The following is a 56,514-nucleotide window of genomic DNA, read 5'->3' as shown; positions in this document are numbered from 1 at the left end:
GAAAAATCGCAGCTGACGAAGATCCTTATTTCCTCCCTGCCAGCCACCAAAGAAACGATGGATTCCGCAACCTTTCTCGATCTGAGTTGCACCATCAAAGAAATTCAGTTCACCGGTGGTCAGAAGCAGGATATCGACGTAACAACGCTTTGTTCGACCGAGCAGGAGAACATTAACGGCCTGCCTTCTCCGTCAGAAATCTCTCTGTCCGGCAACTTCTACAAGAATCCGGCGCAGGACGCCTTGCGTGATGCGTATGACAACGATACGACCTACGCTTTCCAGGTCATTTTCCCGTCTGGCAAAGGCTTTAAGTTCCTGGCTGAAATCCGCCAGCACACCTGGTCTTCCGGTACCAACGGCGTAGTGGCGGCAACGTTCTCCCTGCGCCTGAAAGGTAAGCCTGAAAGCATCGAGTCTGGCTCCTGAGAGGTCGCATGAAGAATATTAAAAATCTCGCCCTGGCTAAGATGTCGGGTTTCCGTCATAAGACGGTCGCCGTTCCTGAGTGGGAAGGCGTCAAAGTGGTTCTGCGTGAGCCGTCTGGTGAAGCCTGGCTGCGCTGGCAGGAAGTGGTGAAAGCGGGTGATGATGACGAAAATGTGTCGGTATCGGAAAAGGCACACCGTAATCTTTGCGCTGATGTGGTTCTGTTCATTGATGTTCTGTGTGATACCGATAAGCAGCCGGTATTCAGTGCTGAAGAAGAAGAGCAGGTGCGTGAAATTTACGGACCCATCCATTCACGCCTGCTCAAACAGGCGCTTGACCTGATCAACAACGCGGACGAAGCGCGGGAAAAGTCTCAACCCCCGGCGTAAAGTTTCTGATGTCGCTTGCGCTCCGGATGGGGCGCACGCTCTCAGAGCTTCGGCAGAATATGACGGCAAGCGAGCTTCTGATGTGGATTGAGTTTGACAGGCAAAGTCCGGTTGGCGATATCCGTGGCGACATTCAGGCAGCCCAGCTCGTCTCTGCCATCTACGGTTCGCAGGGGGCAAAAGTACCGCTGGACGATGCGATCCTGCGATGGGGTGGTGATGAGCAATCAGAACCGAAGGACCCGTTTGCAGGGCTTGAAGCGGCGCTAACAGCTGCGACACAATAATTGCTTCACATGTCATCAATGTGGCGATACGCTCTTTCCTTAAGAAAAGGAGGCGTTATGGAACCACTAGTAGTAGTGTTTGGAATATTCGGCTGGTTGATAAATCTAATTGTGATTTTTTATTTAATACGGTTTAGCACAAGGGCAAATGAACAAGTTGAAGCCCTTAAAGAGATAAATAAAAAACAAGATGCGCAAATAGATTTATTAATACAAGTCGCTCACAAAAGAAAAGACAGTTTATAACTCACGACCCGCTATCAAGCGGGTTTTTTTTATGGGTGAAAATATGGCTACGTTGCGCGAACTGATCATCAAAATATCTGCAAACTCTCAGTCATTTCAGTCTGAAATTTCTCGTGCTTCAAGAATGGGGAATGACTATTACCGGGTAATGCAGACTGGAGGACGCCAAGCGGCCGCAGCTTCGCGTGAAACTCAGCGTGCCTTAGCTGAGGTAACTAGTCAAATAAACACCGCGAAGGCCTCAGCGCTGGGAATGGCAGGTGCATTTGCTGGAGCATTTGCGACTGGTCATCTTATATCGCTGGCCGATGAATGGAGCTCTGTTAATGCCAGGCTAAAGCAGGCTTCCCAATCGTCTGATGATTTCACGGAGTCTCAGCGGGCGCTGATGGATATTAGCCAACGAACCGGAACCGCCTTCTCTGATAATGCGAGTCTTTTTGCGCGTTCCGCCGCATCAATGCGTGAATACGGATACAGTTCGCAGCAAGTTCTGGATGTAACCGAGGCCATTTCTACTGGACTAAAGCTATCCGGCGCCAGCACGGCAGAGGCAAGTTCTGTTATCACCCAGTTTAGTCAGGCATTAGCTCAGGGCGTTCTGCGGGGCGAGGAATTCAACTCTGTTAACGAAAACGGTGATCGAGTTATCCGTGCGCTGGCCGCTGGGATGGGTGTAGCTCGTAAAGATCTGAAGGCAATGGCCGATCAGGGGATGCTAACCGCAGATAAAGTTGTCCCGGCCCTGATAAGTCAACTTGGCACTATGCGTGGTGAATTTGAGGCAATGCCGCAGACCGTTTCTGCTGCCACGACGAAAGTCGAAAATGCTTTCATGGCATGGGTAGGTGGAGCTAATGAAGCTACTGGTGCGACAAGTGCTCTTGTTGCTGTATTGAATACAGTTTCTGACAATATCGACACTGTGGCTACGGCTGCCGGAGCTTTGGCTGCAATAGGTGGAGCTCGCTATCTTGGAGGGATGTTTGGCGATCTTGGGAACCAAACGGCGCAATTAATAGATGCCAGAAAGAACGAAATTGCGCTCGCATCTGCAAGGGCTGAATCTGCTACCCAATCACAACGAAAGGCGGCAGCAGATGCGATTGCTGCCGAGCGTGCTTATCAGCTCTCGCTATCCGAGTTGGAACTTGCAAAAAACACAAATGCAGAAGCGACAGCTACACAAAATTCTATTGCCAAACGGCGCGAAATGATAGCCGCCAATGCCACTCTCGTTCAGTCAAATAAAGCAGTATCAGCGTCGCAAGAAGCACTCAACCGATCAACATCGGTAATGAATTTATTCAAGTCTGGCGCTACGGGGCTTTTGTCGTTAGTTGGTGGTTTGCCAGGAATTTTAATGTTGGGTGCTGGGGCGTGGTACACGATGTATCAACGCCAAGAACAAGCCAGGGAATCTGCAATCCAATATGCGGACACAATCGAGCAGGTACGAGATAATCTGAAATCAATGTCTCAGACGCAGATATCCGCCAACCTTGGACAGGCGAATATTTCACTGGATGCTCAAAATAGTGCGATTGAACAGCAGAAGCAGAAAGTTGCTGAATTATCCAATCAACTTTATAACGCAAAATTAGCAGCCAATTCTGCTTCAGAGGGAACATGGCTGTATAACGATGCGGTTGAGAAAGCAGCAGAGTTTGCTTCAGAACTTGCGGTTGAAGAAGGCCGACTTGAGCAAATGCTCAATAAAAGAAAGCAAACACAACAGTTAATAAACGACATAACTGATCAGGCTATAAATAAAACAGTAGAAATGGCTGGCGCCGTAAGTTCTCTTACAGAGATGTATGACCGTCTGAACAAGGTTTCCAGACAGTCTACAGCAGTATCCCCACCAAAATATGCAGGGCCTGTACTTCCTGCACTTGATAATAAGCAGCAGCAAGCTATAGACAAGGCGCAGCGACAGCTTGAGTTGTCCGGTCTTAAGGGATTGGACAAAACCCGCAAGCAGGCGGAATTCGATGCATCTGACCTTAATCTCCCTGCTGGTTGGCGTGAGAAGTATGTCAGCATGGAAGTTGAGTCAGCCAGGCAGTTGCAAGCTATTCGTGACTCAAGCCGCCATAAGGGCGGGAAATCCGAGGCGGAAAAAACAGCTGATGCCTATGACAAGCTGATCAAACAGCAAAAAGAGCAGATTGCCCTGCAAGGCCAGAATACTGAACTGGCGAAGGTTAAATACCAGGTCAGCCAGGGCGAACTTGCTTCTCTGACAGAAGCCCAGAAAAAGACGGTATTGCAGAATGCTGCACTGATTGACCAGGTTAAATTACGTGAGCAACTGCGAAATTACGAAGCCAATCTTGCCGATAGTAACGCCAGCGCCCGAGCAGCCAATGAAGCGCAACTGCTGGGATACGGGCAGGGAACCAGGTTCCGTGAAAGACTTCAGGAGCAGTTCAATCTGCGTAAGGAGTTTGAGCAGAAGAATACCGATCTTCTCCGCCAGCGTCAGGCTGGTGAAATCGACGAGACGTTCTATCAGCAGGGGCTGGCACTTAATAAGCGCTACCTCGAAGAGCGCCTGCGCGACCAGGAGGGATATTACGCAGCTTCTGATGCGCAGCGTGACGACTGGATGACGGGACTGTCTGAGGGTTATGCGAACTGGGTGGACGAAGCTACTGATTATTCTTCCATGGCCGCTGACGGCATGAAGCAGGCCATGGGTGGCGCGGTCACCACGATCACCGACATGCTCAATGGAAACGTTGACAGCTGGAAGGACTGGGGCGTGAGCGTACTGAAGATCATCCAGAACGTTCTGGTGAACATGGCTGTTGCTAATGGCGTCAGCTCAATTGGATCACTGTTCAGTTTTGGCGCCTCGTCAGCCGCAACCGCCAGCAGCGGTACCGCTATTCAGAATGCCGGCGCGAACTTTACCTTTAATGCGAAGGGTAATGTTTACGACTCTCCGTCCCTGAGCGCTTACAGCAATGGCGTTTTTCAGACGCCTCAGCTGTTTGCTTTTGCCAAAGGTGCGGGGATTTTCGGCGAGGCAGGTCCTGAAGCCATTATGCCACTCACGCGGGCACCTAATGGTGATCTTGCTGTTCGCGCAGTAGGGATGCCGCAGGTCTCTGGTGGCGTGCCTTCAGTTAACTTCGGCGATATCAATATTCAGGGCGGTTCTCCACAGGCGTCCAGTCAGGGTACTGCCGGAGCAGCAGGCAGGCAGCTTAAGGATGCCATCACTGGTGTCATTAACGAACAGGCCAGCATGCCGGGCTCGCCTCTGTGGCGATTAATCAAGGGAGTTTAACCATGGCAGTCGAAACCTTCAGCTGGTGCCCAAAGGTTGCCTCTCAGGTTGATACAAATTTTCGTACCCGAAAGGCACAGTTTGGCGATGGCTATGCGCAGGTTGCCGGGGACGGTATCAACCCGGTAACACCTCAGTGGAGCGTGAGCTTTACCGGTGACGAGGCTTACATTCAGACCATTAAAAACTTTCTGAACAGACATGCCGGGTGGAAGTCATTTATCTGGAAGCCGCCGCTTGAGCCTTCAGGTTTATGGCGCGCGGAATCCTTCCAGATATCTACCCACGGCAACAAAAAATACACCCTCAGCAGTACATTCATACAGGCATACCATCCATGAGTATTTCATCTGATGTCCAGAAACTGGAACCGGGTAAGCGCGTCCGCCTGATCGAGGTGGACGGCTCAGCGTTCGGTGCGGGTATCCTTCGCTTTCACAACGAGACAATCCCGCATACCGAGGCGGAAATCATCGCCGCAGGCGGCGACGAGTCAAAACTTGAGCCGAAGTCGGTGTGGTGGCAGGGGCAGGAGTATGGCGCGTGGCCGTATGAACTGACCGGCATATCTGTAAGCAGTGACGGCCAGAGTTCACGGCCGTCACTCACTGTTGCAAACATCAGCGGTACGATTGGCGCGCTGTGCCGCAGGTTTCAGGGGATGGCTAAAGCAAAGGTGATCATCCATGACACCTTCGCTCACTACTTGGACGCAAGAAATTTTCCTGGCGGGAACCCGACTGCGAATCCCAACGAGGAGCGCAAACAGGTTTATTACATCGACCGTAAATCAGGGTCAGACGATGAAACCGTAGAGTTTGAGCTTTCCAGTCCAGCCGATTTGCGAGGGCAACTCATTCCGACCCGGCAAATTCAGCCAATGTGCACGTGGTGCATGCGGGGCTGGTACAAAACCGGGAACGGCTGCACCTACGCCGGGCAAAACGGCTGGTTCGATAAAGACGGCAATCGGGTGGACGATCCTTCACAGGATGTTTGCTCCGGATTGCTGTCAACGGGCTGTAAACCTCGCTTCGGAGAGAATGAACAGCTGGATTATGGCGGGTTCCCCGGCGCTTCACTTCTGAGAGGATAATCATGCGCGACAAAACAGTTAGCGCCATTCTGGCGCATGCCGCCACATCCTTCCCCGAGGAGTGCTGTGGCGTGGTTATTCAGAAGGGGCGGGTGGAGAAATACATCCCCTGCAAAAATAATGCTGAGTCGCCGACTGAGCAATTTGAACTCAATCCTGAGGATTATGCGGCCGCCGAAGAGCAGGGCACTGTGGTGGCGATCGTCCACAGTCACCCCGGCGACGGGGCAACAACCCAGCCGAGCGAGCTCGACATGCTGATGTGTGATGCCACGGAACTGCCGTGGATTATTGCATCGTGGCCGGAGGGCGACATTCGCACCGTCATGCCTCGCGGAGACCGACCCCTCACAGGGCGCCAGTTTGTTCTCGGATATGCAGACTGCTGGTCTCTCATCATGGACTATTTCCGCATCGAACACGGCATTGAACTGCCCAACTACAGCGTAGATCGCCACTGGTGGGAGCAGGGTGAAAACCTCTATATGGACAACTGGCAGGAATGCGGTTTTCGTGAGTACGACGGTCCCGCTCAGCCAGGTGACATGGTTATCATGCAGGTTCAGTCCACCGTCCCGAACCATGCCGGGATTTTGCTTGATGGCAACATGCTACTGCATCACATGTATGGCCAGCTAAGCCAGCGTATTCCCTACGGTGGCTATTACCGTGACCGTACCATCAAAATTCTGCGTTATAAGGATTTGATGTAATGGAAAGAAAAACCGTTATCAAACTCAGCGGCTCAATGGCTCAGCGATTTGGCAGGACACATCGCCGCGCACTAACGTCGGCCAGCGAAGTGTTCGGGGCACTTTCTAACACCATTGACGGCTTTGATGCTTATCTGCGTGAAGCTCGGGCAAAGGGACTGGATTTTGTTATTTTCCGGGATCGTCGCAATATCGGGCATGAAGAGTTTGAGATCCTGGGGCCGGGTGATGAGCTAAGAATAATCCCTGTGATAAGGGGCAGTAAAAGAGCTGGAGTTTTCCAGGCGTTGCTCGGAACGGCTCTGGTCGCTGCTGCAATATGGATGCCGGGAGTTAGTATCGCAGCAAGTAACCTCATGTTTTCCGTTGGTGCCGCAATGGCCGTTGGCGGTGTAGTGCAGATGCTCTCTCCTCAGGTTTCAGGTCTGCGAATGCGTCAGGAACCTGATAACAAACCCTCCTATGCGTTTGGTGGTCCCGTTAACACGACAGCATCTGGCAATCCCGTTCCCCTGCTTTATGGGCAACGGGAAATTGGCGGCGCAATTATATCCGCCGGGGTTTATGCAGAAGATCAGCAATAAACCAAACCACGTACTGCATGCCACCTGACGGTGGCTTTTTTTATGGACGCGATATGACGACGACAATCATCAAAGGCCGCGGCAAAGGTGGCAGCAATCAGACCCGTACGCCTGTTGAGGCACCAGACAGCATTCAGTCCATTGCAAGGGCAAAGGTGCTGATTGCTCTTGGGGAGGGGGAGTTCGCCGGCGGGCTTGATGGTAAAAATATTTTCCTTGGCGACTCATCTTCATACACCCCTCTCCAGAACGCCGACGGAAGTTACAATTTCAATAATGTAAAATACGAGTTCCGTTCCGGTACTCAGGACCAGGACTACATTAAGGGCTTCCCCGGCATTGAAAACGAACTTCAGGTTTCATACGAGCTGAAACAGGCTGTGCCGTACGTGCGCGCGGTATCCAACACGCAGCTCTCTGCGCTGCGAATTCGTCTGGGATGGCCAACTCTTTTACTCCAGAAAAACAACGGTGATAAAGTCGGCACCCGCGTCGAGTATGCTATCGATCTGTCGGTCGATGGCGGGCCGTATGAAACGGTGGTTAACGGTGCTGTTGATGACAAAACCACGTCGCTTTATGAGCGCAGTCACCGCGTCAATCTTCCGAAAGCCTCGACTGGATGGCAGTTGCGGGTTCGCAGAATCACGCCGGATTCCACGAGCGAGAATATCGTCGACACCATGCGCGTTGTGGCCGTTACTGAAATTATTGACGCCAAACTTCGCTACGTTAACACAGCGCTGCTGTATGTAGAGTTTGACGCAAAGCAGTTCCCTAATGGCATTCCTCAGGTTGTGTGCAATCCGAAAGGGCGAATCATCCGTGTACCTGATACTTATGATCCCGAAACCCGCACTTATTCTGGTACATGGGAGGGCGTATTTAAATGGGCGTGGACGGATAACCCTGCCTGGATTTATTACGACATCATTCTGAACGAGCGCTTCGGGCTGGGTCAAAGAATCGATGCGACTCAGATAGACAAATGGGAACTTTATCGCATCGCCCAGTATTGCGATCAACTGGTACCAGACGGCAAGGGCGGCAGCGGTACGGAGCCTCGTTTTCGTTGCAACGTTTATATCCAGGACCGTAATGACGCCTGGACCGTACTTCGTGATCTGGCGGGTATATTTCGCGGCATGACGTACTGGGGCGACAATAAGATGTATGTCCTGGCTGATATGCCACGGGATGTGTGGCACATCTATAACCACGCCAGCGTTGTTGAGGGTAAATTTACCTTTGCGGACCCGAGTGAAACCACACGAAACACTGCCGCGCTGGTGAACTGGTCAGACCCAGCCAACCACTATAAAGACACGCCTGAGCCTGTTTACGATAACGATCTGGCCATGCGCTTCGATTATCGTCAGCTCGAAATGACTGCGATCGGCTGCACCAGGCAGTCAGAGGCAAACCGGCGGGGGCGCTGGGCGCTGCTCACTAACGGTATCGGCGAGGTGGTGACCTTCAGCACGGGCATGGACGTTCCACCTGTCGGGGAGGTGATCGGCGTGGCTGCTAACGAGCTGGCCGGAAGAACTATCGGCGGCAGGGTGAGTGGGGTTAACGGCCGCAACATAACCCTCGATCGCGCCGCTGATGTGAAGGCCGGGAACCGGCTGTTTTTGAATCTTCCATCAGGCACAGCTCAGGCCAGAACCGTCCAGGCCGTTAACGGAAACACAGTCACTGTCACCACACCATACAGCGAAACGCCGGAGGCTGAATGTAACTGGGGTGTGGACTCTGACGATCTGTTTATAGCGCTTTTCCGTGTTACGGGAACGCGGGACAACAACGACGGCACTTTCGAGGTCACCGGGACGACTTACAACCCTGATATCTATTCCGCTGTTGATACCGGCGCAAGACTGGACGAGCGGCCAGTCAGTGTCATTCCACCGGGGGTTCAGGCTCCCCCAGGAAATATTGTCGTAGACAGTTACTCTACGGTTAACCAGAACATTGCGATTACCACTATGCGCGTTGCCTGGGATTCTGTTCAGGGTGCAGTTGCGTACGAGGCGGAATGGCGGCGTGACAGCGGCAACTGGGTAAGCGTGCCCCGAACGTCTTCTCTCGGTTTTGAAGTGCAGGGTATCTACTCGGGTCGCTATCTGGTCCGCGTCAGGGCGGTGAACGCCAGCGACGTTTCATCGGTGTGGGCGACATCATCAGAAGTGAATCTTACGGGTAAAGTGGGTAATCCGCCGAAACCTGTCGGCTTCATCGCTTCTGATAATGTGGTTTTCGGTATCGAGCTGAGCTGGGGATTCCCGGCGAACACCGACGACACGCTGAAGACGGAAATTCAGTACAGCCTGACCGGGACGGAAGACGATGCGATGCTGCTGGCAGACGTACCCTATCCGCAGCGCAAGTATCAGCAGATGGGCCTTAAGGCAGGGCAAATTTTCTGGTACCGGGCGCAGCTGGTAGATCGAAGCGGAAACGAATCAGGGTATACAGACTTTGTGCGCGGGCAGGCCAGCATTGATGTATCCGATATCACCGATGCCATTCTTGAGGACATGAAAGGTTCCGATACGTTCAAAGACCTGATCGAGAACGCGGTGGACAGCAGTGGAAAACTGGCAGAACTGGCTGATGCAATAAAAGAGAACGCAGACGGCCTTGCTGCTGCGGTTGGCTCGAACAAGCAGACCGCTGAAGCAATCATCGGGAACGCGCTGGCTATTGCCGATGTTGTCGTGCGCCAGACAGCCCAGCAGGGCGCTAACTCTGCGACTTTCGAACAGCTCCGGGAGGTGATCGCTACTGAGACGGAGGCACGCGTAACGGATGTTACCCGTCTTGAGGCAAAAGCTGAGCAGAACGAGGCGGGAATTACCGAGGTAAGGCAGGCTCTGTCAGATGAAACGCAGGCGAGGGCGACAGCTGTCGACCAGCTCACTGCGAGTACTCAGGTCATTTCTGATAAAGCAGAGTCGGCTTCGAGTAAAGCTGACGCTGCATCAGGTAAGGCAGATGCGGCCGAACAAGCCAGCTCGCAAAATACTGCTGATATCACCACGTTGCGACAGGTTGTCACCGACACGACTTCATCAATGGCATCCCGTCTGGAGGAGCTGGGAGCAAGAACCGATACTGCCAGCGGCGGCATCCAGAATAACGCTATCGCGCTAATAACGAGTACGCTGGCGCAGGTTGATCAGCGGGTGAGACTCAGCGCGCAGTACGGTGACAGCAAGGCCGGCATCGATCGTATTGATAACGTCATGGCAAGCGACAGGGAGGCAACGGCGCGTTCGCTGCTGAGTTTGCAGGCTGACGTGAACGGCAACAAGGCATCCATCAACAGCCTGAATCAGACGTTCTCCGATTACCAGCAGGCCACGGCCACGCAGATAAACGGCATCACGGCGACCATCAACGGACATACCTCAGCCATTACCACTAACGCTCAGGCCATCGCGAACGTTAACGGGGACCTGAAGGCGATGTACAGCATCAAGGTCGGGTTATCCAGCAATGGTCAGTATTATGCGGCAGGGATGGGGATCGGTGTAGAGAATACGCCGTCCGGCATGCAGTCGCAGGTCATCTTCCTGGCTGACCGCTTCGCCGTCACTCACCAGGCCGGAGCCACGGTGACCTTACCGTTCGTTATCCAGAACGGGCAGGTGTTCATCAGAGACGCGCTGATAGGTGATGGCACCATCAGTAACGCCAAGATCGGCAACTACATCCAGTCCAATAACTATGTCGCTGGCTCAGTCGGGTGGAGGCTGGATAAGGGCGGTACGTTTGAGAACTACGGTTCAACACCTGGTGAGGGGGCAATGAAACAGACAAACCAGACAATCAGCGTGCGGGACTCCAGGAATGTTTTGAGGGTGCAGATCGGAAGAATCACGGGAACATGGTAACGGGAGGCCTCTTACGGGGCCTCTTTTTTTCAGGAGGACTGGATGGCGGAATATGGTGTTCAGACATGGGACGCCTCAGGCAAGGTAAACAACTATGGCGTTAAGCCTGTCAGCGTTTGTGGCTATCTCCAGTTGGCACAGAACCAGAAAACAGGCTCTTACACCGTAGCGCTTCCACCGGGTTGCAGGCTGACCTATTTTCAGAGCATGAACGGCGATCAGTTTGGTACAAGTCGGAGGAAGATCACCATTTCGGGGGGAACAGCAACAGTGTCAGCAGTAGGCGATACCGACTACTCAGCAGGGACTGAGCCTGCGGCAGCGGCTTATCTCATTTTCCAGATCGAGAGGGCATAAATGGCGGAGTATGGCGTTTTACTGACGACCACGAGCGGGGAAGTATGGGTGACCGCGAACAGCTCGCCAATCGCTCTTCAGGCGCGAAAGACAGCGGCACTTCAGGGAACATCGGGGTTCAATACCAAAGTGACGCACACATTCCCCGCAGGTCAGCCTGTTGTCGCCTTCGTTCATTGCACGGTTGAGGTCGAAATCACTCAGACGATAAGCGGGAACACCATCACGATTGATTTTCTCAGACCGAATGCAACCGGCACAGCGTACGTTTATTTTTTCTCTATTTTCCCGCAGACAAAGCCAGACTACGGGCTGGCTGTGTGGGATGCATCAGGGACGCTGATTTTAACAAACGAAACGCGCACGCTGAGCGATGTTGTCACCCTCGGTACCGCCGGGGTGGATGCCAGCTCAGGATACAACATCAATACAACTCTGGCGGGGAAGTGGGCCTGCATGCCTGCCATGCTGGGACTAATTACCGGGGTTGTATCGGCTGGCGGTCAGCCGCAGCCCTACTCGGCCATATACAAGAGCATGGCAAAACTTGAGGGAAGCAATACGCGGATATTCGCCAGGCCGCAGACAACCCCCGGCGGCAACCTTCAGAACGTTACGTATTCGAATCTGAGGAACGTGATTATGGCCATTAACTGCGCCAATTATGATTGATCGTTTTGAACGATCAATTTCGAATAATTGATCTACCAAATCAATTATATCCCTTTGATTCATATTGTTATTGTGTAGCTTCATGAATGCCCTGGGATATAACCACTATGAAAAATATGATTCTTTGCCTGGCGGTAGCGGTATTGCTCTCGGGTTGCGCTGGCGTTATTGAGAAGCAGCAACCCGTATGCACCGGAACAGCCCTGGTCGGCGGACAGGAAAGCAGCGTCCAGATCTACGGAGTCCGTAAACAAAACAATCAGACGCAGTACCGTGCCGGTTATCCCTTTAACTGGTCATGGGTGAGCGCCAACACATTCACCAGCACCACCTGCCACTAACCCATTCAGTTTTGAACAAACCCCGCTCCGGCGGGGTTTTTTATTTCCTGGAGAAAACATGATTTATACTACTGGCACTATCGCCATCAGTGGAAACACCCTTACAGGTACCGGCACAAACTTCACTGCTGCTGGTTCTCTTATTCGTAACGGCTGTACCGTTATTGCAATGACCAGCCCTGTGCAGGTATTTCAGATTACCACCATCGGCAGCGCAACAAGTCTCACCGTAACGCCAGCAGCTAACCCAACTGTTCCCGCTGGAACCCGGTTTGCCATTCTTCTGAGTGACAGTCTGAGCGTGGATGGGCTGGCGCAGGATATCGCTGAAACCTTCACGATGTACCAGCGCTACATGAGCGGGTTCGCTGATGTAATGAACGGGGCATCTGATGTCACCATTACTATCAACGGCACTGCCGTTACCGTGCCGGGGCAAAAATCTCTGGCGAAGAAAGGGGCTAACAGCGACATTACCAGCCTTTCCGGTCTGACCACAGCACTAAGCGTGGCTCAGGGGGGAACTGGTGCGAAAAATGCGGCAGACGCCCGCACAAACTTCGGGCTCGGAACCGCAGCACTCAAGAATTATGTAAGCGGCACGAAAGATGATGTGATGCTTCAGGGTTACGGCAATTTAGTAGTTTTATCGCAGTACAACCCGGGCCTACCGCTCTTTCAAACGGGAGTGTATGGAGAATCGTCGCCCGCCGGATGGAAACCAACTACTGCGGGCAGTGGATTCGTTTCGGGTTATGATAGCGTTCGCCGCCAGCAATATTGGATAAGCACTCAGGGAGGTTTCTACGTACGGCACATTGAGGACGCTGCCTATAATATTGGTGCGACCACTTACCCCTGGACGCAGATGCAAGCCGTCGGCACATCAGACATCAACTTTAAAAAAGATATCACTGAACTTGATACGGAAATCGCGCTGGCAAACATCGACGCTATGGAATTCGTATCGTTCAGATATAAGAATGATGACAGTGGGGCGGTACGCCGTGGTGTAATCGCGCAGCAGGTTGAGAAGATTGACCCGCAGTACGTTCACAGCGCCGAGGGAGTGGGCAAAATGACCCTTGACCTTAACCCATTGCTTATGGATGCCCTAGCCGCCATCAAGGCACTTAACGCAAAGGTGGCAGAACTTAGTAAACAGGTTGATGAGCTAAAACAGGGTGGAGCTTGATATACCTGAAGACAGCATATTGAAACGCTTCGCTAAGAAAACCGCCGCCCGTCTTAAGAAAGAACGGGCGGCGGCTGGTTGCTCAGTGTTCATGCCCGAGCAAACGTGGGGAATATTACACGATAGATAGTTAAAGCCCAACCTGGCGAACAGTAGGAGACTCAGAGGTCAGCCACATGTCAGAATCTTCAAACATCTCCTCCAGCATGCGGTTCAGTTTTTCCCGATCGCTTTTGCTGGCGTCGCTATTCAGGCCGTTCGCCTGCATCGGCTTCACCTTCACTTCGGCATCAGGGAAAATCTGATGCACCCGCTTCGTCAGCTCGGCCAGAATTATCTCTCTGGCGCCCGCCAAACCATCAACATTACGCTTGTCATAAACCAGTTCTACGAACATACGTTCTCCGTCAATCACTGTTTAAATATACAGTATTTTTGCTTTGGCGGTTTTGTCTGTCAAGGCATGAACCACTTGTTTTTAAATTTTGGGGAACATACTGCTGGCGTGTTTGTTATCGATTTGCCCTACAGTGCTTATGTGCTCTGGCGCTGACTAGAATTATGCGTGGGGCATGGATGGGGCAAAAGTGGTCTGTGAAGTTCGTTAAAGTTCGCAAATCTCGCTTTTCATCGATCTCTCTCATCCCTTGTTTAATGCGCTCCTGGACGATCTTTATCGATTTTAAAAATTATGAGTTCATATTATAAAAATGTAGCAAAAACGGCGTTGTGCCTGAAAAGATGAACATTCTGCATAGCGCGTTTTACACAACCGGAATATATTGAATCGTTACTCGACAAACGATGCATAAGGTTTTCTATGACACAACAGCCACAAGCTAAATACCGCCACGACTACCGTGCGCCGGATTACCTGATAAGCGATATCGATCTGACCTTCGACCTGGATGCCACAAAAACCGTCGTGACGGCGGTAAGCCAGGTGACGCGCCAGAGCGCGACAGCCGTGCCGCTGCGTCTGGATGGTGAAGACCTGACGCTGGTTTCCCTGCATATTAATGATGAAGCCTGGTCAGACTATAAAGAAGAAGGCAACCAGCTGGTCATCGACAACCTGCCGGAACGCTTTACCCTGCGCATCGTGAATGAAATCAGCCCTGCCGCCAATACCGCGCTGGAAGGGCTTTACCAGTCAGGCGTAGCCCTGTGCACCCAATGTGAAGCCGAAGGGTTCCGCCACATTACCTGGTATCTGGATCGCCCGGACGTCCTGGCGCGCTTTACCACCAAAATTATTGCCGACAAAACGCTGTACCCGTACCTGCTTTCCAACGGCAACCGGATTGGTGAAGGGGAACTGGAGAATGGCCGTCACTGGGTACAGTGGCAGGATCCGTTCCCTAAACCATGCTATTTGTTTGCGCTGGTGGCGGGCGATTTCGATGGTCTGCGCGACACCTTTAAAACGCGCTCTGGCCGTGAAGTCGCGCTGGAGCTGTTCGTGGACCGTGGCAACCTTGACCGCGCCCCGTGGGCCATGACTTCCCTCATCAACTCCATGAAGTGGGATGAAACGCGCTTTGGCCTCGAATATGACCTCGACATCTATATGATCGTTGCGGTCGATTTCTTCAACATGGGCGCGATGGAGAATAAAGGTCTTAACATCTTTAACTCTAAATACGTGCTGGCGCGTACCGATACCGCCACGGATAAAGATTACCTCGATATCGAACGCGTTATCGGCCACGAATATTTCCATAACTGGACCGGGAACCGCGTCACCTGCCGCGACTGGTTCCAGCTGAGCCTGAAAGAGGGCTTAACCGTCTTCCGCGATCAGGAGTTCAGCTCCGATCTGGGATCGCGGGCGGTGAACCGCATCAACAACGTGCGCACCATGCGTGGTCTGCAATTTGCAGAAGATGCCAGCCCAATGGCGCACCCGATCCGCCCGGATAAAGTCATTGAGATGAATAACTTCTACACCCTGACGGTGTATGAAAAAGGCGCTGAAATTATCCGTATGATCCACACCCTGCTGGGCGAAGAGAATTTCCAGAAAGGGATGCAGCTTTACTTTGAGCGTCACGACGGCAGTGCGGCCACCTGCGACGATTTTGTTCAGGCGATGGAAGACGCCTCTAACGTCGATCTGTCTCATTTCCGCCGCTGGTACAGCCAGGCCGGTACGCCGATTGTGACGGTCAAAGACGACTACAACCCGGAAACCGAGCAGTACACGCTGACCATCAGCCAGCGCACGCCGCCAACGGCGGAGCAGGAAGAGAAACATCCGCTGCACATTCCGTTCAGCGTTGAGCTGTACGACAACGAAGGCAACGTGATCCCGTTACAGAAGGGCGGCCACCCGGTGCATAACGTGCTGAACGTGACCCAGGCAGAGCAGACCTTTATCTTCGATAACGTCTATTTCCAGCCCGTTCCTGCCCTGCTGTGCGAATTCTCCGCGCCGGTGAAACTCGAATATAAGTGGAGCGATCAGCAGCTGACGTTCCTGATGCGTCACGCGCGCAACGATTTCTCGCGCTGGGATGCGGCACAAAGCCTGCTGGCGACCTACATCAAGCTGAACGTCAACCGTTACCAGCAGGGCCAGCCGCTGACGCTGCCGGTTCATGTGGCAGACGCCTTCCGTGCCATCCTGCTGGATGAGAACATTGACCCGGCGCTGGCGGCTGAAATTTTGACGCTGCCGTCTGCGACTGAAATCGCCGAGCTGTTTGACATCATCGACCCGATTGCCATCGTCGCCGTGCGTGAAGCGCTGACCCGCACGCTGGCGACCGAACTGGCAGATGAGTTCCTCGCCATTTACAACGCCAACAAGCTGGACGCGTATCGGGTGGAACATGGGGATATCGGTAAACGTTCCCTGCGCAATACCTGCCTGCGCTATCTGGCGTTTGGTGAGGCAGAACTGGCGAACACGCTGGTCAGCAAGCAGTACCACGAAGCCGATAACATGACGGATGCCCTGGCCGCGCTGGCCGCAAGCGTTGCCGCCGAGCTGCCGTGCCGCGATGCGCTTATGCAGGAGTACGACGACAGGTGGCATCAGGATGGTCTGGTGATGGACAAGTGGTTCATCCTTCAGGCCACCAGCCCGGCAGCCGATGCGCTCAGCAACGTACGCAGCCTGCTGAAGCACCGTTCGTTCACCATGAGCAACCCGAACCGCGTCCGCTCGCTGATTGGCGCGTTTGCCAGCAGCAACCCGGCCGCGTTCCACGCCGAAGACGGCAGCGGATATCAGTTCATGGTTGAAATGCTGACCGAGCTGAACAGCCGTAACCCGCAGGTGGCGTCTCGTTTGATTGAGCCGCTGATCCGCCTGAAACGCTACGATGCACAGCGTCAGGCGAAAATGCGTGCCGCACTTGAGCAGCTGAAAGGGCTGGAAAATTTGTCTGGCGATCTGTACGAGAAGATTACAAAGGCGCTGGCCTGATGTAAAAAAGCCCGGTGGCGCTTCGCTTACCGGGCCTACGATTTGCCCTTGCGCCGTGCTCCCTGTTGAAGAGGGCCGGGGTGAGGGCATCAGGCATTAGCCTTTATCCGCTGAATCTCCGCTTCTCCACGTTTCATCACTCTATCCAGCACTTCCGCCTCCAGCTCCGCCAGTCTGGCCGATCCCACCCGGCGAGGACGTGGAATATCCACCGTCAGATCCAGACCAATTTTACCCTCTTCTATTAACAGCACCCTGTCTGCCATTGCCACAGCTTCGCTTACGTCATGCGTCACCAGCAGAACCGTAAAGCCGTGCGTCTGCCAGAGGGTTTCAATCAGGTCCTGCATCTCGATCCGCGTCAGGGCATCAAGCGCGCCGAGCGGTTCATCAAGCAGCAGCAGGCCGGGACGATGAATCAGCGCGCGTGCCAGGGCCACGCGCTGCTTTTGTCCACCCGACAGGGCCGCAGGCCACTCTCCCGCGCGATTCTCCAGCCCGACGGCGGCGAGTGCCTGCCGGGCATCCTCCCGCCAGCTACCCTTCAGGCCCAGCCCGACGTTATCCATCACCGTTTTCCACGGCAGCAGACGCGCGTCCTGAAACATCATGCGCGTATCATCCTGAATCGTGGACAGCGGCGTGGTGCCTGCCAGAATGTCACCGCTGTTTGGCGCCTCCAGCCCGGCTAAAAGACGCAGCAGGGTACTCTTGCCGCCACCGCTGCGGCCAACAACGGCCACAAACTGTCCGGCAGGAATATGCAGATCCAGTGCATTCAGAATGGTGTTATCACCGTAGCGTTTGGTCACGCCGTTCAGCAGTAACGGTGTTCCCTGGTTCAGTCGTGCAGTATTCATGCTTTCGCCTCCTGAGCGGTGTAGGCCGGGTTCCAGCGCAGCCAGCTACGTTCCAGCCACTGGGCGCTGACGTCCGCAAGTTTGCCAAGCAGGGCATAAAGGATAATGGCAACCACCACCACGTCCGTTTGCAGGAACTCGCGGGCGTTCATCGCCAGATAACCAATGCCGGAGTTAGCCGAAATGGTTTCCGCCACGATCAGGGTTAGCCACATCAGGCCGAGCGCAAAACGCACCCCAACCATAATGGAGGGCAGGGCGCCCGGCAGGATCACATGGGTAAACAGGGCAAAACCTGACAGGCCATAGCTGCGGGCCATCTCAACCAGACCGCGATCGATATTGCGGATCCCATGCCAGGTATTGATATAAATCGGGAATAATGTTCCCAGCGCCACGAGGAAAATTTTGGCGCTCTCATCAATGCCGAACCACAGGATAACCAGCGGAATAAGCGCCAGATGCGGCACGTTACGCAGCATTTGAACGGAGGTATCCAGCAGCCGCTCACCCCAGCGGGACAGGCCGCTGATCAGCCCCAGCGTCAGGCCGATGCTCCCGCCAATCGAAAAGCCGATTACCGCGCGCCAGGAGCTGATGGCAAGATGTTGCCACAGCTCACCGCTGGCGCTTAGCGACCAGAACGCTTCCACAACGCCCTCCGGAGAGGGCAAAATACGGCTCGACAGCCAGCCAGTTGAAGACGCCAGTTGCCAGACGAGGACAATGCCGACGGGCAGAAACCACGGTGCGGCGCGCAGCAGCCATTTTTGTGCGGTTGAAGACATGGTGGCTCCTTAACTTTGCGCGACTTTTCTCGGGATAAACGCATTCGCCACGGCTTCGCCCTGCAACTGAAGCTGACGTGGCTGCGGAATTTCCGGGATAGCGACATCCAGGTGCGGGAAGAGCAGTTCACCCACCTTGTAGGCCTCCTCCAGATGCGGGTAGCCAGACAGGATAAAGCTGTCGATCCCCAGCGCCGCGTATTCATTAATGCGTGCCGCTACGGTTGGACCGTCGCCGACCAGCGCCGTACCGGCGCCGCCGCGCACCAGACCCACCCCGGCCCACAGGTTCGGGCTGATCTCAAGATTTTCACGCTTGCCGTTGTGCAGGGAGGCCATTCGGTGTTGGCCCACTGAGTCGGTTTTGGCAAACGCCGCCTGTGCTTTGGCGATAGTGTCGTCGTCCAGATGAGCGATCAGACGGTCGGCGGCTTGCCAGGCCTCGTCGTTGGTTTCGCGTACGATCACGTGCAGGCGAATGCCGAAGCGCACCGTACGGCCATGTTCTGCGGCTTTGGCGCGTACCTGAGCAACTTTCTCTTTAACCAGCTCCGGTGGCTCGCCCCAGGTCAGATAGAGATCGACCTGCTCAGCCGCCAGCTCCTGCGCCACGTCCGACGATCCGCCGAAATAAAGGGGAGGGCGCGGCTGTTGTACCGGCGGGAAGTAGAGTTGCGCATCGCGAACGTGAATATGTTTTCCTTCGAAGGTGACGGTTTCCCCTTCCAGCAGACGTCGCCAGACGCGGGTGAACTCTGCGGAGGCTTCATAGCGCTCGGTATGATCGAGAAAAACGCCATCGCCCGCCAGCTCCTGCGGATCGCTGCCCGTCACCAGGTTGAACAGCGCGCGGCCGTTGGAGAGCCTGTCCAGCGTTGCCGCCTGGCGTGCCGCGACGGTGGGCGACACCACGCTTGGGCGCAAGGCTACCAGGAATTTCAGGCGCTGGGTGACGGGGATCATCGACGCGGCAACCAGCCACGCGTCCTCACATGAACGGCCCGTCGGGATCAGCACCCCGGTAAAACCGATGCGGTCTGCCGCCTGGGCGATCTGCTGTAGATAGCCGTGATCGACCGGGCGGGCGCCTTCTTCTGTGCCAAGATAGTGTCCATCACCGTGGGTGGGTAAAAACCAGAAAAGATTCAGACTCATGATTTTTTTCCTTCAATGCCAGCGGGTTGCCAGATGCGTTCGCGAATATTCACCTGCTTTGGAACCAGGCGGTTTTGATAAAAGAGGTCTGCCGTTTGCTGCTGGAGGGCGGCAACGTGGGCGTCAACCGGCGCTATGGTGGTGGGAGGACGGTGGTCAAGATAGGTGGCGATCACCGGTTCAGGCAGGCCCATGGTTTTTGCCAGTAGCGTGATGCTCTGCTGACGCTGGCTTTGGGTCAGCGCATCGGCCTGAGAGAAGGTATCCAGCACCTGCTGAATAAATGCGCCATTTTTTTCAGCGTAAGGACGTGCCGCCAGGTAGAACGAACCGGTTTGTTTCAGGGTGGTGCCGTCTTTCAGCACCCGCACACCGCCCTGCAACAGTGCGGCGGAGTAGTACGGATCCCAGATAGCCCAGGCATCAACATTTTTTTGCTGAAACGCCGCGCGCGCATCGGCAGGCGTCAGGTAAACGGGCTGGATATCGGTGAATTTAAGGCCGGCCTCCTGCAACGCGCGCAGCAGCAGGTTGTGCGAGCTGGAACCTTTCTGGAAAGCAACCTTATGGCCTTTGAGATCGGCGACGCTTTTGATCTCGCTGTTTTCCGGCACCAAAATAACCTCTGCCTTCGGCTTGGCGGGTTCAACGCCAACGTAAACCAGATCCGCCCCGGCCGCCTGGGCAAAGATCGGCGGGATATCGCCGGTGCTGCCTAAATCAATACTCCCGACGTTCAGCGCCTCCAGCATCTGCGGTCCGGCAGGGAACTCGACCCATGAGAATTTGGTCTGCGGGAAACGTTTCTCCAGCAACGCATGGCTTTTCGCCAGCACCATGCTGACGCTGCCTTTCTGATAACCGATACGCAGGCTCTCCGGCGTTTTCTCCGCCGCCTGAGCCAGCGATGCCACTGCCAGCAGACCTGCCAGCCCGATACGGGTAACTGTTTTAAACATGCGCCACTCCTTGTGATTGATGAAATGCCGCCGCGTGGCGATCCCGACGATTAAGGGCGTGCCAGAAGGTTTCAAGCGCGCTGTCGAGGCGGGTTTGCAGATTCGGCGTGAAATGCGGTTTATGCTGGTAGTCGATTACCTGTGAGTCGTCAGCGAAGACGCCATGCAGGATCTCCTGCGCTTTCAGCGCGTTCAGAACCGGCTTGAGGGCATAATCCACCGCCAGTAAATGGGCTACCGTACCGCCTGTGGCCAGCGGCCGGACGACCTTACCGTCCAGCGCGCGTTCGGGCAGCAGATCGAGCAGCGTTTTCAGTGCACCGGAAAAAGAGGCTTTATAAATTGGTGTCGCGACGACCAACCCGTCAGCACGCTTAAGTTGTTCGATCAGGGTTTTCAGCGCCGGGCTGTCGAAACGGGCGTAGAGCAGATCTTCAGGCGCGAAATTGTGCAAATTCCAGTGACACACTTCGACATCCAGAGCATTAAGCTTTTCGCGAGCGTATTCCAGCAGTGCGCTGGATCGAGAGGGGAAGCGGGGGCTTCCGGCCAGGGTAATGACGCGCATGGTTGCTCCTTATAACTAATTGTTTGCTTTTATCTAACATTCATAACAATTTTCAGGAGTGTGACATTGCGTGGTTATTCCACTAAATGATTTATCCTCAGGATGAATGCAGAAAAACACATAAGAAGCGAACCGATTAGTAAACGATTGCGTTTTACATGGCTTTTTTTGCCACAGGTCAATTCCCTTTCCGGGCGGGATCGCACATAATCCCCTCCCGGTTTGCACACCGGGAATCCAGGAGAGTTCATGTACTACCCCTTCGTTCGTAAAGCCCTTTTCCAGCTCGATCCTGAGCGCGCTCATGAATTTACATTTCAGCAGTTACGTCGTATTACAGGAACGCCTCTGGCCGCGCTGGTGCGTCAAAACGTGCCGGAAAAACCTGTCCAATGCATGGGCCTGACGTTCAAAAATCCACTGGGCCTTGCGGCCGGTCTGGACAAAAATGGCGAATGCATTGATGCACTCGGCGCGATGGGCTTTGGCTCGATCGAAATCGGGACAGTGACGCCGCGTCCGCAGCCGGGAAATGACAAGCCACGTCTGTTCCGCCTGGTTGAAGCCGAGGGGCTGATCAACCGCATGGGCTTTAATAACCTTGGCGTCGATCATCTGGTTGAGAACGTTAAGAAAGCCCATTTTGATGGTGTGCTGGGTATTAATATTGGCAAAAATAAAGACACGCCCGTCGAGCAGGGTAAAGATGACTATCTGATTTGTATGGAAAAAGTCTATGCCTATGCCGGTTATATCGCGGTGAATATATCCTCGCCTAACACCCCAGGGCTGCGTTCATTACAATATGGCGAAGCGCTCGACGATCTTCTTGGCGCCATTAAAAATAAACAAACGGCACTACAGGCGATCCACCATAAATATGTTCCGGTCGCGGTTAAGATCGCCCCGGATCTTTCGGCAGAAGAATTGATCCAGGTTGCCGACAGTTTAGTTCGCCATAATATTGATGGTGTGATTGCGACCAATACAACGCTCGATCGCTCCCTCGTCCAGGGAATGAAAAACTGTGACGAAGCGGGTGGATTAAGTGGCCGTCCGGTACAATTAAAAAGCACCGAAATTATTCGCGCACTCTCCGCGGAATTAAAAGGCCAGCTGCCGATTATTGGCGTGGGTGGCATTGACTCCGTCATCGCTGCACGTGAGAAGATGGCGGCAGGGGCTTCATTGGTGCAAATTTATTCCGGCTTTATTTTTAAAGGGCCGCCATTGATTAAAGAAATTGTCACGCATATCTAATCTTTTCTCTTAATCAGACAACCAGGGCTTTATTTCCAGCCCTGGTTGTTTTATATTCCGTCATTGTTGCTTATTTAGACATTATAGTCTTTTATTACTAGTGTTATAAGCGAAGCGGCAAACAGGACATTTTTAGTACAGGACGTTTTGGGGACGGGAGAGAAACATGCGAATTAAACCTGACGATAACTGGCGCTGGTATTTTTGTGACGAGCATGACCGTATGATGCTCGACTTAGCCAATGGCATGTTGTTTCGCTCTCGTTTTGCGCGCCGAATGTTAACGCCAGACGCGTTTGCTCCCTCAGGCTTTTGCGTTGACGACGCTGCACTCTATTTCTCTTTTGAAGAAAAATGCCGCGACTTCAATCTCTCCAAAGAACAGCGCGCTGAACTGGTACTAAATGCGCTGGTGGCGATCCGTTTCCTGAAACCACAAATGCCGAAAAGCTGGCATTTCCTCGCGCACGGTATGAGCTGGACCCCGGCTATCGGCGATGCGGCCAGCGTCAATCTGAGCGATACCGAAGAAGAGGTGAATCTGCTGGTGGTTGAACCCGGTGAAAACGCTGCGCTCTGTTTGCTGGCCCAACCCGGCGTGACCATTGCCGGGCGAGTCATGCAGTTAGGTGATGCCATCAAAGTGATGAATGACAGGCTGAAGCCTCAGCTGCGCGTCGATTCCTTCAGCCTCGAACAGGCGGTTTAAGCTTCCAGCTGTACGGATGTTTTCGGTACACAGCTACAGCACAGGATCGTGCCGTCACTGCCAATCGCAGATTTCTTCAGGGCACTCACTTCACCATCGACCAGTTTAATGCGACAGCATCCGCAAATCCCCGCGCGACAGGAATAAGGTACGCGGATACCCGCCTGCTCCAGCTGTTCCAGTAGCACCTGCTGATTGTTACCACGAATAACTTTGCCTTCCCAGTGAATATCCACCGCGGAAGCGACGTTGGTGACAACGTCAACCATTTCTTCTTCCTGGCCTGCGCCGTACACTCTTGCAGGGCCGCGGGTAAGAATTTCGACCTCGTCGCCCACGCGGATTACGCCGCTGGAGCGGGGGATCAGGTTCTGGCCGAAGTCGACATCACCGTTATCCTGCGCGGTACGAAATGATTGCAAGGTTTTCAGAGGTTCGCCGGAAGGGTGTTTCTGGCCTTTCTCCGGGCTGACGGTGGTAAAAATACAGCGGCTGCACGGCTTCACGACATCAAAGATAACGCTGCCGATGCGGATCACTTTCCAGGTATCTTCATCCCAGGCATCCGCTCCGGTCACCACCAGATTCGGGCGAAACTGCTCCATCTGCACGCTGGCTTTGCAACGGGTTTGTAAATCACGCAGCGAGGCCTCGCTGGTCAGCAGGAAGGGAAAACCATCCGCAAAGGAGAGGGGAACCGCGTCGTGGCGTTTCACGCGACGAGTCAGCGCAGGCCCAACCCAGCGCAGCTGAACGTCACGTGAGAAAAAGCCGCTCAGCCACTGGTTAATGTTATCCGGCGCGATACGCGCGGTAAAATGATTGCCCCACACTTCCGTTGGCGCTTCAACCGGCGCAAAATCAGCAAAGCGGATCACGACGCTTGAACCGTCTGGCGCGGTCAAATGCAATCCGTCATGAAGCGGGGAAGGCGTAAAGCGAACCATCTGCGGGAACTGACGTGCGGTGATGAACGTACCGTCAGGCTCGGTGATCATAAAAATACGATCGAAGGCGAATCCGCTCATATCGGCCAGCGCGTGCGTCACGCCGATACCACGCATGGATTTCACCGGATGAATAAAAAGCCTGGATAACGTCGCCACTGCACACTCCCGCTAAATAAAATAAGCCTTCAACTTTATGACATACACGCCATATTAGCTATAATGCGCGACAATTTTCTATGAGTAAAAGTGACGATATGAATTCTCTGTTTGCCAGTACGGCCCGTGGGCTGGAAGAGCTGTTAAAAACTGAACTGGAAACCCTGGGCGCGAAAGAGTGCCAGGTGGTTCAGGGTGGTGTCCATTTTGAGGGCGACACGCGGCTTATTTACCAGAGCCTGATGTGGAGCCGTCTGGCGTCGCGCATCATGCTGCCGATGAAAGAGTGCAAGGTCTACAGCGATCTTGATCTCTACACCGGTGTACAGATGATCGACTGGACAGAGATCTTCACCCCGGACGCTACCTTTGCGGTGCATTTCAACGGCGTCAACGATGAGATCCGCAACAGCCAGTACGGTGCCCTGCGCGTCAAAGACGCCATTGTGGACTGCTTCACGCGTCGTAATAGAGAACGTCCGAACGTTGATCGTGAAAACCCGGATCTGCGTATCAACGTCTGGCTGAACGGCGACACTGCCAGTATTTCCCTGGATCTGAGCGGCGCAGGCCTGCATCTGCGCGGCTATCGCGATCGCACTGGCATGGCCCCAATCAAAGAGACACTGGCCGCCGCTATCGTGATGCGCTCCGGCTGGCAGCCGGGTACGCCGCTGCTCGATCCAATGTGCGGTTCCGGTACGCTGCTGATCGAAGCCGCGATGCTGGCCACCGACCGCGCGCCAGGGCTGCATCGTGGACAGTGGGGCTTCAAAGGCTGGGCGCAGCACGATGAAGCCCTCTGGAAAGAGGTCAAAGACGACGCGCAGACCCGTGCCCGTAAAGGGCTGGCGGAGTACACCTCTCACTTTTACGGTTCGGACAACGACCCACGGGTGATTGAACGCGCGCGCAGCAACGCCCGTCGAGCCGGTATCGGTGAGCTGGTGACCTTCGACGTCAAAGATGTGGCGAACCTGACCAATCCGCTGCCAAAAGGCCCGTACGGTACGGTGATCAGCAACCCGCCGTATGGTGAGCGTCTTGGCAGCGAGCCAGCGCTGATTGCGCTACACAGCCTGCTGGGCCGCAACATGAAAGCGCATTTCGGCGGCTGGAACCTCTCCCTGTTTAGCGCCTCGCCGGAGCTGCTGAGCTGCCTGCAATTACGTGCCGATCGCCAGTTCAAGGCGAAAAACGGCCCGCTGGACTGCGTGCAGAAAAACTACCATCTGGCAGAGATAGCAGCGGACAGCAAACCGTCTGGCGTGGCGGAAGATTATGCCAACCGTCTGCGCAAAAACCTGAAGAAATTTGAGAAGTGGGCGAAGCAGGAAGGCATCGAATGTTATCGCCTTTACGACGCTGACCTGCCGGAATACAACGTGGCGGTTGACCGCTATGCAGACTGGGTGGTGGTTCAGGAATACGCCCCGCCGAAAACCATTGATGCGCAAAAAGCGCGTCAGCGTATGCTGGATGTGATTGCGGCCACCATCGCCGTACTCGGCATTTCGCCAAACAAGCTGGTGCTGAAAACCCGTGAGCGTCAGAAAGGCAAAAACCAGTATCAGAAGATGGGCGAGAAGGGCGACTTCATCGAAGTGGGCGAATATAATGCGCGCCTGTGGGTTAACCTGACCGATTACCTTGATACCGGTCTGTTCCTCGATCACCGCATCGCCCGCCGCATGCTGGGACAGATGAGCAAGGGCAAAGACTTCCTGAACCTGTTCTCCTATACCGGCAGCGCCAGCGTTCATGCAGGGCTTGGTGGGGCGCGTAGTACCACCACGGTCGATATGTCCCGTACTTATCTGGAGTGGGCAGAGCGCAACCTGCGTCTTAACGGCTTAACCGGTCGTCAGCATCGCCTGTTACAGGCCGACGTGCTGGGCTGGCTGCGCGATACCGACGAGCAGTTTGATCTGATCTTTATCGATCCGCCGACCTTCTCTAACTCCAAGCGTATGGAGGATAGCTTTGACGTTCAACGCGATCACCTGCGCCTGATGACCGACCTGAAGCGTCTGCTGCGTAAAGGCGGCACCATTATGTTCTCGAATAACAAGCGCGGATTCCGCATGGATCACGACGGCCTGGCCGAACTGGGACTTAAAGCACAAGAAATCAGCCAAAAAACGCTGTCTCAGGACTTTGCCCGTAACCGTCAAATCCACAACTGCTGGCTGATCTCCGCGGTCTGAAAGGAAAAATAAATGTCTTTAATTAGTATGCACGGCGCGTGGCTCTCTTTCAGCGACTCACCGCTTCTCGATAATGCAGAGCTGCATATCGAAGATAACGAGCGCGTCTGTCTGGTCGGCCGTAACGGCGCAGGTAAATCGACGCTGATGAAAATCCTCAACCGTGAGCAGGGGCTGGACGACGGCCGTATTGTTTACGAGCAGGATCTGGTCGTCTCTCGTCTGCAACAGGATCCGCCGCGTAACGTTACCGGCAGCGTGTACGATTTTGTGGCTGAAGGAATTTCAGAGCAGGCGGAATACCTCAAGCGCTACCACGAGATTTCGCATCTGGTCATGACCGACCCGAGCGACAAAAATCTCAACGAGCTGGCAAAAGTGCAGGAGATGCTCGATCACCACGGCCTGTGGCAGCTGGAAAACCGCATTAACGAAGTGCTGGCTCAGCTTGGCCTGGAAGCGGATATGGAGCTGTCGGCGCTCTCCGGCGGCTGGCTGCGTAAAGCCGCGCTGGGCCGTGCCCTGGTGAGCGGGCCCAGGGTACTGCTGCTGGACGAACCAACGAACCACCTGGATATCGAAGCGATTGACTGGCTGGAAGGGTTCCTGAAAACTTTCAATGGCACCATTATCTTCATCTCCCACGACCGTTCGTTCATCCGCAACATGGCCACGCGCATTGTCGACCTCGACCGCGGCAAGCTGGTGACCTATCCGGGCGATTACGATACCTATCTGCTGGAGAAAGAAGAGAACCTGCGCGTGGAAGAGCTGCAAAACGCCGAGTTCGACCGCAAGCTGGCGCAGGAAGAGGTATGGATCCGTCAGGGCATCAAGGCGCGTCGTACCCGTAATGAAGGCCGCGTTCGCGCCCTGAAGGCGATGCGCCGCGAACGTAGCGAACGCCGTGAAGTCATGGGTAGCGCCAAAATGCAGGTGGAAGAGGCGTCCCGCTCGGGCAAGATTGTCTTCGAAATGGAGAACGTGAATTATTCGGTTGACGGCAAAGTGCTGGTGAACGATTTCTCCGCACAGGTTCAGCGTGGCGACAAAATTGCGCTTATTGGTCCAAACGGCTGCGGCAAAACCACGCTGTTGAAACTGATGCTGGGCCAGTTGCAGGCAGACAGCGGTCGTATTCACTGTGGTACCAAGCTGGAAGTAGCGTACTTTGACCAGCATCGCGCAGAGCTGGATCCGGACCGTACGGTGATGGACAACCTCGCAGAGGGTAAACAGGAGGTGATGGTTAACGGCAAGCCGCGTCACGTGCTGGGCTACCTTCAGGACTTCCTGTTCCACCCAAAACGCGCCCTGACGCCTGTGCGCGCGCTGTCCGGCGGTGAGCGTAACCGTCTTTTACTGGCGCGCCTGTTCCTGAAACCCAGTAACTTACTGATTCTCGATGAACCGACGAACGATCTGGATGTCGAAACGCTGGAACTGCTGGAAGAGTTGATTGATGGCTATCAGGGAACCGTGATGCTGGTCAGCCACGATCGTCAATTTGTCGATAACACCGTGACCGAGTGCTGGATCTTCGAAGGCGAAGGACGCATCGGTCAATATGTGGGCGGCTATCATGACGCGCGTGGACAGCAATCGCAGTCGCTGGCGCAAAAACAGGCGAAGACCAAAAATGTCGCTGAACCTGTTGTTGTGAAAGCAGAAACTGTCAAAAAGTCTCCTGCTAAAATGAGCTATAACTTGCAGCGCGAGCTGGAAGGGCTGCCGCAGCGTCTGGAAGAGCTGGAAGCGGCACTGGAAGCACTGCAAATTCAGGTCGCTGATGCGTCATTCTTTACGCAGCCTCACGACTATACTCAGAAAGTATTGGCTGAACTCTCCCAGGCCGAGCAGGCGCTGGAAGAGGCATTTGAGCGCTGGGAGTACCTTGAGTCTCTGAAAAACGGCGCATAAACAGGGATAATCTATGTGTGACCAGCACCATGCCGATCGGCATATTTTATGCTCGCAATGCGATATGCTCGTGGCGTTGCCAGAGCTTGGTCACGGACATAAGGCTGCCTGCCCGCGCTGCGGAGCTACGCTGACGACCGAGTGGGACGCGCCAAGGCAGCGTCCTACGGCTTACGCGCTGGCAGCCCTGTTCATGTTACTGCTCTCCAATCTCTTCCCTTTCATCTCTATGAAAGTGGGTGGGATGGTAAGCCAGGTGGAGTTACTGGAAATTCCAGGCGTGATGTTCTCGGAAGATTACGCCAGCCTTGGCACCTTCTTTCTTCTGTTCGTGCAGATAGTCCCGGCTTTTTGCCTGGTCGTCATTCTGCTACTGGTCAATCGCGTCAGGATGCCCACCGCCCTTAAAATCAAACTCGCGCGGATCCTGTTCCAGCTGAAAAGCTGGGGGATGGCGGAAATTTTTCTGGCGGGTATCCTGGTCAGCTTCGTGAAGCTGATGGCCTACGGCGATGTGGGGATTGGCAGTAGCTTTATTCCGTGGTGTCTGTATTGCGTGCTGCAACTGCGCGCTTTCCAGTGCGTGGACCGACGCTGGACCTGGGACGATATTGCCCCGGCACCGACGCTCTCGCAGACGGTAAAGGTGGGCGTACCGGGTATCCGTCAGGGGCTGCGCTCCTGCTCCTGCTGCACCGCCGTGCTGCCCGCGGATGTCGAGGTGTGTCCCCGCTGTGAAACAAAAGGTCACGTCCGACGCAAAAATAGCCTGCAATGGACCATGGCGCTGCTGGTGACCTCTGTCATGCTTTATCTGCCCGCCAATATTTTGCCGATCATGATCACTGATCTGCTCGGCGACAGAATGCCCTCGACCATCCTTGCCGGGGTGATTTTGCTGTGGAGCGAAGGGTCATACCCTGTTGCAGGCGTCATATTTCTCGCCAGCATTATGGTTCCGACCTTAAAGATGATTGCCATTGCCTGGCTTTGCTGGGATGCAAAAGGGCACGGTAAGCGTGACAGTGAGCGCATGCATCTGATTTATGAGGTCGTGGAATTTGTTGGCCGCTGGTCGATGATTGACGTGTTCGTGATTGCGGTTCTCTCAGCGCTGGTGCGTATGGGTGGGCTGATGAGTATTTATCCCGCTATGGGAGCGCTGATGTTTGCTTTGGTCGTCATTATGACCATGTTTGCGGCCATGACCTTCGACCCTCGTTTATCGTGGGATCGTGAGCCCGATTCAAGCCATGAGGAAGAGTAAGAGCATGGAAAATAAGAGTGGAGAGGCTAAAGTGCAGAAGGTCAGAAACTGGTCGCCGGTGTGGATTTTCCCCATCGTGACCGCGCTGATCGGTGCATGGATCCTGTTTTATCATTACAGCCATCAGGGACCGGAAGTCACGCTAATTACCACCAATGCAGAGGGAATTGAGGGCGGAAAAACCACCATCAAGAGCCGCAGCGTGGATGTGGGTGTCGTGGAAAGCGCGACCCTGACGGATGATTTAACCCATGTTGAAATTAAGGCCCGCCTGAATGCTGGCATGGAAAAACTGCTCCATGAAGATTCCGTTTTTTGGGTGGTGAAACCGCAGGTCGGAAGAGAAGGGATCAGCGGCTTAGGGACGCTATTGTCAGGGGCTTACATTGAACTCCAGCCCGGCAATAAAGGCGCCCAGCCAGCAAACTATCAGTTGCTGGATTCACCGCCGCTTGCGCCACCGGATGCAAAAGGGATCCGCGTCATTCTGGACAGCAAAAAAGCGGGCCAGCTCTCGCCGGGCGATCCGGTGCTGTTCCGTGGGTATCGTGTCGGTTCGGTTGAAACGAGCACCTTCGATCCGCAAAAACGGACCATCAGCTATCAGCTATTTATCAATGCGCCTAATGACCGACTGGTGACCAGTAACGTTCGTTTCTGGAAAGACAGTGGGATCGCTGTGGATCTCACCTCTGCGGGGATGCGCGTTGAGATGGGTTCACTCACCACGCTGTTTGGTGGGGGCGTCAGTTTTGACGTGCCGGAAGGTATAGATCTGGGACAACCGGTGGCGGAAAAAACCGCCTTCAGATTGTTTGACGATCAAAAAAGCATTCAGGATGCGCTCTATACCGATCACATCGATTATCTGATGTTCTTTAAGGACTCTGTACGCGGCTTGCAGCCAGGAGCGCCAGTTGAGTTCCGCGGTATTCGTCTGGGTACAGTGGGGCAAGTGCCTTACTTTGTTCCGGGACTCAAGCAAATGCTTGATGATGATTATCGTATTCCGGTGCTGATACGCATTGAGCCTGAGCGTTTAATTAACCAGATTGGTGAGGATCAGGATATTGGGGAGCATATCAGCGACCTGATGAATCGCGGTCTGCGTGGCTCGCTGAAAACCGGCAATCTGGTGACAGGGGCGTTGTATGTCGATATGGACTTCTATCCAAAAGCGCCACCTATGACGGGAGTCCGTGAATTTGGCGGCTACAAAATCATTCCTACGGTCAGCAGTGGCCTGGCGCAGATCCAACAGCGTCTGATGGAAACGCTGGATAAGATCAACAATCTGCCGCTGAATCCAATGCTTGAGGCTGCGACGGGATCACTGCATCAGAGCCAGGCGACGATGCAACGTCTGCAAACCACCCTGGATAATATCAACAAGATCACGGCCAACCAGTCCATGCAGCAGCTGCCGCAGGATATGCAGAAAACGTTGCGTGAACTGAATCGCAGTATGCAGGGCTTCCAGCCGGGCTCAGCGGCCTACAACAAGATGGTGGCGGATATGCAACGTCTTGATCAGGTTTTACGCGAGCTACAGCCCGTTCTGAAAACGCTCAATGAAAAGAGCAACGCGCTGGTGTTTGAAGCGAAAGATAAAAAGGATCCTGAGCCTAAGAGGGCGAAACAATGAAAAAATGGCTAATCATCGCAGGCGCACTGGTATTAACGGCCTGTAGCTCTGGAAACGATAACAAAAGCTACTACCAGCTGCCGTTAAGCGCGCAGTCGGGGGCGCAGAGCAGCGCCTCGCAGGGCAGCCGTCTGCTGTGGGTTGAGCAGGTTGCCGTGCCAGATTACCTGGCGGGCAACGGGGTGGTCTACCAGACCAGCGATGTGCAGTATGTAATCGCCAACAATAACCTGTGGGCCAGCCCGCTGGATCAGCAGCTACGCAATACGCTGGTGGCGAATCTGAGCAGCCAGCTCCCCGGTTGGGTCGTTGCCTCGCAGCCTCTGGGAAGCGATCAGGACACTCTGAATGTTAACGTGACGGGATTCCATGGCCGCTATGATGGTGCCGTTGTTATCAGCGGGGAGTGGCTGCTGAATCACCAGGGTCAGCTGATTAAGCGTCCTTTCCATCTTGAACTCAAGCAGCAGAAAGATGGCTATGACGAAATGGTGAAAGTACTTGCGCAGGGATGGGCACAGGAGTCGGCTACTATAGCAAGAGAGATTTCCCGCCTGCCATAAGTAAAATTCATCGACGAAAGCCGCACTCAGCTTCTTGCTGATTGCGGCTTTTTTTTCGTTTTACGTTCAGGTTGTTACTTGTCCCGCATCACACTTTTTGTACAAACGATCTTCCATGTAGCTCACAAATATGACACCCGTATGAATTTTGAACGTTGACGCTGACGCAGATTCGGGGTATTCGTTAACTGTGCTTGCACATATTGCAACCACTGTTTTCTTTCCACCAGACAAAAGAATGAGGGAAACGAGGCATGAAGAGACAGAAACGAGATCGCCTGGAAAGGGCTCATCAACGTGGTTATCAGGCTGGCATCGCCGGACGTTCTAAAGAAATGTGTCCCTATCAGGCCCTGAATCAAAGGTCCCAATGGCTAGGGGGCTGGCGAGAAGCCATCGGAGACAGGGCAGTACTTGCTTGATACCGTCTCTTTAAAAAGAAACCTCCGCAATGCGGAGGTTTCGCCTTTCTGGAAGGGGCTAAAAGCTGTTATCAGAAAGCGGAGGTATCCTGGAACAGACCCACTTTCAGGTCGTTCGCGGTATAGATCAGACGACCATCAACCAGCACTTCACCGTCCGCCAGGCCCATAATCAGACGGCGGTTAACGATGCGTTTGAAATGGATACGGTAGGTGACTTTCTTCGCGGTAGGCAGAACCTGACCGGTGAATTTCACTTCGCCTACGCCCAGCGCACGGCCTTTGCCTTCACCGCCAAGCCAGCCCAGATAGAAGCCAACCAACTGCCACATGGCATCGAGGCCCAGGCAGCCAGGCATTACCGGATCGCCAATAAAGTGGCAACCGAAGAACCACAGGTCCGGGTTGATATCGAGTTCTGCTTCTACGTAACCCTTATCAAAGTTGCCGCCGGTTTCGGTCATTTTCACGACACGGTCCATCATCAGCATATTTGGGGCTGGTAACTGCGGGCCTTTCGCGCCAAACAGTTCACCGCGACCAGAGGCAAGAAGGTCTTCTTTAGTATAGGATTCGCGTTTATCTACCATGTTCTCAGTAAGCCTTATTTTAGTGAAGGACGCAGGATAGCTAACACGTGTACGCTGAACAAGTCCGATCAGTTCGCACTAAACCAACTTAACCAGCGTAACGGCCACGGATAACGATGACGAGCATCCTGCTGTGTCGCCTGAGCTATACGTTCCTGAATGGTCTGCATCAGGGTTGTCTGGCCTTCGCCGTCCCAGACCAGGTTTGTCAGTAAGGGTAGTGCATCCTCAACCCCTTCGATGGCCCAGACGGTGAATTGTTCCTGCTCTACCGCATCCAGAATCGCCTGGCTCAGGCTCAAATGGCGAGCGTTAGGTGCCGGAATTATCACGCCCTGTTTGCCGTTTAAACCGCGCTGCTGGCAGATTGCGAAGAAGCCTTCGATTTTCTCATTCAGTCCGCCCACCGGTTGGGCACGGCCAAACTGATCCACGGACCCGGTAATCGCAATATTCTGGTTAATCGGCACGTCTGCAAGCGCGCTGATCACGGCGCACAGCTCCGCCATTGAGGCGCTGTCGCCGTCGACTTCACTGTAGGACTGCTCAAAGGTCAACGAGGCAGAGAAGGGGAGCTGCTGCTCGAGCTGAAGTTCAGACATCAGGAATGCCTGCATGATCATCATGCCTTTGGCATGAATGTTTCCGCCCAGTTCGGCCTTGCGTTCGATATCGGTAAATTCGCCGTCACCAATGTGTACGACACAGCTGATACGGGAAGGCTCACCAAAGGCGCGTGGGTGCCCGGGGAACTCGATGACGGACAAGGCATTGATTTGCCCGATACGTTCGCCTTCGGTCTCCACCAGAATCTGTTCAAGCAGAATTTCATCCTGCATACGGTCAGCAAGATAGCCTTCGCGCCATTCACGCTGGGCCAGCATCTGGCTCAGTTGCTCACCGTTGAACGTACCGTTGCCGCTGATAACGCCCACTTCACGCAGCTGTTTGCCGATCCAGAGCGGACAGAGCGGCAGGGTTTCCTGATCGCCGGTGTAGCGTACGGCCTCTCGGATTAAGCCCGGCCACGCATCCTCGGCAGGTGAGGGCAGCGCGAAACGTTCCGCCACGGCCATAACCCACTGACACCACTGCGCCATGTCATCGGCATCTGCAATCTGAATATTGTCTTCAAATTCGCTGTAAACCGCCTGCTCCGCGAGTTCTGGCTCCATTTCCTGGAAGTCAGCCAGGGATTCACGGTCACCCGTCAGCACGACGGTCAGCGACAGCGGCATAGACGGAATGGAAACAGGCAGAGGACGTGACTCGTCGAAGCCTACCCAGTCAAAACGTTGCTGCGTCACCACCGTTTTCAGGCGCATCCACAGCAGCGGCTGCGCAAGCAGTGTGCGAAGGGAGATGAGCAATACGCCGCCATTTGCGCGGTGTACCAGCCCGGGTTGCAGTGAAACATCGCCATTGAACTGACGAAGGCAGCCGAACAACTGTTCTGCTTCCACCCAGTTGGCGGTGATCACCTCGCCTTTTGCAGCGAACAATCCATCTGCCTGCGTGGCAGGTTCGAATGTCACGTCGCGACCGGCAATATGATACTGACCACCAAAAACGGCATTCGTTTTTGGCTGCAACTGGCGCATGGCATCACCGAGAAGCGTCAGATACTCGGCTTCTTCCGGGGCTTTGAGCAGCATGAAAGGAGATGTAGCCCATGGGGATGACATCTGCTCCAGCGCGTAATGCAAACGCGGTTGTGTCTCGCTAAGTATGAATTTGTGTTCTTTTGTGAGGTCTGGCTGTGCAAACAGCTCCTGATAGCTCTCGGTATCCGGAACCAGGTCACGCCATGCAAGTTTCGTAATGGTCAAAGTTGATGTTTTTTAGTCAGAAGTAAAACCGTGGAGTATACCGTAAGCGGCGCACTCTGCCCAATCAGGATTAGGGTTTTCGTCATGCGGATCGCCTGCGACGTTTCACAGGATATGATTTCTTTTCAGCAGATTGCCAAAAAACTGATATTCTGAACAGAGTTACACGGTAACACTGAGATCGCAATGAAATATCAACAACTGGAAAACCTCGAAAGCGGCTGGAAATGGAAGTACCTGGTCAAAAAGCACCGTGAAGGGGAGCTGATCACCTGCTACATCGAAGCCAGCGCGGCACAAGAAGCTGTGGATATGTTGCTGACCCTCGAAAACGAACCGGTACAGGTCAACGGCTGGATCGAGAAACACATTAATCCGGCCTTGTTAAACCGGATGAAGCAAACTATCCGAGCTCGTCGTAAACGGCATTTCAATGCCGAGCATCAGCACACCCGTAAGAAATCCATCGACCTGGAATTCATGGTCTGGCAGCGTCTGGCCGGGCTTGCGCAACGGCGCGGGAAAACCCTGTCGGAAACGGTGGTGCAGCTGATTGAAGATGCCGAGCACAAAGAGAAGTATGCCAGCCAGATGTCGACGTTGAAAAACGATCTACAGGCACTGTTAGGTAAAAAATAAGCTTTTTAATTTTCTTCAGATAATAAAAAACCCCGCATGGCGGGGTTTTTTTATAAGACGATAACTTATGCCGCAGGCTGAGTTACAACGTCTTTGATACCTTTAACTTCGATCTCTACGCGACGATCTGGTGCCAGGCAGTCGATCAGTGCAGCGCGTGGTTTCACGTTGTCACAGGTAGAACCGGTAACTGGGTTAGATTCGCCCATACCACGTGGGGAGATCTTGTTAGCTGGGATACCTTTAGATACCAGGTAATCAACTACAGACTGAGCACGTTTCTCAGACAGACCCTGGTTGTAAGCGTCAGAACCGATACGGTCGGTGAAGCCCAGAACCACTACAGAACCGTCTTTAGGATCCAGGTTGCTCAGCTGGGTGTACAGCTGATCCAGTGCCTGCTGACCTTCTGGTTTCAGGGTAGCTTTGTTGAAGTTGAACAGAACGTCAGACTTCAGAGTGAAGTGCTTGGTCTGTACTTCTGGCGCTGGAGCCGGAGCTGGAGCTACGACTGGCGCATCTTCCTGCTGACCGAAACGGTAAGAAACACCAACGCTCAGCATGCCGTTGTCTGGACGAACACCAACGGTAGCACCGTCACCGATGTTGTTAACCCACTGGTATTCCAGACGGGTAGCGATGTCACGGGTCATTGCCCACTCAACGCCACCAGCGAATACTGGGGAAACACCAGTGTCGTGGTCGTCACCAGCGATGCTGTTGCTGGAGTCTGCACGCCATACCATGCCGCCCAGACGGGTGTACACGTCCAGATCGTCAGTTACTGGGTAACCCAGTTTAGCGGTCAGCTGTACGCCTTGAGCTTTGAAAGCGCCATTTACTTTGTCGCCTTTGTAAGGCATACGACCTAACCAGTCGTAACCCATTTCAAAGCCAACATACGGGTTAACCTGATAGCCACCGAACGCACCTGCACCCAGCTGGCTCTCGTGAGTAGGGCCATCGTTGTTCAGGCTGCTGTTGTACCAACCGGTGTCATGGAACTGAGACCAGCCCAGTTTACCACCTGCATACCAGGTATTATCTTTCGGAGCGGCCTGCGCTACGGTAGCGAAGCCAGCCAGTGCCACTGCAATCGCGATAGCTGTCTTTTTCATTTTTTGCGCCTCGTTATCATCCAAAATTTGCCATGAATATCTCCATCGGAGGAATCACGGTTAAATCCTTCACCGGGGGGCGTGGTCAAATATAAACCTACCGATATCTTCGGCTTAGGCCGAGCACCCCTGGCGATGTAAAGTCTACAACGTAGCTGAAAACTTACAAGTGTGAAGTCCGTCAGGCATATGAAAAAAAAAGTTCCGTATACCTAATATTTAACAATTTTTGAACGAATTTTGTGCAGTAAAATTAACGAGAACCGCGTCAGACAAGCCTTGCCGCAGTTTTGGCGCGTTGAACTTTTTTTGCATACTGCGGTCGAAAAAAATTCCAGGAAAACTCTTAAAATGACTCAATGGTACACATTTGAGTGAATTTTTAGCCCGGGATGTTGTCCTCTGCGATAGGAATCTCCACGAACTGGCCGCATGATGAAACCCATCGCGTTACCTTCTTCAGCCGCTTCAGTCAGACGCAAATGTTCCTCTTGCGACAGATCCTCAGGCAACCACCCAATCACGACGCTATAGTTCCCGGTACGTAATGCCCGGACCATCGACTCGACCGTATCGCAAGGGGAGAGTTGATTAATCTGCATCACCTTCGCTAACGGCAGCCCAGCCGACTGAACCCATTCGCGACTTAATTTTTGCTGTGGCGTCAGCCAGAGCTGCCAGCGAGACTGTTGCCCGAGCTGCTGCAAAAGCGGCAGGAGTAAGAGTTGTGTCAACAGCGGCTGGTCTTCACGGTAAACCACTTCACTGATAAGCCCTGTCGATTCACGCCCGATAGAATTCTGCGCAGCATTGCCTGCGGCAGAAGTAGAAGGTGTTAAGTGATTTGCATAGCCTGAAGTGTACATATTCATTCCAGCCCTGTAGTTACTGTATGGATATACAGTAACCCCTGTATGCATAAAGATCAACCTCATTTTCGGAAAGCGACTCGCAAATTTCATCGATTCCTGGTGAACCTGAAAAAATCATCTTGCCCAACGGCAATAAGTTGCCTATTTTCCTGCTAACGGATCCGTTAGTAAGAAATATCGTGGTTACTGTATGATTTTTAATGGAATTATCATGAAAAAGATATCTTATGAACGGATTTATCAATCTCAAGAATACCTCTCTCCGCTGGGTGAAATTCATCATCGCGCCCTGTTTGGCGGTTATACCCTGGCCGTGGATGAAGCGGTATTCGCGATGGTGTCTGACGGTGAGCTTTACCTTCGCGCCTGTGAGCAAAGTGCAAAATACTGTGTAAAAAACGCCTCTTCTTTTCTGACCCTGATGAAACGAGGACGTCCTGTGCTGCTTAATTACTACCGTGTGGATGAAGGTCTGTGGCAAAACAGGGAAAAACTGCTTCAGCTCTCCTCGTTTGCGCTCGATGCCGCCAGGAAAGAGCGCTACCAGCGCCATCAGCGTAACCGGCTTAAAGATCTGCCGAACCTGACCTTTCAGATTGAGGTCCTGCTTCTGGAGGCGGGCATTACTAATGAAGAGACGCTACGACAGTTGGGGGCGAAGACGAGCTGGCTGAAAATGCGCTCTAAGAATAAAGCGCTGAGTATCCGGGTATTGTTCGCGCTTGAAGGCGCGATTGAAGGATTACATGAAGCGGCACTCCCGGCGGATATTCGCCGGGAGCTTACGGAGTGGTTTAATGCGCTGCCTGAGTCGCAGGGCCATCATTCCGCCAGGTAGCGATCTGCTGTCGCAGCCGACAAATTTCCGGCAGCAAAGCGATAAGCAGGCCAATTTGCTGAAGGACCAGTGGAGCTTTGTTGTCGGTGCCTGGATCAAGGTGTGCGATACGTTGCACCAGTTCATCCAGTGCCTGGTGAACCCGTGGCTCATCCGCAGGTTGATGATGAAGCGCATCATCAACGTAGCAAACGGCATCGTCCAGCAGTGCCAGGATGCCCGGATTCGTCAGTTTCTCTCGGTGGGCGCCAAGGGTAGAGATATAGCTGGTGAACGTGTGGTTCAGACACAGCAGGCGGAAGGCTGTCTCCCGGATTTCTGCCGTGGCGCGCGGCTCAGTTGACATATTCGAGACAACGGAAGCCAGCTCTGCATCAGTGTTATGCGCATCGCGACGGGCAATCCGATAGGCCAGACGGTTATCGCGACCCTGATGGTATTGCTCAAGTATGGCGTCCAGATAGCGGCAGTTGGCGTTCATTGCTCTGTCGGACACGCGCGGTAAATTTCGGAAACGCCAGTCCGGCCAGATAAAGCTCACCGCCGCCCAGGCGATGGCGCAGCCGATAAGCGTGTCGATCACACGGGGGAGGGCCACTTCAAAGCCTTCACCCAGCAGATTGAAGCAGAGCAGAACCAGCAGCGTGATGAACATCGTGGCGTGGGCATACTGCACATTGCGGAAGGCGAAGAACAGTACCCCGGTAATCACAATCAGGATCAGTTGCCCTTCTACTGAGGGTACAAAATAGAGCACCGGCAGCCCGATGGCGACCCCGACTAACGTCCCGACAATACGCAGCGCGAGTCGATGGCGGGTAGCGTTATAGTTCGGCTGGCAGACGAACAGGCTGGTCAGCAGGATCCAGTAGCCGTGGTGCAATCCTGTTATCTGGATAAACGCGTAGCCAACGCACAGTACCAACGACATCCTTACCGCATGGCGAAAGAGGGCGGATTCCGGCGTAAAATGACGGCTCAGGCGCAGCCATATATCGCTGAAACCGTTGAGACTGTCGTCGGCAAGCTGGTTGTCAGCGTCATTGCCCGGCATCGCCATCGCCTGTTCAGACTCAATGGTGGCGAGCTGAGCATCGATGGCTCTCAGGTTGTTGAGCAGGAATCCCAGGGCTTTGAACTGTTCCGGCGAAGTTCCACTGGCCTGAACGCGATCGAGCGCCGCATCCAGGTGGCTGAATGCGCGTTCAAAGCGAGGATCGTGCTGATAGGGCGTGCGCAGCAGTATTGAGCGCGCAAGTTGCTGGCAGGCCTGAGACTGCATCGACAGCAGACGCTGGAAACGGAACATCACGTCGCTGTAGCGGAATTTCTCGCGCAGATCAGCGTACTGTACATGCGAGGAGCTGGCGCGCTCGTGAATATCCTGGGCAACAAAGTAGTAGTGCAGGGTGCGCCGGGTACCGCGCTGACCGCGATCGCCGCGCAGACGGGTGAGCAGAGACGCTTTGGTCTGATTCAGCGTGGCGACCAGTTGGCCATTTGCCAGCGCCAGATCGTACAGGGGCGCCTGGCTGTCCTCTTCGATATCCGGATCAAACAGCCGGGATTTCAGCTCCAGATAGTGGGCCAGCTGTTCGTAACTGCGGGCAATGTTGTCCTGTAAGGCACGAACCGGAAAAATAAGATGCCCGGTTAAGGTCAGCAGGTTATACCAGATAGCGCCCAATAGCAGCAGGACCGGTTGCTGATACCACTGATCGTAAAGAGAGACGCCCAGCATGGTGTAAATGGCAATCAGCAGGGCGCCAAACGCGATAGTGGCGTAGCGTTGCCCGAGGCCGCCGAGCAAAATGAAGCCGCTGGTGGACACCGTCAGCCCTAAGGCAAACAGCCAGGGCCACGGGAAAAGCAGCTCAACGGAGGCGGAAGCAATAAAGAAGCAGACCAGCGTGATGACCAGATTACGCAAACGACCGGCCAGGCGGTCGTCGAGATCCGCCAGCGCGCCGGCCACCACCCCAAGCGTGAGGGGGATGGTGAGCTTCACATCATTCAGCCACCACGGCAGAGCGACGGTGCCGCAGAGGGCGATAAATATCCTGACGTTATACAGCCAGTTACTGTTCCATGTATAGCGACGAAGCAGGGGGCTTAGCATGAGAGCGGCCAGTCCTTATTACTGAAAACGACGACGGGCATTGGCTTCACGCGCGGCTTGCGCCACTTCGACCGGAACAACTCGGCGTCCTACCGGCCACAGGGCGATGGTAGCAATTTTGAAATTAGCGAGGCCAACCGGAATGCCAATAATCGTAATGCACTGGGCGATACCGGCGAAGATATGCATCAGACACAGCCACCAGCCAAAGAAGATTAGCCATAAAATATTCAGCAGCGTGCCGCCGGTATTCATCAGGGCATTTTTTCTTTCCGGCTCCAGTTCATCCACGTGCACGGCTTCATTTCCATAAGGAACGAGGGACAGTTTGGTGATTTCCCAGCAGGAGCGCGTCAGCGGAAGGGTGAAGATAAGCACGATGCTCACCAGGGTGGCAAAAAGCCAGGAAAGGGTGGTGGCAAAACCGCCAAGGACAAAATTCAACACATTCAGAACGGTACGCATAAACCCTCATTTCCTTCGATATGATTAACGCCCGGTGATTGTAACGTTTTTTTGGGCTGGAGCACCTTAAAACTGGCAGTTAAACTGTCTGACAAATTATGACCTCGTGGATCCGGCAGGATATGGAACTGAAAGCAACTTCAATGGGCAAACGCCTGGCGCAGCACCCTTACGACAAGGTTGTGCTTCTTAATGCGGGAGTGAAAGTCTCCGGTGAACGCCACGAATACCTTATTCCGTTTAATCAGCTACTGGCCATTCACTGTAAACGAGGGCTGGTATGGGGGGAGCTGGAGTTCGTTTTACCGGCAGAGAAAGTGGTGCGACTCCACGGGACCGAGTGGGCGGAAACCCAACGCTTCCACCATCATCTGAACATGCGCTGGCACCAGTGGAGCCAGGAGATGAGCGTGATTGCCGCACAGGTGCTGCATCAGGTGCTGGACGATATCGCGCTAAGCAATACGCAGCAGAAGTGGCTGACGCGCCAGCAAACCGCCGGGCTTCAGCAAAAAATCACCCAGGCGCTGACGGCATTGCCTTTACCGGTGGCGCGGCTTGAGGAATTTGATAACTGTCGCGATGCGTGGCGGAAGTGTCAGGCCTGGCTTAGCGATATCGAGAAAAGCCGTCTGGCGCATAACCAGGCCTGGACTGAGGCGATGCTTACGCAATATGCCGATTTCTTCAGTACGGTGGAATCATCGCCCCTCAATCCTGCCCAGGCGCGCGCAGTGGTGAATGGCGAGCACTCTTTACTGGTGCTGGCAGGCGCAGGGAGCGGCAAAACGTCGGTTCTGGTGGCGCGCGCGGGCTGGCTTCTGACAACGGGCGAGGCAGTTGCCGACCAGATTTTGCTGCTGGCTTTTGGTCGCAAGGCGGCGCAGGAGATGGATGAGCGCATTCAGGCGCGTTTGCATACCCAGGATATCTCGGCGCGCACGTTCCACTCCCTCGCTTTACACATCATTCAACAGGGCAGCAAAAAAGTCCCTGTTGTCAGCAAGCTGGAGAATGATGCTCAGGCTCGCCAGGCGCTGTTTATCAAGGCATGGCGTCAGCAGTGCAGTGAAAAAAAGGCGCAGGCGAAAGGTTGGCGTCAGTGGCTTGAAGAGGAACTCAACTGGGAGGTGCCGGAGGGCAGCTTCTGGCAGGATGAAAAGCTGGCGCGCCGGCTGGGCTCTCGTCTCGACCGGTGGGTAAGCCTGATGCGCATGCACGGCGGCTCTCAGGCGGAGATGATAGAAAGCGCACCGGAAGCGATCCGCGCCGTGTTTTCTAAGCGGGTAAAGCTAATGGCGCCGATGCTGAAAGCGTGGAAAACCGCGCTGAAAGACGAAAACGCGGTCGATTTTTCCGGGCTAATCCATCAGGCCATTATCATTCTGGAGAAAGGGCGCTTCGTCAGTCCGTGGAAACACATTCTGGTGGATGAGTTTCAGGATATTTCGCCGCAGCGCGCTGCGCTGCTTTCGGCGCTGCGGGCGCAGAATAAACATACGTCGCTGTTTGCCGTGGGCGATGACTGGCAGGCTATCTACCGCTTCAGCGGGGCGCAACTTTCCCTCACAACGGCCTTCCATCACTATTTTGGGGAAGGCGATCGCAGCGATCTGGACACCACCTACCGCTTCAACTCGCGGATTGGTGAAATTGCCAACCGTTTTATTCAGCAGAACCCGCATCAGCTGTCGAAGCCGCTTAACAGCCTGACGTCGGGGGATAAAAAGGCCGTCACGCTGCTGGGGGACGATCAGCTGGAACCGCTGCTGGATAAACTGAGCGGCTATGCGAAACCGGATGAACGGATTCTGGTCCTGGCGCGTTATCACCACCTCAAGCCGACGGCGCTGGAAAAAGCGGCAACGCGCTGGCCAAAACTACAGCTCGATTTTATGACCATGCACGCCAGTAAAGGGCAGCAGGCCGACTACGTAATTGTGGTGGGGCTGAAAGAGGGGAGTGACGGATTCCCGGCACCGGCGCGGGAATCCGTGATGGAAGAGGCGTTATTGCCTGTTCCGGAAGATTTCCCGGATGCAGAGGAGCGGCGTTTACTGTACGTGGCGATAACCCGCGCGCGGCATCGCGTGTGGCTCTTGTTCAACAAAGAGGAGCCGTCGGTGTTTGTCGATATTTTGAAAAGTATTGACGTGCCGGTGGCGAGAAAGCCGTAACGCGCCGGGCAAATTCTGTAGGCCCGGTAAGCGCAGCGCCACCGGGCAAAAAACTACTTCAGTCTCTCCGCAAGATAACGCTGATAATCCGGGATCAAAATCTCCACCGGATCGTTAAACTGCGGCGATTCAATGATGAAATCTGCCGTTGAAAGATTGGTGGCTACCGGAATGTTCCATACCGTCGCCAGACGCAGCAGCGCTTTAACGTCCGGATCATGCGGAACCGCGTTCAGCGGATCCCAGAAGAATATCAGAACGTCAATTTTACCTTCCGAAATCTGAGCGCCGACCTGCTGGTCACCCCCCATCGGGCCGCTCAGCATGGCATTCACTTCCAGACCGGTTTCGCGGTGGATCAGGTTGCCGGTTGTTCCCGTGGCAGAAAGGGCATGATGCTGTAAAAGAGGCTGATGGCGACGAACCCAGTTAAGCAGCATTTGTTTACAGTGATCGTGCGCAACCAGAGCAATGTGCTTGCGCGCCGGAAGTGTGCGTGTTGTCAGTTCCATAATCTTATCCGTGAGGTTACCTCGCTACACGATGACGGGAACTGACTGATGCTGCAAGAGAAAGGACGAAAAAATGTGGCTTACGACGAAGGTTGTCGTTTCGCCCATTGCAGAAAACGGGCGCGCGTGTCCGGATCGGCATTCTGGAACCAGAATTTGAGGCGTTGCTCAGTAAGGGTCTGCGACTGAGGAGGGAGTACATCCAGCTCCGATACGCCCGAAAGCAGGGTACTGTCATCCGCCATCATGGTGGCGAACTGGGGCAGGGAGGCGCGCCTGCTGGCTCTGTTATAGATCTCCGTGTCCGCTTCGTAATCTGTTCCTTTTGGCCTTTTTGTCAGCGCCAGGATATCCAGCTTTACCGGGATGGGCATAGAATCCCCGTCCACCAGCTCAATGCGCGGTGAGGCATCAAATGCCAGTGACTCTTTTTCTGTCTCAAAGTGCGGGAGACGAAAATTGACCTGGCTGATGCGTTGGGTATTAAAGCTGACCACCAGCGGAGGCGAAATGTACACCTGCTGTTCGTTGTCGGCGAGGCGAATCGTCTTTTCAACCCGAAAAACCACCTGATGCGGGCCATTATCCAGCTCGATGCTGTCTGCGCCCCGCAGCAGGGAGCTGGAGACTTTTTTCCCGTCCAGCACCAGCAGGTCAATGTCGGTTGAGAGTCTGAGGGTGGTTGCGAAAACACAAACCGGCATGATTAACGCAACCACAGCCCAGGCAATGCCGGTTTTCATAGCAGACTCCTGTAGACAAACTACCCGGTAAGAATGTATCAAAATTTTTCGATAAACACGTTTACTAACATATAGACATATTTCGCCGTTTTGCCCTCATACTTCTGTATGGGATGCGTGGTTGAGATGTCTGCTTTGACGTACACTTTGAAAAAAACCAGGAGGAACAGCATGAAAGAGAACGACATTGTCGAGATTCTGACGTCCACGCGCACTATCGCGCTGGTCGGCGCGAGCGATAAACCGGATCGCCCAAGCTATCGGGTCATGAAATACCTTCTGGACCAGGGATATCACGTGATCCCGGTCTCGCCGAAGGTGGCGGGGAAAACGCTGCTGGGTCAGCAAGGCTATGCGACGCTCGCGGACGTGCCGGAAAAGGTGGATATGGTGGACGTTTTCCGTAATTCAGAGGCGGCCTGGGGCGTGGCGCAGGAGGCGATTGCCATCGGCGCGAAAACGCTGTGGATGCAGCTGGGCGTAATTAATGAGCAGGCGGCCGTGCTGGCACGCGATGCCGGGCTGAAGGTGGTGATGGATCGCTGTCCGGCAATCGACATCCCCCGTCTGGGGCTGGCAAAATAAAAAAAGCCCGCTTGACGGGCTTTTTTACACCTTTAGTTACGCAGTCTCGGCGCCTGTAACTGTTTGCGGATGGTCTGAGCAAGCTCGTCCATAGTGGGTTGTTCCGGATGCTCATCCTGTAGTTCACCACTCAGCTGCGCTTCGGCAAGATAGGTATGGACAGGCTGACCATCGTCGCCCTCCATAACCACGTGATACCAGGGCGCGGCGCGAAGCTCTGCGTCAACGGCCAGATCGTCTGCTGACGGTTCATCAAGGGAATACTCCGGGTCGATATCCACGACCACACCCAAATATCCAAGCAAGGTGTGGCGGACCTGCTGGCCGATACCGAATTTGCTGGCAATCATAGTCACCTCCCGGGAAACATTACATACACACTATGTGCGGGCAATATTTCTCTTTTCAAGTTACATGACGCGACAGGCAAACCCTTTCAGATACAGCCCTTCCGGGTAGGTAGCGATCACCGGGTGATCGGCGGCCTGACGGAACTGCTCTATAAATTGTACATCACGACCCGCATCTATTGCGGCATCGGCGATGATTTTTTGGAATAAATCTGTCGTCATCAGGCCAGAGCAGGAGAACGTCAGCAGAACGCCACCCGGGTTCAGCAGCTGGATCGCCAGCATGTTGATGTCTTTATAGCCACGGCAGGCGCCCATCAGCTGGCTTTTGTTTTCAACAAACTTCGGCGGGTCCATCACGATGACGTCAAATTTCTCGCCCTGGTCGCGGTATTTACGCAGCAGTTTGAATACGTCGTCGCGCACAAACTCCGCTTTGCTCAGATCCAGCTTATTCAGCTCAACGTTCTGCTTCGCCACGTCCAGCGCTTCCTGTGAGGTGTCGACGCTCACCACCTGAGCACAGCCGCCCATCAGGGCAGAGACCGCAAAGCCGCCGGTATAAGAGAAGCAGTTCAGCACGCGTTTATCGGCAACGTACTGGCGCGTTGCCAGACGGCTGTCACGCTGGTCGAGGTAATAACCGGTCTTATGGCCGCCCTGGATATCCACCAGCAGCTTCATGCCATGTTCTTCGATAGGCAGCAGGGCAGGCGGCAGTTCGCCGGTGACCGGGCCCTGCGTCAGCTCCATGCCCTCTTTTTTACGTACCGCCACGTCGCTGCGGTCGTAAATGGCACATTCCGGGCACAGGGTTTGCAGGGCGCTAATTAGCGCGGCACGCTGGTATTCCGCCCCGGCGCTCAGCAGCTGCAACACCAGGAAATTGCCGAAGCGGTCAATGGTCACGCCCGGCAGCCCGTCGGATTCACCGGCAATCAGACGATAGCTGTCCAGCCCGTCACGCTTTGCCAGCCACTCGCGCCACTGCTGCGCCTGTTGCAGACGACGGACAAAGAAGTCGATATCGATGGCTTCTTCTTTATCGAACGTCCAGACGCGCGCGCGGATCTGAGATGCAGGCGAGTATGCGCCGCGTGCTAACCATTTCCCCTGATGGTCAACAATATCGATGGTTTCACCGAGGCTGGCTTTACCTTCCATGCGGGCAACCGCGCCGGAAAAGACCCAGGGATGGCGGCGCAGTAATGACTTCTCGCGCCCTTTGGCTAACACTAAACGTACACTCATAATTTGCTATTCTGTCGATTCCAATGAAATGGCCGCCATTTTCCCGACTTCAGCGAGGAAATGCAACGCGCCAGTCGGATAAGGAGAAGGATGATGTCAAATGTATGCACCATTGCCTGGGTCCATGGCCTTGTACAGGGCGTCGGATTCCGCTACAGCACCCAGCGCGAAGCCCTTCAGCTCGGACTGACGGGGTATGCGCGTAACATGGATGATGGCAGCGTGGAGGTTGTGGCCTGCGGTGAGGCGGATCGGGTAGAGAAGCTGGTGGCGTGGCTGAAAGCGGGCGGACCGCGCAGCGCGCGGGTTGATAAGGTGCTAACGGAACCGCATCAACCCGGCCGGGAATACGCTGACTTCAGTATTCGCTATTAAATGCATTTTACCGGCTTTGGCAGGCCGGCAATTTTTGTCGCCTGTTTAGCCGGGCCTTTCGGAAACAGGCGATACAGATAACGGCTGTTGCCTTTCTCTTCGCCAAATTTATTCGCCATGGCTTTGACCAGCATGCGGATAGCCGGAGAGGTGTTGAATTCGAGGTAGAATTCGCGCACAAAGCGCACCACTTCCCAGTGTTCCGGGGAGAGGGTAATTCCTTCGTTTTCCGCAATTTTCTCCGCCAGCGCTTCGCTCCACTGGCTGCTCTCTTTCAGATAACCGTCATTATCGGTTTCGATCTCTTTGCCTTCAAAACTCAACATATTCATTCACGCGTTAGTCAAAAACCGCCTCAGTCTACCAAAAAAACAAAGCCCCGCATAAGCGGGGCTTTGTTCACAGCACGGTGAGTTAATCGCGGCTGGCGAAGCCCAGGATACTCAGCAGGCTGACAAAAATATTGTACAGCGACACATACAGGCTCACGGTGGCGCGGATATAGTTCGTCTCACCGCCGTGAATGATGTTGCTGGTTTCATACAGGATTGCGCCGGATGAAATCAGGATAAACACCGCGCTGATTGCCAGATGCAGAGCAGGCAATTGCAGGAAGATGTTCGCCAGCATACCGACCAGCACAATCACGATACCCGCCATCAGCATACCGCCGAGGAAGGACATGTCCTTACGGGTGGTCAGCACGTAGGCCGAGCAGCAGAAGAACACCAGCGCGGTACCGCCCAGCGCCATACCAATCACGTCGCCCATTCCGGCAGACAGATAGGCGTTCAGGATTGGCCCCAGGATGTAGCCCAGGAAGCCGGTGAAGGCGAAAGCGGAGAGAATACCCACCGGTTTATCCGCGGTTTTATAGGTCAGGAACATCAGACCATACATACCCACCAGCGTCAGGATCAGGCCCGGAGAAGGCAGCATCAGTACGGTGCTGGCCGTCGCGGTGATCGCCGAAAACGCCAGCGTCAGGCTGAGCATGAAATAGGTATTGCGCAGCACCTTATGGGTGCTGAGTAGCGATGTGCGGTCGCGTGAAGAAGTAATTATACGATCCATGAGTCACTCTCTTATGACAGATGTAATTAGCGCAAAGAATAGGAAACGGCGCGGCAGACGCAAAGTGGTTTTACCCATCTTTACTCAGCCCCTTAGGGATTATGCTGGTTTTTTATTCTGGTAAAGCCTTTGTACTCAGAATGAAGTGCGGTATGCAAGGCGTATTCAGATCAACCTCTTATAGGTCACTGAAAAATATTGCGTTATTTCCCTAAGGCCGCTAAGAGTTATTTCCGGATCGTCATAAAAACAGACAATAAGGCGAAGGAAATGAAACCACAAACACGCATGCACTTTACGCTCTCTTTGTTAACCGCAGGGGTCCTGTGCGCCAGCACGGCAACCTGGGCGGCTAACGTGCCAGCAGGAACCCAGCTGGCAGATAAGCAGGAACTGGTCAGGAACAACGGCAGTGAACCCGCCTCGCTCGACCCGCATAAAGTCGAAAGCGATGTCGAATTCAATATTATCAGCGATTTATTCGACGGGCTGGTCAGCGTCTCTCCGGCAGGTGAAATTCAGCCGCGCCTGGCGGAGAAATGGGAAAATAAAGATAACACCGTCTGGACTTTCCATCTGCGCCCGGGCATAACCTGGAGCGATGGCACCCCCATCACCGCGGAAGATGTCGTCTGGAGCTGGCAGCGACTGGTCGACCCGAAAACCGTCTCTCCGTATGCCAGCTATCCCGGCAGTATGCGTATCGTCAACGGCACTGATATCGCAGAAGGCAAAAAAGCACCCGAGTCGCTGGGCGTGAAAGCCATCAATGACACCACGCTGGAAGTGACGCTCACCCAGCCAAATGCTGCTTTCCTGGCGATGCTGGCTCACCCGTCTCTGGTGCCGATAGATAAAGTCCTGGTAGGTCGTTTCGGTGATAAGTGGACCAAACCGGAGCACTTCGTCAGCAGCGGGGCCTATAAACTGTCACAGTGGGTGGTGAACGAACGCATTGTGGCGGTGCGAAACCCGAAATACTGGGATAACGCACATACCGTCATCAACAAGGTGACCTATCTGCCCATTTCCTCCGAAGCCGCTGACGTCAACCGCTACAAAGCGGGCGAAATCGACATCGCCTACACGGTGCCGATCAACCAGTTTGCTCAGCTGAAGAAAACGCTGGGGAACGAGCTGGACGTATCGCCGCAGCTTGCCACCTATTATTACGAATTCAACACCACCCGGCCGCCGTTCAGCGACGCCCGCGTGCGTAAGGCGCTGAATCTGGCGCTGGATAAAGATATTATCGCCGGGAAAGTTTTAGGGCAGGGGCAACGCCCGGCATGGCTCATCAGCCAGCCGGATATTGGCGGCGTCAAGTTACAGAACCCTGATTACGCCAGCTGGCCGATGGATAAACGCATTGCCGAGGCGAAAAAACTGCTGGCCGAAGCCGGATTTAACGACAGCCATCCGCTCAGCTTTAATCTCCTTTATAACACCTCGGAATCGCACCAGCGTATTGCGATTGCCGCCAGCTCGATGTGGAAGAAGAACCTCGGCGTAGAGGCGAAGCTGCAAAACCAGGAGTGGAAAACCATGCTTGATACCATGCACACCCATAACTTTGACGCGGTGCGCTACGCCTGGATTGCTGATTACGATGACGCCGCAACCTTCCTGAATAACTTTCGTACCGGCGACAGCCAAAACACCACTCAGTACAGCAATCCGGAATACGATCTGGCTCTGGTGAATGCGGCGAAGGCGAAAACGGCGGAGGAGCGCGGTAAGTTCTACCAGCAGGCAGAAGATCTGCTGGGGCGCGATGTGCCGGCGATCCCTGTCTACCACTACGTGCGCACGCACCTGGTGAAACCGTGGGTAGGGGGCTTCACGCCGGATAAGCTTGGCTACTACTACACCAAAGATATGTACATCAAAAAGCACTAACGATCTGCGGTGGATATTATGCTGGTAAAACGGTCAATCTGTTGTCTATTCAACCGATTAAACGCATTTTGGCTATTTTTAAAGCGAACGAATGCGCGCACCCTTTACAGCGCGCGGTGAGGTGTTTATAGTTCGCCTCACTTAGGAAGCGTGGCCGAGCGGTTGAAGGCACCGGTCTTGAAAACCGGCGACCCGAAAGGGTTCTAGAGTTCGAATCTCTACGCTTCCGCCAAATTCGAAAACCCTGCGATAGCAATATCGCAGGGTTTTTTGCTTTTGTTCTGGCTCTCCGCCATGTTACCCATGTTATAGCTTATCGTGATCCCGGCGTCGGCCTTACAGACCTGAGCTTTTACGCACCAGGTATCCGCGATGTTCGAGGGCGTCAGCACCGCTTCGGGCGCACCCGTGGCTGCGATCTGCCCGGCCTTCAGGAGGATCAGACGCTGGCAATAATTGGCCGCAAGATTGAGATCGTGCAGTGCAACCACCACCGTAAGCGGCAGCTGTGAAACGAGCCGCATCAGCTCCAGCTGGTGCTGAATGTCCAGGTGGTTTGTCGGTTCATCGAGCAACAGCACCTGCGGCTGCTGGGCCAGCGCGCGGGCTATCTGGCTTCGCTGGCGCTCTCCGCCAGACAAAGAGTGCCATCGCCGCTGGCGTAAGCTGCATAACTGCATCAGGCCAATCGCCTGTTCAACCGCAGCCTCATCGTCGCGCGTGGTTCTCTGGAATGTTTTCCGGTAGGGCGTACGCCCCAGCCTGACCATATCCTCAACGGTCAGTTCCCCGTCGACCTCAGCATGTTGCGGGACAAACGCCATGTGCTGCGCCCGTATTTTCAGCGGCATCAAGCCAAGCGTTGTGCCATTAAGCGCAACACGTTCGCTGTGTCGTGGAAACAGCCCGGCGAGGCAGCGCAGCAGCGTCGACTTGCCTGAGCCGTTTGGCCCTAACAGGCCGACAATCTGCCCGGATGGCAGGTCGAGATCGATATCCTTAAGCACCGTCTGCGCCTGTCGGGTTACGGTTAACCCGGCCACTGTTATATTCATGGATGCTCCTTTCGGTTTTGATAAAGCAACGCCACAAAGACGGGGGCGCCCACCAGCGCAGTCACCACCCCGATGGGCAGAACCTGGTGCACGATCAGCGTGCGTGAGACGATATCGGCAAGGATCATAAAGTGGGCGCCGATGAGAAACGTCAGCGGGATCGAGCGGCGATGGCCCGGCCCGCATAGCATGCGCGTCACATGGGGAATGACCAGCCCGACAAACCCCACTGCGCCTGTAGCGCTCACCAACGTGGCGGTGACAACGGCACAGGTCAGCAATAAGACAATACGCACGGCGGTAACCGGGATCCCCAGCGTGGTGGAGACCTCATCCCCGAAGGTGAAGGTGTCCAGCGCCCGGGAAAAGAGCAATACCACCAGTAAACCCGCAAGCGTAACGGCCAGCGCCAGCAGCGCGTCAGGCCAGCGCACGCCGCTCAGACTCCCCATCAGCCAGAACATGACGCTACGGGACTGCTCGGCATTGGCGGACGTGCTGACGACGTACGCGGTCATGGCGTTGAAGAGCTGGGTGCCCGCAATACCGGCCAGCAAAATGCGCGACGGGCTTTCACTCATCCCGTTTGTAATCACCATGATGAGCGCAAAGGCGGCGCAGGAGCCGACAAACGCACCGCTGCTCACGCCAATCACGCTTCCCCCCATGCCGAGAAGCATCACGCAGACGGCCCCCAGCGAGGCGCCCGCGGAAATCCCCAGCAGATAAGGCTCAGCCAGAGGGTTACGCAGGATCGACTGTAACACCAGCCCGCACAGCGCCAGGCCACCGCCGCTGCACGCGGCCATCACTGCCCGGCTCATGCGATATTGCCAGACGATACCCTCCTCCGTTTGTGGCAACGCATAAGAGGTCAAACCCAGTCCGTTGAGGATCGCTTTCCCGGTACTGGCATACGACACCGGCATATCACCGATACTGGCGGCAAAAACCAGCATTAGCGGCAGCGCCATGACGCCTGCTGCCAGTAAACCTTGCTGGCGGCGGTCAAAAGCGAAATGACTCATTGTTCATCCTGGAAAGAAGCCAGCCGATCGCTGATAAGCTCAACCGCATCGACGTTACGTAATGAAGGGTTTAACGACATTGCCGGCACCACAATAATGTGGTTGTTCCTGACCGCAGGCATGTTCTTCGTCACCGGGTCATTACGCAAGAATGCTTTTTTTACTTCAACGTCATCGGCAGGGTAGAGCCTGCGGGACATCCCGGCGATAACAATCACGTCCGGCTGCGACTGGGCAATATGTTCCCAGGTTACAGCCGGCCATTCGTCATGAGAGTCAATAATGTTCTTCAACCCCAGCGTGCGGCTGATCCAGCCAGGCGCGCCGTAATTCCCCGCCACCCAGGGATCGCCATTCAGACGGCTACTTGAGAACCAGAATACGACGCGAAGCGGTTTCGCTGAGACGCGCGCCTGGGCCTTTTTGATACGTTCCGTCAGCGTATGATTAAGCTGCTCACCTCGCGCGGAAACATCAAATATCGTCGCCAGATCTGTCACTTCCCGTGTGATTTCGGCCAGCGAAAACGGCGCGCTGCGTGCTCCGTCTGCGTTTGACGTTTCCGTCACCGCTTTATCCGTGCAGTCGGCAGGAGAGATCCACGTATTAATCCCCAGCGAGGCAAACTGCTCACGGGTTCCCACTTCTCCCTGCGGACCAATGTGCCAGTGATACTGCGCGAGAACGAGCTCAGGTTTCTGTCCCACCACGGCTTCAAAGGAGGGGGAATTATCTGCAAGCCGGGGGATATTTTTCCCGGCATCTGCCAGCGGATCCGGGAGCTTGCCGAACCAGACCGACGTTGCGGCGATCTTTTTCTCCAGCCCCAGTGCGAGCAGTAATTCTGTTTCATGCTGTCCCACGGTCACGACGCGCTGAGGAGCCTGCGCAAAGGTCTGCTTTACGCCGCAATTTTCAAACGTGAGGGGCCATGAGGTTGCTGAGAAAGCGGCAGGCGCCGTGGAGAGCAATAAAGCCAGAAATAACCCTTTTTTAAGTAACATAGAACACAATCCCAAATTGTTATGTTATAACATAATACATATCTTGTGATTGAGAGCAACACGCTCACCGTCGCTTGTTGCAGAAACGAAAGGCTGGACTATTCTCAACATACCCACCTGGCATTCGCGGGTTGCCTGAAAAACAACAAGATTTCTGATCTGGGGTAGTGAGGATGAAAAAGATCCTGCTCGCGTTTGCGTTCTGTTTTGCCTCCCTGAGCGCCTTCTCATCGTATGCCGCTGAGCCCCGCCAGGCGCCTTCTGAGCAGGAGCGCGCCCGGACGGTCTATATTTTTCATCAGCCGATCGTCATGCTTCAGGCGAAATTTGGCCTGACCACGCCGGAGGAGCGCGTTTTACGCATCCGCAACACCCTGCGCAATTTTACCGAGGCGGACGTGCGTGAGCCGCTCACTATCGTCCCCGTGACCCGCTATAACCAGCAGGGGCGGCTGATCGTGATGAACGGTAAGCCCGTGATGCTGCTGACGGAAGGGGATTTGGACGAAGGGGACGATCTGACCCTCGATCAGGCCGCGCAGCGCGTGCTGGCGCGCATGGAAGCGCAGAGAATGGCCCTGCGCGATCAATACGATACCGGTTGGCTGGCGCTGTCGACGGTAAAAGCTGCCGCTGGCCTGCTGGCGCTTTTGCTGCTCTGCTATGGCGCCTGGCGATCCTGGCGCTGGTTTCGACGCGTCTACCGTCTGCGTATTGTGGAGAATCGCAGCCGGGTGCCGCAAAGCTGGCGGCGGTACATTGGCGCCATTGAGATTCGGCTTTACGCCTTGCTGATGTTCCTGCTGGGTTTGATTGGCTTTTACGTCTGGCTGAGCTGGGCATTGAGTCTGTTTCCGTGGACGCGGGTGTGGGGCACGTCGCTGGGAGACTGGTCGCTTCGCGTGGTGCAGCAAATTGCCCTGGCGATTGTCTCGGCTTTGCCGGGGCTGACGATTGTTCTGATCATTTTCCTCATTACCGCTTTTATTCTGAAGCTTCTGAGGATGGTGCTGAATCAGGTGGAGGCTGGTCGTCTGCAACTTCCCGGCGTACATCCGGAAACCGTGGGGGCAACCCGTAAGCTCATTTCCGTCGCCGTCTGGCTATTTGCTCTCTCCGCTGCCTGGCCGTTTCTGCCCGGCGCAAACTCACTGGCGTTTAAAGGTATTAGCGTCTTCTTCGGCCTGATGTTAACGCTGGGTTCGGCAGGGGTGATGAACCATGCCATGAGCGGTCTGGTCCTGATTTACTCCCGCGCACTGCGTAAAGGCGATGTCATTCGGGTGGCGGATAACGAAGGTAAGGTAAGTGAAATAGGCATGCTGGCGACCAAAATTATTACCCGGGAAAATTATGTCGTTACCGTGCCCAATGCGGTGGTGGTGAGCGGTAAGATCACCAACCTTAGCGCGCTACAGCCTGATGGCAGCCTCAATCTGACGGTCAGCGTCACTATTGGTTATGACACCCCATGGCGTCAGGTGCATGCCATGCTGGAGCTGGCCGCGAAACGGGCAAAAGGGATTGATCTTTCTGAGCCGCCGCTGGTGCGCCAGTTAGGGTTAATGGACTGGTATATCGCCTACGAGTTGCAGGTTCGTCTGCTGCCCGACCAGTCCCTCGCGGTTGCCCGCAATGAACTGCATAGCCAGATACAGGATGTGTTTAACGAATTTAACGTGCAGATCATGTCTCCGAATTTTGTTATGCAGCCAGAGGGCAGCGTAATGGTTGCCAAAGAGAACTGGTATACCGCGCCCGCCAAACCCCCTCAGGGCGAAACCTGAGGCCCCGGTTTTCTCGAGGTAAGGCAAAAGATCACAGTTTCTGATCGACAATCGCCGATTTTATACGGGTCATCGCCAGAATATTTTTTGAACGCATATTCAATTTCTCGAGGATCCTCACGCGGTAGGTGCTGGTCGTTTTTTGTGATAGTTGCAGCTTTTTCGCGATTTCATGATTTTCCATATGGAAAAGCTTTAGCACGTCATATTCGCGTCGGGTAAAGGAGTGTGTCCTGAGCGCCCGATAAAAACGCATCAGCTGCTGAAAAGGGTGAGCAGTAAAATGCATCGACGAATAGATAATATTATCAATTCTCACCGCGCTGTTGGCTTCTATCTCATGCATCAGGACAATGTAATCACGCTTGACTTTTTTGACCTGCTGAATGGTTTTATTGCGTAACTTATCCTGTTCAACCGCAATGATAAAATCCAGCTCGGGATCGACCTCATAAAGATGGTGAATATCCTCCTCATCGCGAATCAAATGGGTAGATGTCAGTGAGCTTGAGACACCGTGGCAAAGGTAATAGTTATCGCTGATAAAAATAAAATTCATAATTAATGGGCAGGGTTTTAGATAAAATTCATTAAAAATCTGAGAGGCTTAATCTGTAGTATTTTCTGCCATACAGCGGCGAGGTCGACGACCCCGGCCATCGACAGCAGAACCAGAATAATCAGCAGCGTAGATAGCGTTATCGCAAACATAAAACGCGTAATTTTTTTCTGCATTTTTTGCTGATGCGTTACCCGCTGGTCCTCTTTTTCATACTCGACCATGGTGGTAATAGCCTGGCCCTGCACGTAGTACACCTTACTCTCTTCGCTGAGATCGCCCGTGATCACGAGCGACTCAAGTAAGAGCGCGATTTTTCTGCTAAACGACTCATTTTTGATATGTTTATACCAAAGTGTGCCGTAAAGCATGGCGATCACTTCCCGCTGGGTGAAACCAGACGAAACGCGCGAAGGGCGCTGGTTGACGTAGTCGGTCACCAGCAGCCTGAGCAAGTTGTAACGGTCCCGGCTGATGGTTTCTGAATCAGATTTCAGGCCAGAAATACAGCGCCCTTTTAGACGAGCAAGGGCCGTTTTTAAGGTGATGATTTTCGTATAATGGTCAAAGGCAAACGGGATAATGCCTTTGTAAGCCTGAAACCCATTGCGCTTATAGTGAATGATTTCAGCCTGCATTTCGCTGATATCTTCCACGCTCATACTGACATCTTCGCTTTTATGCATCGGGCAGAGCACAACGTTGCTGCTTTCGTGCTTCTTCAGAATATAACGCGTATTGTCGGCATCTTTTAAGTACACCAGAAAATAGTCATGCGGGTTGTTTTTTTGCGCACCGTTCTGGATCAGCCACGGCAGAAATTTACGCCAGAGAATAAGTCTGTAGTTATCGGTATCGAATAATTTCATGGAAAATCTCTTATCGCAGTGACCTGCGTGAATAGGGTCTTACAAGGGCATATTGAGGTGGCAATGTTGCACGGATAAGCTGCGGTGTATGAAAAAGAGTCTAGATCACAAACTTTCATTCTAATAAGTTTATGTGATGTAAAAATAAATGTTTACATTTTAGCCAGCCGATGACGAAGAAGTGATCGGAGCGGAAGGGAATGACGCATGAAGCTCAACGTAATGCAATTTCCTGCTTTACATCATGCTCAGAGATGTTTATAGTGCGCCTCACTTTGGAAGCGTGGCCGAGCGGTTGAAGGCACCGGTCTTGAAAACCGGCGACCCGAAAGGGTTCTAGAGTTCGAATCTCTACGCTTCCGCCAAATTCGAAAACCCTGCGATAGCAATATCGCAGGGTTTTTT

53 protein-coding genes, 2 tRNA genes and 1 pseudogene (1 of these 56 cut by a window edge) are annotated in these 56,514 nt (G+C 54.1%); 32 read left to right on the top strand and 24 right to left on the bottom strand.

The window, feature by feature from the left end; translation table 11 throughout:
• The 14 genes and pseudogenes from C3451_RS18550 to C3451_RS24585 all read left to right on the top strand — a co-directional run.
• Positions 1 to 405: pseudogene (locus C3451_RS18550) on the top strand (phage tail tube protein) (its annotated part extends 15 nt beyond the left edge of the window); the annotation flags it as partial.
• A gap of 32 nt (positions 406 to 437) precedes the next feature.
• Positions 438 to 821, top strand: a complete 384-nt coding sequence (locus tag C3451_RS18545) for a phage tail assembly chaperone (RefSeq protein ID WP_033146296.1) — start codon at positions 438 to 440, stop codon at positions 819 to 821.
• 8 nt (positions 822 to 829) lie between these two features.
• Complete coding sequence (locus C3451_RS18540) at positions 830 to 1,108, top strand: DUF4035 domain-containing protein (RefSeq protein ID WP_045332808.1); 279 nt, start codon at positions 830 to 832, stop codon at positions 1,106 to 1,108.
• Between the two features lie 57 nt (positions 1,109 to 1,165).
• Positions 1,166 to 1,354, top strand: coding sequence for a YebO family protein (locus C3451_RS18535; RefSeq protein ID WP_059291502.1), 189 nt, complete (start codon positions 1,166 to 1,168; stop codon positions 1,352 to 1,354).
• A gap of 43 nt (positions 1,355 to 1,397) precedes the next feature.
• Complete coding sequence (locus tag C3451_RS18530; RefSeq protein WP_124304376.1) at positions 1,398 to 4,652, top strand: phage tail tape measure protein; 3,255 nt, start codon at positions 1,398 to 1,400, stop codon at positions 4,650 to 4,652.
• 2 nt (positions 4,653 to 4,654) lie between these two features.
• Entirely contained in the window at positions 4,655 to 4,993 is a 339-nt protein-coding gene (locus C3451_RS18525) for a phage tail protein (RefSeq protein ID WP_006809151.1), read from the top strand.
• Complete coding sequence (locus C3451_RS18520; RefSeq protein WP_016240208.1) at positions 4,990 to 5,748, top strand: phage minor tail protein L; 759 nt, start codon at positions 4,990 to 4,992, stop codon at positions 5,746 to 5,748. Before C3451_RS18525 ends, C3451_RS18520 begins: the two co-directional genes overlap by 4 nt.
• A 2-nt stretch (positions 5,749 to 5,750) precedes the next feature.
• Positions 5,751 to 6,461, top strand: coding sequence for a C40 family peptidase (locus tag C3451_RS18515; protein ID WP_102752046.1), 711 nt, complete (start codon positions 5,751 to 5,753; stop codon positions 6,459 to 6,461).
• Positions 6,461 to 7,045, top strand: coding sequence for a tail assembly protein (locus tag C3451_RS18510; RefSeq protein ID WP_044901844.1), 585 nt, complete (start codon positions 6,461 to 6,463; stop codon positions 7,043 to 7,045). The genes C3451_RS18515 and C3451_RS18510 overlap by 1 nt, the downstream gene beginning before the upstream one ends.
• 53 nt (positions 7,046 to 7,098) lie before the next feature.
• Positions 7,099 to 10,944 (top strand): DUF1983 domain-containing protein, encoded by a 3,846-nt coding sequence (locus tag C3451_RS18505; protein ID WP_124304372.1) that lies wholly within the window; start codon positions 7,099 to 7,101, stop codon positions 10,942 to 10,944.
• A 42-nt stretch (positions 10,945 to 10,986) separates the two neighbouring features.
• On the top strand, positions 10,987 to 11,301 hold the full coding sequence (locus C3451_RS18500) for a hypothetical protein (RefSeq protein WP_017694302.1): 315 nt from the start codon (positions 10,987 to 10,989) through the stop codon (positions 11,299 to 11,301).
• Complete coding sequence (locus C3451_RS18495; RefSeq protein WP_022651030.1) at positions 11,302 to 11,973, top strand: hypothetical protein; 672 nt, start codon at positions 11,302 to 11,304, stop codon at positions 11,971 to 11,973.
• Between the two features lie 107 nt (positions 11,974 to 12,080).
• Positions 12,081 to 12,314 carry a hypothetical protein gene (locus tag C3451_RS18490; RefSeq protein WP_017382566.1) on the top strand — a complete coding sequence of 78 codons (234 nt, stop codon included), beginning with the start codon at positions 12,081 to 12,083 and terminating at the stop codon, positions 12,312 to 12,314.
• Positions 12,315 to 12,372: 58 nt separating this feature from the next.
• Positions 12,373 to 13,509, top strand: coding sequence for a tail fiber domain-containing protein (locus C3451_RS24585; protein ID WP_240034216.1), 1,137 nt, complete (start codon positions 12,373 to 12,375; stop codon positions 13,507 to 13,509).
• Between the two features lie 130 nt (positions 13,510 to 13,639).
• On the opposite strand, the gene C3451_RS18475 is transcribed toward C3451_RS24585, so the two are convergent.
• On the bottom strand, positions 13,640 to 13,906 hold the full coding sequence (locus C3451_RS18475; RefSeq protein WP_047362853.1) for a DinI family protein: 267 nt from the start codon (positions 13,904 to 13,906) through the stop codon (positions 13,640 to 13,642).
• A 423-nt stretch (positions 13,907 to 14,329) separates the two neighbouring features.
• Between C3451_RS18475 and pepN the strand changes: the two genes are divergently transcribed.
• Positions 14,330 to 16,942 (top strand): aminopeptidase N, encoded by a 2,613-nt coding sequence (gene pepN / locus C3451_RS18470; protein WP_124304371.1) that lies wholly within the window; start codon positions 14,330 to 14,332, stop codon positions 16,940 to 16,942.
• A gap of 89 nt (positions 16,943 to 17,031) precedes the next feature.
• On the opposite strand, the gene ssuB is transcribed toward pepN, so the two are convergent.
• From ssuB to ssuE, 5 genes are read right to left on the bottom strand one after another with little or no spacing between them, the layout of a single operon-like run.
• Positions 17,032 to 17,802, bottom strand: a complete 771-nt coding sequence (ssuB, locus tag C3451_RS18465) for an aliphatic sulfonates ABC transporter ATP-binding protein (RefSeq protein WP_022647644.1) — start codon at positions 17,800 to 17,802, stop codon at positions 17,032 to 17,034.
• On the bottom strand, positions 17,799 to 18,590 hold the full coding sequence (gene ssuC, locus C3451_RS18460; protein ID WP_023299738.1) for an aliphatic sulfonate ABC transporter permease SsuC: 792 nt from the start codon (positions 18,588 to 18,590) through the stop codon (positions 17,799 to 17,801). The genes ssuB and ssuC overlap by 4 nt, the downstream gene beginning before the upstream one ends.
• 9 nt (positions 18,591 to 18,599) lie before the next feature.
• The gene (ssuD, locus tag C3451_RS18455; protein WP_038415787.1) at positions 18,600 to 19,745 is read right to left on the bottom strand and encodes an FMNH2-dependent alkanesulfonate monooxygenase; all 1,146 of its coding nucleotides are present in this window, start codon (positions 19,743 to 19,745) and stop codon (positions 18,600 to 18,602) included.
• The gene (locus tag C3451_RS18450; RefSeq protein WP_022647646.1) at positions 19,742 to 20,704 is read right to left on the bottom strand and encodes a sulfonate ABC transporter substrate-binding protein; all 963 of its coding nucleotides are present in this window, start codon (positions 20,702 to 20,704) and stop codon (positions 19,742 to 19,744) included. Before C3451_RS18450 ends, ssuD begins: the two co-directional genes overlap by 4 nt.
• Complete coding sequence (ssuE, locus tag C3451_RS18445) at positions 20,697 to 21,272, bottom strand: NADPH-dependent FMN reductase (protein ID WP_124304370.1); 576 nt, start codon at positions 21,270 to 21,272, stop codon at positions 20,697 to 20,699. Before ssuE ends, C3451_RS18450 begins: the two co-directional genes overlap by 8 nt.
• 249 nt (positions 21,273 to 21,521) lie before the next feature.
• Between ssuE and pyrD the strand changes: the two genes are divergently transcribed.
• Both pyrD and zapC read left to right on the top strand, forming a co-directional pair.
• Positions 21,522 to 22,532, top strand: coding sequence for a quinone-dependent dihydroorotate dehydrogenase (gene pyrD / locus C3451_RS18440; protein ID WP_023299739.1), 1,011 nt, complete (start codon positions 21,522 to 21,524; stop codon positions 22,530 to 22,532).
• 166 nt (positions 22,533 to 22,698) lie between these two features.
• The gene (gene zapC / locus C3451_RS18435) at positions 22,699 to 23,241 is read left to right on the top strand and encodes a cell division protein ZapC (RefSeq protein WP_023299740.1); all 543 of its coding nucleotides are present in this window, start codon (positions 22,699 to 22,701) and stop codon (positions 23,239 to 23,241) included.
• Here the strand turns inward: zapC and C3451_RS18430 are convergent.
• A complete protein-coding gene (locus C3451_RS18430; protein WP_022647649.1) occupies positions 23,238 to 24,347 on the bottom strand; it encodes a YcbX family protein in 1,110 nt (369 codons plus the stop codon). The two genes, zapC and C3451_RS18430, sit on opposite strands and share 4 nt — an antisense overlap.
• A 98-nt stretch (positions 24,348 to 24,445) precedes the next feature.
• On the opposite strand from C3451_RS18430, the gene rlmKL reads away from it, so the two are divergent.
• From rlmKL to rmf, 6 genes are all read left to right on the top strand, one after another.
• Positions 24,446 to 26,554 (top strand): bifunctional 23S rRNA (guanine(2069)-N(7))-methyltransferase RlmK/23S rRNA (guanine(2445)-N(2))-methyltransferase RlmL, encoded by a 2,109-nt coding sequence (rlmKL, locus tag C3451_RS18425; protein ID WP_032622253.1) that lies wholly within the window; start codon positions 24,446 to 24,448, stop codon positions 26,552 to 26,554.
• A 12-nt stretch (positions 26,555 to 26,566) separates the two neighbouring features.
• Entirely contained in the window at positions 26,567 to 28,474 is a 1,908-nt protein-coding gene (locus tag C3451_RS18420) for an ABC transporter ATP-binding protein (protein ID WP_022647651.1), read from the top strand.
• 13 nt (positions 28,475 to 28,487) lie between these two features.
• Positions 28,488 to 29,741 carry a membrane integrity-associated transporter subunit PqiA gene (gene pqiA, locus C3451_RS18415; RefSeq protein WP_022647652.1) on the top strand — a complete coding sequence of 418 codons (1,254 nt, stop codon included), beginning with the start codon at positions 28,488 to 28,490 and terminating at the stop codon, positions 29,739 to 29,741.
• A 4-nt stretch (positions 29,742 to 29,745) separates the two neighbouring features.
• Positions 29,746 to 31,386: an intermembrane transport protein PqiB gene (gene pqiB / locus C3451_RS18410; RefSeq protein ID WP_022647653.1), complete on the top strand. Its 1,641-nt coding sequence runs from the start codon at positions 29,746 to 29,748 to the stop codon at positions 31,384 to 31,386.
• Positions 31,383 to 31,949, top strand: coding sequence for a membrane integrity-associated transporter subunit PqiC (pqiC, locus tag C3451_RS18405; RefSeq protein ID WP_045623336.1), 567 nt, complete (start codon positions 31,383 to 31,385; stop codon positions 31,947 to 31,949). The genes pqiB and pqiC overlap by 4 nt, the downstream gene beginning before the upstream one ends.
• 254 nt (positions 31,950 to 32,203) lie before the next feature.
• Positions 32,204 to 32,371: a ribosome modulation factor gene (gene rmf / locus C3451_RS18400; RefSeq protein WP_003858162.1), complete on the top strand. Its 168-nt coding sequence runs from the start codon at positions 32,204 to 32,206 to the stop codon at positions 32,369 to 32,371.
• Between the two features lie 71 nt (positions 32,372 to 32,442).
• On the opposite strand, the gene fabA is transcribed toward rmf, so the two are convergent.
• Both fabA and C3451_RS18390 read right to left on the bottom strand, forming a co-directional pair.
• Positions 32,443 to 32,961, bottom strand: a complete 519-nt coding sequence (gene fabA, locus C3451_RS18395; protein ID WP_000227926.1) for a bifunctional 3-hydroxydecanoyl-ACP dehydratase/trans-2-decenoyl-ACP isomerase — start codon at positions 32,959 to 32,961, stop codon at positions 32,443 to 32,445.
• A gap of 68 nt (positions 32,962 to 33,029) precedes the next feature.
• A complete protein-coding gene (locus tag C3451_RS18390) occupies positions 33,030 to 34,790 on the bottom strand; it encodes a Lon protease family protein (protein ID WP_045623334.1) in 1,761 nt (586 codons plus the stop codon).
• A 186-nt stretch (positions 34,791 to 34,976) separates the two neighbouring features.
• Here C3451_RS18390 and matP point away from each other — a divergent pair, with 186 nt between their 5' ends.
• Positions 34,977 to 35,429, top strand: a complete 453-nt coding sequence (gene matP / locus C3451_RS18385) for a macrodomain Ter protein MatP (protein WP_006809347.1) — start codon at positions 34,977 to 34,979, stop codon at positions 35,427 to 35,429.
• A gap of 65 nt (positions 35,430 to 35,494) precedes the next feature.
• Here the strand turns inward: matP and ompA are convergent, their stop codons facing one another.
• Together ompA and sulA are read right to left on the bottom strand one after the other, a co-directional pair.
• Positions 35,495 to 36,547, bottom strand: a complete 1,053-nt coding sequence (gene ompA, locus C3451_RS18380) for a porin OmpA (RefSeq protein ID WP_017384806.1) — start codon at positions 36,545 to 36,547, stop codon at positions 35,495 to 35,497.
• A gap of 356 nt (positions 36,548 to 36,903) precedes the next feature.
• Positions 36,904 to 37,413: an SOS-induced cell division inhibitor SulA gene (gene sulA / locus C3451_RS18375; RefSeq protein WP_032610196.1), complete on the bottom strand. Its 510-nt coding sequence runs from the start codon at positions 37,411 to 37,413 to the stop codon at positions 36,904 to 36,906.
• Positions 37,414 to 37,630: 217 nt separating this feature from the next.
• Here sulA and C3451_RS18370 point away from each other — a divergent pair, with 217 nt between their 5' ends.
• Entirely contained in the window at positions 37,631 to 38,257 is a 627-nt protein-coding gene (locus tag C3451_RS18370) for a TfoX/Sxy family DNA transformation protein (RefSeq protein ID WP_063139298.1), read from the top strand.
• Here the strand turns inward: C3451_RS18370 and yccS are convergent.
• Together yccS and C3451_RS18360 are read right to left on the bottom strand one after the other, a co-directional pair.
• Positions 38,214 to 40,376 (bottom strand): YccS family putative transporter, encoded by a 2,163-nt coding sequence (gene yccS / locus C3451_RS18365; protein ID WP_023299744.1) that lies wholly within the window; start codon positions 40,374 to 40,376, stop codon positions 38,214 to 38,216. The two genes, C3451_RS18370 and yccS, sit on opposite strands and share 44 nt — an antisense overlap.
• Before the next feature lie 18 nt (positions 40,377 to 40,394).
• Positions 40,395 to 40,841, bottom strand: coding sequence for a YccF domain-containing protein (locus C3451_RS18360; protein ID WP_022647660.1), 447 nt, complete (start codon positions 40,839 to 40,841; stop codon positions 40,395 to 40,397).
• Positions 40,842 to 40,963: 122 nt separating this feature from the next.
• Between C3451_RS18360 and helD the strand changes: the two genes are divergently transcribed.
• A complete protein-coding gene (gene helD, locus C3451_RS18355) occupies positions 40,964 to 43,018 on the top strand; it encodes a DNA helicase IV (RefSeq protein ID WP_124304369.1) in 2,055 nt (684 codons plus the stop codon).
• 53 nt (positions 43,019 to 43,071) lie between these two features.
• On the opposite strand, the gene mgsA is transcribed toward helD, so the two are convergent.
• Both mgsA and C3451_RS18345 read right to left on the bottom strand, forming a co-directional pair.
• Complete coding sequence (gene mgsA / locus C3451_RS18350) at positions 43,072 to 43,530, bottom strand: methylglyoxal synthase (protein WP_003858146.1); 459 nt, start codon at positions 43,528 to 43,530, stop codon at positions 43,072 to 43,074.
• A gap of 80 nt (positions 43,531 to 43,610) precedes the next feature.
• On the bottom strand, positions 43,611 to 44,273 hold the full coding sequence (locus C3451_RS18345) for a DUF2057 family protein (protein ID WP_045308867.1): 663 nt from the start codon (positions 44,271 to 44,273) through the stop codon (positions 43,611 to 43,613).
• Between the two features lie 171 nt (positions 44,274 to 44,444).
• Here C3451_RS18345 and C3451_RS18340 point away from each other — a divergent pair, with 171 nt between their 5' ends.
• Positions 44,445 to 44,858, top strand: a complete 414-nt coding sequence (locus C3451_RS18340; protein WP_006809337.1) for a CoA-binding protein — start codon at positions 44,445 to 44,447, stop codon at positions 44,856 to 44,858.
• A gap of 32 nt (positions 44,859 to 44,890) precedes the next feature.
• Here the strand turns inward: C3451_RS18340 and hspQ are convergent, their stop codons facing one another.
• A complete protein-coding gene (gene hspQ / locus C3451_RS18335) occupies positions 44,891 to 45,208 on the bottom strand; it encodes a heat shock protein HspQ (protein ID WP_003858136.1) in 318 nt (105 codons plus the stop codon).
• A gap of 60 nt (positions 45,209 to 45,268) precedes the next feature.
• Entirely contained in the window at positions 45,269 to 46,459 is a 1,191-nt protein-coding gene (rlmI, locus tag C3451_RS18330; RefSeq protein WP_022647663.1) for a 23S rRNA (cytosine(1962)-C(5))-methyltransferase RlmI, read from the bottom strand.
• Between the two features lie 93 nt (positions 46,460 to 46,552).
• Between rlmI and yccX the strand changes: the two genes are divergently transcribed.
• Positions 46,553 to 46,834 (top strand): acylphosphatase, encoded by a 282-nt coding sequence (gene yccX / locus C3451_RS18325; protein WP_003858131.1) that lies wholly within the window; start codon positions 46,553 to 46,555, stop codon positions 46,832 to 46,834.
• Here yccX and tusE read toward each other — a convergent pair.
• Positions 46,831 to 47,160, bottom strand: coding sequence for a sulfurtransferase TusE (gene tusE, locus C3451_RS18320; protein ID WP_003858129.1), 330 nt, complete (start codon positions 47,158 to 47,160; stop codon positions 46,831 to 46,833). The two genes, yccX and tusE, sit on opposite strands and share 4 nt — an antisense overlap.
• 88 nt (positions 47,161 to 47,248) lie before the next feature.
• Positions 47,249 to 47,908, bottom strand: coding sequence for an FtsH protease modulator YccA (gene yccA, locus C3451_RS18315; RefSeq protein ID WP_003858127.1), 660 nt, complete (start codon positions 47,906 to 47,908; stop codon positions 47,249 to 47,251).
• 270 nt (positions 47,909 to 48,178) lie between these two features.
• Between yccA and C3451_RS18310 the strand changes: the two genes are divergently transcribed.
• On the top strand, positions 48,179 to 49,807 hold the full coding sequence (locus C3451_RS18310; protein WP_045623328.1) for an ABC transporter substrate-binding protein: 1,629 nt from the start codon (positions 48,179 to 48,181) through the stop codon (positions 49,805 to 49,807).
• 144 nt (positions 49,808 to 49,951) lie between these two features.
• Positions 49,952 to 50,039, top strand: a tRNA-Ser gene (locus C3451_RS18305).
• Here the strand turns inward: C3451_RS18305 and C3451_RS18300 are convergent.
• From C3451_RS18300 to C3451_RS18290, 3 genes are read right to left on the bottom strand one after another with little or no spacing between them, the layout of a single operon-like run.
• Positions 50,026 to 50,862, bottom strand: coding sequence for an ABC transporter ATP-binding protein (locus tag C3451_RS18300; RefSeq protein ID WP_223862206.1), 837 nt, complete (start codon positions 50,860 to 50,862; stop codon positions 50,026 to 50,028). The two genes, C3451_RS18305 and C3451_RS18300, sit on opposite strands and share 14 nt — an antisense overlap.
• On the bottom strand, positions 50,859 to 51,890 hold the full coding sequence (locus C3451_RS18295; RefSeq protein WP_038415793.1) for an iron ABC transporter permease: 1,032 nt from the start codon (positions 51,888 to 51,890) through the stop codon (positions 50,859 to 50,861). Before C3451_RS18295 ends, C3451_RS18300 begins: the two co-directional genes overlap by 4 nt.
• A complete protein-coding gene (locus C3451_RS18290; protein WP_045623326.1) occupies positions 51,887 to 52,894 on the bottom strand; it encodes an ABC transporter substrate-binding protein in 1,008 nt (335 codons plus the stop codon). Before C3451_RS18290 ends, C3451_RS18295 begins: the two co-directional genes overlap by 4 nt.
• Positions 52,895 to 53,067: 173 nt before the next feature.
• Here C3451_RS18290 and C3451_RS18285 point away from each other — a divergent pair, with 173 nt between their 5' ends.
• Positions 53,068 to 54,681, top strand: coding sequence for a mechanosensitive ion channel domain-containing protein (locus C3451_RS18285; RefSeq protein ID WP_022647668.1), 1,614 nt, complete (start codon positions 53,068 to 53,070; stop codon positions 54,679 to 54,681).
• Positions 54,682 to 54,712: 31 nt separating this feature from the next.
• Here C3451_RS18285 and C3451_RS18280 read toward each other — a convergent pair whose 3' ends face one another.
• Together C3451_RS18280 and C3451_RS18275 are read right to left on the bottom strand one after the other, a co-directional pair.
• Complete coding sequence (locus C3451_RS18280; protein ID WP_045308871.1) at positions 54,713 to 55,240, bottom strand: LuxR C-terminal-related transcriptional regulator; 528 nt, start codon at positions 55,238 to 55,240, stop codon at positions 54,713 to 54,715.
• Between the two features lie 17 nt (positions 55,241 to 55,257).
• Positions 55,258 to 56,109 carry a hypothetical protein gene (locus tag C3451_RS18275; RefSeq protein WP_052952386.1) on the bottom strand — a complete coding sequence of 284 codons (852 nt, stop codon included), beginning with the start codon at positions 56,107 to 56,109 and terminating at the stop codon, positions 55,258 to 55,260.
• Positions 56,110 to 56,386: 277 nt separating this feature from the next.
• Between C3451_RS18275 and C3451_RS18270 the strand changes: the two genes are divergently transcribed.
• Positions 56,387 to 56,474 (top strand) — tRNA-Ser (locus C3451_RS18270).
• Positions 56,475 to 56,514 lie beyond the last annotated feature (40 nt).

It is taken from the genome of Enterobacter sp. 301B (genome assembly GCF_003850715.1).
GTDB classification, from domain to species: Bacteria; Pseudomonadota; Gammaproteobacteria; order Enterobacterales; family Enterobacteriaceae; genus Enterobacter; species Enterobacter intestinihominis.
Note: the sequence above shows the minus strand (reverse complement) of the source record. Positions and strands in the feature narration are given on the sequence as shown.

What these genes read in the sequence shown, in the direction of transcription:
- C3451_RS18500 (WP_017694302.1), top strand. Translation starts at nt 10,987, where the DNA reads ATGGCGGAATATGGTGTTCAGACATGGGACGCCTCAGGCAAGGTAAAC.
- C3451_RS24585 (WP_240034216.1), top strand. Translation starts at nt 12,373, where the DNA reads ATGATTTATACTACTGGCACTATCGCCATCAGTGGAAACACCCTTACA.
- ssuC (WP_023299738.1), bottom strand. Translation starts at nt 18,590, where the DNA reads ATGTCTTCAACCGCACAAAAATGGCTGCTGCGCGCCGCACCGTGGTTT.
- C3451_RS18495 (WP_022651030.1), top strand. Translation starts at nt 11,302, where the DNA reads ATGGCGGAGTATGGCGTTTTACTGACGACCACGAGCGGGGAAGTATGG.
- C3451_RS18545 (WP_033146296.1), top strand. Translation starts at nt 438, where the DNA reads ATGAAGAATATTAAAAATCTCGCCCTGGCTAAGATGTCGGGTTTCCGT.
- C3451_RS18535 (WP_059291502.1), top strand. Translation starts at nt 1,166, where the DNA reads ATGGAACCACTAGTAGTAGTGTTTGGAATATTCGGCTGGTTGATAAAT.
- rlmI (WP_022647663.1), bottom strand. Translation starts at nt 46,459, where the DNA reads ATGAGTGTACGTTTAGTGTTAGCCAAAGGGCGCGAGAAGTCATTACTG.
- C3451_RS18295 (WP_038415793.1), bottom strand. Translation starts at nt 51,890, where the DNA reads ATGAGTCATTTCGCTTTTGACCGCCGCCAGCAAGGTTTACTGGCAGCA.
- C3451_RS18280 (WP_045308871.1), bottom strand. Translation starts at nt 55,240, where the DNA reads ATGAATTTTATTTTTATCAGCGATAACTATTACCTTTGCCACGGTGTC.
- C3451_RS18450 (WP_022647646.1), bottom strand. Translation starts at nt 20,704, where the DNA reads ATGTTTAAAACAGTTACCCGTATCGGGCTGGCAGGTCTGCTGGCAGTG.
- pqiC (WP_045623336.1), top strand. Translation starts at nt 31,383, where the DNA reads ATGAAAAAATGGCTAATCATCGCAGGCGCACTGGTATTAACGGCCTGT.
- pepN (WP_124304371.1), top strand. Translation starts at nt 14,330, where the DNA reads ATGACACAACAGCCACAAGCTAAATACCGCCACGACTACCGTGCGCCG.
- matP (WP_006809347.1), top strand. Translation starts at nt 34,977, where the DNA reads ATGAAATATCAACAACTGGAAAACCTCGAAAGCGGCTGGAAATGGAAG.
- zapC (WP_023299740.1), top strand. Translation starts at nt 22,699, where the DNA reads ATGCGAATTAAACCTGACGATAACTGGCGCTGGTATTTTTGTGACGAG.
- rlmKL (WP_032622253.1), top strand. Translation starts at nt 24,446, where the DNA reads ATGAATTCTCTGTTTGCCAGTACGGCCCGTGGGCTGGAAGAGCTGTTA.
- C3451_RS18520 (WP_016240208.1), top strand. Translation starts at nt 4,990, where the DNA reads ATGAGTATTTCATCTGATGTCCAGAAACTGGAACCGGGTAAGCGCGTC.
- C3451_RS18360 (WP_022647660.1), bottom strand. Translation starts at nt 40,841, where the DNA reads ATGCGTACCGTTCTGAATGTGTTGAATTTTGTCCTTGGCGGTTTTGCC.
- pqiA (WP_022647652.1), top strand. Translation starts at nt 28,488, where the DNA reads ATGTGTGACCAGCACCATGCCGATCGGCATATTTTATGCTCGCAATGC.
- C3451_RS18475 (WP_047362853.1), bottom strand. Translation starts at nt 13,906, where the DNA reads ATGTTCGTAGAACTGGTTTATGACAAGCGTAATGTTGATGGTTTGGCG.
- mgsA (WP_003858146.1), bottom strand. Translation starts at nt 43,530, where the DNA reads ATGGAACTGACAACACGCACACTTCCGGCGCGCAAGCACATTGCTCTG.
- fabA (WP_000227926.1), bottom strand. Translation starts at nt 32,961, where the DNA reads ATGGTAGATAAACGCGAATCCTATACTAAAGAAGACCTTCTTGCCTCT.
- pqiB (WP_022647653.1), top strand. Translation starts at nt 29,746, where the DNA reads ATGGAAAATAAGAGTGGAGAGGCTAAAGTGCAGAAGGTCAGAAACTGG.
- C3451_RS18290 (WP_045623326.1), bottom strand. Translation starts at nt 52,894, where the DNA reads ATGTTACTTAAAAAAGGGTTATTTCTGGCTTTATTGCTCTCCACGGCG.
- C3451_RS18515 (WP_102752046.1), top strand. Translation starts at nt 5,751, where the DNA reads ATGCGCGACAAAACAGTTAGCGCCATTCTGGCGCATGCCGCCACATCC.
- C3451_RS18510 (WP_044901844.1), top strand. Translation starts at nt 6,461, where the DNA reads ATGGAAAGAAAAACCGTTATCAAACTCAGCGGCTCAATGGCTCAGCGA.
- sulA (WP_032610196.1), bottom strand. Translation starts at nt 37,413, where the DNA reads ATGTACACTTCAGGCTATGCAAATCACTTAACACCTTCTACTTCTGCC.
- C3451_RS18345 (WP_045308867.1), bottom strand. Translation starts at nt 44,273, where the DNA reads ATGAAAACCGGCATTGCCTGGGCTGTGGTTGCGTTAATCATGCCGGTT.
- ssuD (WP_038415787.1), bottom strand. Translation starts at nt 19,745, where the DNA reads ATGAGTCTGAATCTTTTCTGGTTTTTACCCACCCACGGTGATGGACAC.
- helD (WP_124304369.1), top strand. Translation starts at nt 40,964, where the DNA reads ATGGAACTGAAAGCAACTTCAATGGGCAAACGCCTGGCGCAGCACCCT.
- C3451_RS18310 (WP_045623328.1), top strand. Translation starts at nt 48,179, where the DNA reads ATGAAACCACAAACACGCATGCACTTTACGCTCTCTTTGTTAACCGCA.
- C3451_RS18525 (WP_006809151.1), top strand. Translation starts at nt 4,655, where the DNA reads ATGGCAGTCGAAACCTTCAGCTGGTGCCCAAAGGTTGCCTCTCAGGTT.
- C3451_RS18530 (WP_124304376.1), top strand. Translation starts at nt 1,398, where the DNA reads ATGGCTACGTTGCGCGAACTGATCATCAAAATATCTGCAAACTCTCAG.
- C3451_RS18275 (WP_052952386.1), bottom strand. Translation starts at nt 56,109, where the DNA reads ATGAAATTATTCGATACCGATAACTACAGACTTATTCTCTGGCGTAAA.
- C3451_RS18420 (WP_022647651.1), top strand. Translation starts at nt 26,567, where the DNA reads ATGTCTTTAATTAGTATGCACGGCGCGTGGCTCTCTTTCAGCGACTCA.
- yccX (WP_003858131.1), top strand. Translation starts at nt 46,553, where the DNA reads ATGTCAAATGTATGCACCATTGCCTGGGTCCATGGCCTTGTACAGGGC.
- C3451_RS18490 (WP_017382566.1), top strand. Translation starts at nt 12,081, where the DNA reads ATGAAAAATATGATTCTTTGCCTGGCGGTAGCGGTATTGCTCTCGGGT.
- tusE (WP_003858129.1), bottom strand. Translation starts at nt 47,160, where the DNA reads ATGTTGAGTTTTGAAGGCAAAGAGATCGAAACCGATAATGACGGTTAT.
- C3451_RS18300 (WP_223862206.1), bottom strand. Translation starts at nt 50,862, where the DNA reads ATGAATATAACAGTGGCCGGGTTAACCGTAACCCGACAGGCGCAGACG.
- C3451_RS18540 (WP_045332808.1), top strand. Translation starts at nt 830, where the DNA reads ATGTCGCTTGCGCTCCGGATGGGGCGCACGCTCTCAGAGCTTCGGCAG.
- ssuB (WP_022647644.1), bottom strand. Translation starts at nt 17,802, where the DNA reads ATGAATACTGCACGACTGAACCAGGGAACACCGTTACTGCTGAACGGC.
- C3451_RS18370 (WP_063139298.1), top strand. Translation starts at nt 37,631, where the DNA reads ATGAAAAAGATATCTTATGAACGGATTTATCAATCTCAAGAATACCTC.
- C3451_RS18340 (WP_006809337.1), top strand. Translation starts at nt 44,445, where the DNA reads ATGAAAGAGAACGACATTGTCGAGATTCTGACGTCCACGCGCACTATC.
- hspQ (WP_003858136.1), bottom strand. Translation starts at nt 45,208, where the DNA reads ATGATTGCCAGCAAATTCGGTATCGGCCAGCAGGTCCGCCACACCTTG.
- ssuE (WP_124304370.1), bottom strand. Translation starts at nt 21,272, where the DNA reads ATGCGCGTCATTACCCTGGCCGGAAGCCCCCGCTTCCCCTCTCGATCC.
- C3451_RS18505 (WP_124304372.1), top strand. Translation starts at nt 7,099, where the DNA reads ATGACGACGACAATCATCAAAGGCCGCGGCAAAGGTGGCAGCAATCAG.
- yccS (WP_023299744.1), bottom strand. Translation starts at nt 40,376, where the DNA reads ATGCTAAGCCCCCTGCTTCGTCGCTATACATGGAACAGTAACTGGCTG.
- rmf (WP_003858162.1), top strand. Translation starts at nt 32,204, where the DNA reads ATGAAGAGACAGAAACGAGATCGCCTGGAAAGGGCTCATCAACGTGGT.
- pyrD (WP_023299739.1), top strand. Translation starts at nt 21,522, where the DNA reads ATGTACTACCCCTTCGTTCGTAAAGCCCTTTTCCAGCTCGATCCTGAG.
- ompA (WP_017384806.1), bottom strand. Translation starts at nt 36,547, where the DNA reads ATGAAAAAGACAGCTATCGCGATTGCAGTGGCACTGGCTGGCTTCGCT.
- yccA (WP_003858127.1), bottom strand. Translation starts at nt 47,908, where the DNA reads ATGGATCGTATAATTACTTCTTCACGCGACCGCACATCGCTACTCAGC.
- C3451_RS18285 (WP_022647668.1), top strand. Translation starts at nt 53,068, where the DNA reads ATGAAAAAGATCCTGCTCGCGTTTGCGTTCTGTTTTGCCTCCCTGAGC.